This window comes from Ruegeria sp. CDSA033 (genome assembly GCF_059612305.1).
In genome coordinates, this window is sequence record NZ_JBXWQI010000001.1 from 562,444 (window position 1) to 618,273 (window position 55,830).

Consider the following 55,830-nt stretch of genomic DNA (forward strand, 5'->3'; position numbering starts at 1 on the left):
TCTTGCCGATATCGTTTGAAGAAACGAAAGAGGCGATGAAGCAGAATATTGAAACGCGCAAAACCGCGCTGGACTACCTCGGTGATGGCGGTGCCATAGGGATTTTTCCGGGTGGCACGGTCAGCACTGGCCTAAAACCGTTCTCTCATCCGATGGATCCGGGCTGGCGCGGGTTTACCGCGAGAATGGTGGCCAAATCTAACGCGACTGTCGTGCCAGTTTTCTTTGACGGTCACACCTCGCGCCTGTTCCAGGTTGCCAGCCATCTGCACAACACTTTGCGCATGGGATTGCTGATCAAAGAGTTCAAGAAACGCGTCGATACACCGGTTAAAGTGGTCATCGGAGAGCCGATTTCCCGCGACGTTTTGGACCCGTTAGCCACCGACAAACGCAAGATGATGGATTTCTTGCGCAAAGCCACGTATGAGCTGTCCCCAAAGCCGCTGAAGTCCTATGACTACGGCTATGAATTTGAGGAACGGCATCGCGCCTAAAGGGGCAAATGGCAGTAGGCATCTTTGATTCCGGGTTGGGCGGTCTGACCGTCTTGAACGCCGCGCAGAAACGTCTGCCGGACGTGGATTTTCTGTATTTCGCGGACAGCGCACACGCGCCCTATGGGGTGCGGGACGCCGAAAACATCTATGGCCTGACACGCAAGGCTGTAAACGATCTGTGGAACCGGGGCTGTGATCTGGTGATTCTGGCCTGTAATACTGCCAGTGCGGCTGCATTGCGCCGGTTGCAGGAAGAAGGTGTGCCCGAGGGCAAGCGCGTGCTTGGTGTGTTTGTGCCGCTGATCGAGGCGCTGACGGAACGTCAATGGGGCGATAACAGCCCGCCGCGGGAAGTCGCCGTCAAACACGTGGCCCTGTTCGCAACGCCTGCCACAGTGTCCAGTCGGGCCTTTCAGCGGGAACTGGCGTTTCGAGCCATCGGCGTAGATGTCGAGGCGCAGGCCTGTGGAGGCGTCGTAGACGCCATCGAAGACGGTGACATGATCCTGGCGGAAGCGCTGGTTCGGTCCCATGTGGACGCGCTAAGGCGCAAGATGCCGGAACCGCAGGCGGCGATTCTGGGTTGCACCCACTACCCGCTGATGGCCGAAACTTTCCAACGAGCCCTTGGGCCGGATGTTCAGGTGTACAGTCAGGGTGATTTGGTCGCCGAAAGCCTTGCGGATTACTTGCAACGGCATCCGAAAATGCAAGGAAACGGCGAGGGTGGCTTTCTGACCACCGGCAAGCCCGCGTTTGTCAGTGACAGGGCGACGCAATTCCTCCGACGACAAATCACCTTCGAGGCCGCCTGACTTAGGTCAAGGACGCAGCCTGTTTGATCCCGTAGTTCAACGACCGTCACACCGGCGATCGTATCCTGTGACACACTGAAACAAGAGGTCTCACATGACCCATAGAATCGCAATTTTGGGCGCATCTGGTTATACCGGCGCTGAACTGGTGCGGCTGATCGCTGAGCACCCGAATATGGACATCGTCGCGCTGGCAGCCGAGCGTAAGGCTGGTCAGTCGATGGCGCAGGTCTTTCCGCATCTGCGGCACATGGACTTGCCGGATCTCTGCAAAATCTTCGAGATCGACTTTTCGCAAGTCGACCTGTGTTTTTGCGCGCTGCCGCATAAAACCAGCCAAGAGGTCATTCGGGACTTGCCCAAGACCCTGAAGATCGTCGATCTGTCTGCGGATTTCAGGCTGCGCGACCCCGAAGAGTACGAGAAGTGGTACGGAAACCCGCATGTGGCAATGGAGCAGCAGGAAGAGGCTGTCTATGGCCTGACCGAGTTCTATAGGGATGAGATCCGCAATGCGCGCCTTGTGGCCGGAACCGGCTGCAATGCGGCGACTGGTCAGTATGTGCTGCGCCCGCTGATTTCGGCCGGCGTCATTGATCTGGACGATATTGTGTTGGATCTGAAATGCGCTGTGTCCGGGGCAGGGCGGTCGCTGAAGGAAAACCTGCTGCATGCAGAGCTTAGCGAAGGTTATAACGCCTATGCGGTTGGCGGCACGCATCGACATCTGGGTGAGTTTGATCAGGAATTCTCGGCTCTGGCCGGGCGGACCGTTCATGTGCAATTCACACCACACCTGATCCCGGCCAACCGGGGTATTCTGGCAACGACTTATGTCAAGGGTGATCCGAGCAGCGTATATGAGGCGCTGGCAAAGGCTTACGTAGACGAACCCTTTATCCAGATGCTGCCCTTTGGCGAGGCACCCTCGACCCACCATGTGCGGGGATCGAACTTCTGCCATATCGGTGTGGTGGCAGATCGGATCGAACGCCGGGCCATTGTGATTGGCGCGTTAGATAACCTGACAAAAGGTAGCAGTGGGCAAGCCTTGCAGAACGCTAACCTGATGTTAGGTGAGGATGAAACCCGGGGCCTGATGATGGCCCCTTTGTTCCCATGAGGACGGTATGAAAACGCTCAAGAAACGTCGTCGAATTCAGGTTATTGTGCTGGCAGCTGTCACTTTGGCGCTGTCGACGGCGTTGATTGGGTATGCCATGCGGGACGGCATCAATTTCTTCCGTTCACCCAGCCAGGTGATCGCCGAGCCCCCTAAACCGACCGAAGTATTTCGGATTGGCGGGCTGGTCGAAGAAGGCTCGATCGTGCGGGGGCAGGGCAAGACGGTACGCTTCGTCGTGACCGATGGTGGCGATAGTGTTCCCGTAGCCTTTACCGGCGTTCTGCCGGACCTGTTCACAGAAAATCAGGGAATGATCGGCACCGGATCTTACGTAAACGGCGTTTTCGAAGCCACTGAAATTCTTGCCAAACACGATGAAACCTACATGCCGAAAGAGGTCGTAGATGCCTTGAAGGAACAGGGTGTCTATAAGGAGGTCGACGGAGGCTGATCCAGGACCAAATTCAAATTTGAAAACAAGGGCGTTGCGTGCACATGACACTCAGCGCCCTGTTTAATTGCCACGTGTTAACGAATTTGCCCGAGCCTTTGCGCAATCACAGGCGGAGGGAGCGATGCAGACGGTTCGGCAAATTGCGACTGAGATCGTGGGGCGAGAGGGCGGGTTCGTAGATGACCCGGATGATACGGGCGGCGCAACGAACTATGGTGTGACCGTTCATACCATGCGGCGTCTGGGTCTGGATTTGTCTAGTGATGGGGTGGTGGACCAAGCGGATGTGCGAAGGCTCAGCAAAGCACAGGCCATCGACATTTTCGTCCGGCATTATTTTGAGCTTCCGCGCCTGAGGCTGTTGCCCAAGATGGTCCAACCCTCGGTGTTCGACATGTATGTAAATGCTGGTGCGCAGGCAGTCCGCATTCTGCAGCGATTGTTGTGCGAAATGGGATTCGACATAGTCGTTGACGGTGTTGTCGGGCCACAGACAGCTCGGGCATGCCGAAGTGCCGCCAAGTCTGACCCGGTTACGTTCGCAGATGCCTATGGGGTCGCGCGCCGCAACTATTACTTCCGTCTCGCGGATCGAAGGCCCGCGTCCCGTAAATACGCGCGTAGCAGGGCGGGCGGTAAAGGGGGCTGGATCCGGCGAGCGGAAGAGTTTGTTTCGCCGCCCTACCACCTAACGGATGCAGAGTTTCAAAAGAGGGTTTCACGATGGGATTGATCTCGAGCATTTTGGGTTTTCTGTTTGGAAACGAGCGCAACATCATACGCGAAACTGTCGAAGTCTTTCGGGAAAATGCCGAAAGCGGCGCCGCGAGGGGTTTGCAGGTCCGACAACAGGCCGTCAGTCAGTTCGCGGCAGAATTCCATGGCGCTGGAAAAGCTCCGTTTGATCGGTTTATCGACGGCCTTAACCGCCTGCCCAGGCCCGCGATGGCACTGGGAACGCTTGGTCTTTTCGTGGCAGCCATGGTCGATCCGATCTGGTTTTCGGCGCGTATGCAGGGGATCGCCTTGGTACCCGAGCCGTTGTGGTGGTTGCTGGGGGTGATCGTATCCTTCTATTTTGGCGCGCGCCATCAGGCTAAAGTGCAAGGATTGCAACGCGAAATTTCGGCCACAATGATGCGCACTCCGCAGGTGCTTGAGAACCTAAAGGCGCTGGCGGCGATGCGTAGCGACGGCGTGGGTGTGGCCAAGCCCGGATCAGACGCGGCACTGACAGCAGACATAATAGAACCCGACGAAAACCCAGCGTTAGAGACATGGCGGCGTAAAAGGACCGGCTGACCCGCGACACTATGTTCGCGGCAAGGGGGCGAAAGTGATTGGTGCTTGTCACGCAACAGGATTATATCCGGGGCATGATTACAGAACTTGGCCATTTCGCCCTGATCCTCGCTTTCCTCGTCGCAATCGTGCAGTCGATCGTTCCCTTGATCGGCGCAGCCAAACGCTGGGTCGGCTGGATGGGGGTCGCGGAACCCGCCGCAATCGTCCAGTTCTTGCTGGTTTCTTTCTCGTTCGGAGCCTTGGTCTGGGCGTTCGTGACTTCGGACTTTTCCCTGCGTGTGGTCGTCGAGAACAGCCATTCGGCCAAGCCGATGCTGTACAAGATCAGCGGGACATGGGGAAACCACGAGGGCTCGATGCTGTTGTGGGTTCTTATCGTGTCATTGTTCGGAGCAATGGCTGCTTTTTTTGGGGGTGGCTTGCCACCGACATTGAAAGCGCGGGTTCTGTCGGTTCAATCGATGATTGCGGTGGCGTTTTTTGCGTTCATCCTGTTCACCTCGAACCCTTTTGATCGGCTGATCGTTGCCCCGTTTGATGGTCGCGATCTGAACCCGTTGTTGCAGGATCCCGGCTTGGCCTTCCATCCGCCGTTCCTGTATCTGGGTTATGTGGGGCTTAGCATGGCATTCAGTTTTGCTGTGGCGGCCCTTATCGAAGGGCGCGTTGATGCCGCATGGGGCCGCTGGGTGCGTCCGTGGACCCTGGCCGCGTGGATATTCCTGACCATTGGCATCGCTCTGGGATCATGGTGGGCCTATTACGAGCTTGGCTGGGGCGGTTTCTGGTTCTGGGACCCGGTGGAAAACGCCTCGTTCATGCCCTGGCTTTTGGCCGCTGCCCTGTTGCATTCCGCCATCGTGGTTGAAAAACGCGAAGCGTTGAAAAGCTGGACCATCCTGCTGGCCATCATCGCATTTGGCTTTTCGCTGATCGGGACATTTATCGTGCGGTCGGGCTTGCTGACTTCTGTGCATGCCTTTGCAAATGACCCGGAACGCGGCGTCTTTATCCTGATCATTCTGGTGCTCTTCATCGGTGGCGCACTGACCCTGTTCGCGGCCCGCGCACAAGCGATGGAGGCAAAGGGTGTGTTCAGCGTGGTCGGCCGCGAAAGCGCGTTGATTCTAAATAACATCCTGCTGGCAGTCAGCTGTTTCGTGGTATTCTTCGGAACGATGTGGCCGATGGTGGCCGAGATGGCGTTTGACCGTAAGCTGTCGGTCGGCGCGCCATTCTTCAATGCGGCCTTCACGCCCTTTATGGTCGCCTTAGGTATAGCATTGCCAATAGGGTCCATGTTGCCATGGAAGCGGGGCAAATTGGGCAAGACGGCCTATTCCCTGCGCTATGTGTTCATCTTGTCGGTCGCATTGGCCCTGTTGGTCTGGGTTATGCAGACCGGACGCAGCGCCCTTGGGCCAATCGGACTGTTTCTGGGGGCCTGGATCACCTTAGGTGCGGCCGTTGACTTGTGGAGCCGTACCGGTCGCAAAGGCAGCATCCAACGTCTGTTCCGCTTGCCGGGCGCGGACTGGGGTAAAGCGGTGGCTCATACCGGACTTGGCGTGACCATCTTTGCCATTGCCGGTCTGACCGCGTGGGAAGTTGAAGATATCCGCGTTGCGCAGCCCGGTCAGCCGTTTGAAGTAGGGCAGTTCACACTGACGCTTGGAAACGTCCGCGAAGTTAAGGGACCGAACTATTTCTCAACCACTGCGGATGTTCAGGTTGAAAAGAACGGGCAGTCTATGGGCACGCTGCATCCCGAGAAACGCAATTACCCCGTTGCCCGGATGCCTACCACCGAGGCGGCGATCGACTATCGCTTTTGGGGCGACCTCTATGTCGTGATAGGGGACCAGCAGGCCGATGGTGGTTGGGTCATGCGGACTTACATCAAACCTCTGGCCAACTGGATCTGGGGCGGATGTATCCTGATGGCACTGGGCGGGCTTCTTAGCCTGACGGACCGCAGGTTCCGGGTGGCAGCGGGTGCGCGCAAAGCACCCTCGGGTGGAGTGCCGGCGGAATGAAGCGTCTGATCCTGATTTTCGCCCTGATCGCGTCGCCCTTGTTTGCGGTGCAGCCAGACGAGGTACTGGAAGACCCGGTCCTGGAGCAACGAGCGCGTGACCTGAGTACCGGTCTGCGCTGTCTCGTTTGCCGCAACGAAAGCATCGACGAAAGCAATGCCGAACTTGCCCGCGATCTGCGTTTGTTGCTGCGCGAACGGCTGGTCGCGGGCGATACAGATGAAGAAGCGGTCGATTTTATTGTGGATCGTTACGGTGAATACGTTCTGTTGAAGCCGACGGTTACGGGGGCGAACGTGATGCTATGGCTGGCCGGTCCCATCATGCTGTTGATCGCCGCCGTGATAGGCTGGAGCTTTCTGCGCAACCGGTCTCAGGCGGTGGGCACGGAAATCAAGGACAGCCTCAGCGAAGCTGAGAAAGAACGCCTGCGTCAGATTCTTGACGACTGACCCACCGTATTTCTTTCCCTTCGTCTTGAATTGAGTCAGGGTTCCCTAATGCCGTGAGCATGGGGAGAGGACTACATGGATTATGAGGCTATACTGCTGGAAATCACTGACAATCTGGCAGTGGTAACCCTGAACCGGCCCGACAAGATGAACGCGCTGACCGCACAGATGCGGGCCGAGGTCACCCATGCGATGACACATGCGGCCCGGCATGCGCGGGCAATCGTGCTGACAGGGGCTGGGCGCGCCTTCTGCTCGGGTCAGGACCTGGGCGATTCTTCCAGCACTGGCCGGATTGATCTGGAACGCACACTGCGCGACGAATACGATCCCATGCTGGAATCCATCTACAACTGTCCGGTCCCAACCATCGCAGCCGTCAACGGACCAGCAGCCGGGGCCGGGGCGAACATTGCGCTCAGCGCCGATGTGGTGATTGCGACTGAAAGCGCGTATTTCCTGCAGGCGTTTTCCCGTATCGGCTTGATGCCGGATGCGGGCGGCACATGGTTCCTGCCACGCCAGATGGGGTTCGCCAAAGCTATGGGGGCGGCGCTGTTTGCCGACAAGGTCAGTGCCAGACAGGCGGACGAGTGGGGCATGATCTGGGAAGCGGTAGCTGACGACGATTTCGACGCGCATTGGCGCAAGAGGGCCGCTTATCTGGCCAACGGTCCGACCACCGCGTTTGGCGCGATCAAAAAGGCGATCCGCGGAACTTACGACAACACTCTGCCGCAGCAACTGGAGATGGAGGCGCATTTGCAGGGTGATTGCGGCCGTTCGCGCGACTTTGCCGAAGGGGTCGTGGCCTTCATGGAAAAACGCCCCCCGAAATTCGAGGGGCGCTGAAGGATTTAAGCGCGACGCCGACGGCGATTGCGCCGTTCGGGCACTGCCGCATCGTCTCCCGTACCGTCCGAGGCTGATGAGAACGGGCCCAAAGCATCCGTGATCTGATCCAGTGTCGGGCGCGTGCCGCGACTGGTTGTATCCAGTGCCTCGCGCATTTTGCGCAGGTGATCTGGCATGGTGCCACAGCACCCGCCGATGATCGTAGCACCCGCATCCCGTGCCATCGCGGCGTACTGCCCCATCAATTCAGGTGTGCCGTCATAGTGGATGTGGCCATCGACATATTTTGGAATGCCAGCGTTGCCTTTGGAAATCACCGGACGTTCTGTTCCCTGCGCCGCAAATCCAAGCACCGTACGCAGGATGTCTGAGGCACCGGTGCCGCAGTTGGCCCCAAATGCGATCGGCGGATTGGGCAGGGTCTCGACCAGTTGGGCCAGATCAGCAGAGGTCACACCCATCATGGTACGTCCGGCAGTGTCAAAGCTCATGGTGCCACACCAGGGCATGTTGGCCAGCGCAAATGCTTCTGCCGCCGCTCTGAATTCTTCGGGTGCGCTGATGGTTTCGACCCATAGAACGTCTGCGCCGCCAGCTTTGAGTGCTTCGGCTTGCTCGTGAAACATCTCAACTGCGCCGGAATGTGACAGGCTGCCAATAGGTTCCATGATCTCACCGGTCGGACCAACAGAGCCTGCGACAACAACGGTGCGCCCGGATTTGTCCGCCACTTCACGGCCCAGTTCGGCACCGATCCGGTTCAACTCACCAACACGGTTCTGGGCGTCGTGCAGTTTCAGGCGCGCGGATGTGCCGCCGAAGGTGTTGGTCAGAAACAAGTCGCTGCCGGCGTCAACCGAACCTTGGTACAAAGCGCGGATTTTATCCGGTGCTTCGACATTCCACAGCTCGGGCGCGTCACCTGATTGCAGGCCCATATTGAACAAGTTCGTGCCCGTGGCACCATCGGCCAGCAAAGCATCATTTGTTTCCAGAAGTTTATTGAGCGCATTTGTCATGGGGGTATTCCCAAATAGCCGAATAGGGCCGTTAAAAATAGAGACGCCCCGTGTCTCATGACCGGGGCATCAAATCAAATTCATAAAACTCATGAAGATCATGAGCCGAGTGTTTTTTTATTCGGTTTCGCTCAGGACCTGCGCTTTGGCTTGGGGCAAAAGCTCGGCCATTTTTGCGCGGATTTCCTCATCGGACGACAGCGAGCCCAAATCACCGGCGACCTTGCGCACGACATCTTCGTGCCCGGCCTCTTCGAAATCGGCGATTACTACGGTTTTGGCATAGGCTTCGGCGTCCTCGCCGGACTTGCCCATCTTTTCAGCGGCCCAGAGGCCCAGCAATCTGTTGCAGCGCGCCTGTGCTTTGAACTGCATTTCTTCGTCATGAGCGAATTTGGCTTCAAAAGCGTTTTCGCGTTCGTCAAAAGTGGTCATTGGTTGCGGACCTCATAGCTTACATCTTCTTAATTGATGATATGACTATAGCTGAGCGCCTGTGCAAGGGAATTGCGCTGCGTCAAAGCCTCTCGGTCCGCTGAACTTGCGGGAAAGGGGGGCTTGGACTATGAGGGCGCCAACGCGAAGGGACTCATTCCCTCGCCCCGGACTGGAAAGGTCGCTCATGGCGCGTCGCAAAAAGATATACGAAGGTAAGGCCAAAATTCTGTATGAAGGCCCGGAACCCGGCACCATTGTGCAGTATTTCAAGGATGATGCCACCGCGTTCAATGCGGAAAAGAAAGATGTCATCGACGGTAAGGGTGTGCTGAACAACCGTCTGAGTGAGTTCTTCATGACCGGCCTCAACCAGATTGGTGTTCCGACCCATTTCATCCGTCGCCTGAACATGCGCGAGCAATTGGTGCGCAATTGCGAGATTGTTCCGCTTGAAATCATCGTTCGCAACTATGCCGCGGGAACAATGTCAAAACGTTTGGGCATTGCCGAAGGGACGCAACTGCCGCGCCCGATTGTCGAATATTGCTATAAAGACGACGCGTTGGGTGATCCGCTGGTTACTGAGGAACACATCGCCGCCTTTGGCTGGGCCAGCCAACAGGACATGGACGATATCCTGAGCCTCGCGCTGCGCGTCAATGACTTTATGAGCGGCATGATGCTGGCTGTCGGCATTCGTCTGGTCGATTTCAAGATCGAGATCGGTCGCGTTTACGACGGGGATTTTCAGCGTTTGATCGTGGCCGATGAAATCAGCCCCGACAGTTGCCGTCTGTGGGATATCGAAACCGGTCAAAAACTGGACAAAGACGTATTCCGCCGCGATCTGGGTAGTTTGACGGACGCCTATTCCGAAGTCGCACGCCGGCTGGGCGTTTTGCCGAAAAGTAACGTCGCTAAGCCTACGCTGATCAACTGATCATCCTGCGGGTCAGTAATATTGCAAAAGCGCTGCCGGGACATCCGCAGCGCTTTTTCTTTGCGCGGTGAAATTGACAGACAGATCAATTTTCTCACATTGTCGAACTAAATAACTTTACGGTGTCTCAAGCAATGGCCGAACTCTTTGATCAGGCAGTTTTTTTTAAATTTCTCGCGGCCCTGCTGGCGATATTTAATCCGCTATACGGCATACCGATCTTTCTGAGCATGACCGAAGGGTATTCCCCGGCCGAGCGCAAACGCGTGGCCTTAGTGGTGACAGGCACCGTTGTGGTGGTTGCCCTGATTTCCGTCGTGATCGGCGAAGAAATCCTGGCTGTTTTTGGGATCGATATTGCGTCCTTCCGGATCGCCGGTGGCCTGATCATTCTGGGCGTCGGCATGTCGATGCTGAATGCGTCCGACCGCTCGCAAGGGGATCAGCAGGCGATGGAAGAAGGGGCCAAGAAGAAAAGCAACATCGCCGTGGTGCCCCTGGCCATTCCGTTAACAATTGGTCCGGGTACGATTGCAACCACGATTGTCTTTGCCCATACGCTTTCCGACGGGGCCGAGATTGTGACGCTTGGGTCAGCCGTCCTGATCGCTTGTGCCATCGTTGGGCTGGGGCTTTTGTTTGCCGATCCGATCTCGCGGTTTTTTGGACCCACGATGATCAATGTAATAACGCGGGTGATGGCAATCATTCTGGTGGCTGTCGCCGTTGAGATGGTTCTGACCGGTACGTTCGACGCAATCGACAAACATTACCCTGGGCTATCGGGCGGCAGCTGAAGAAAACCAACTGCGTCAAACTGCGTGCTGACAAGGGTTGTCGAACGCCTTTCAGCACGTTATCCCCCGCGCAACGGAACGGGCCGACAACATCGGCCCTTAGCTGGAGTTGCGAGAATGAAAGCACGTGTGCATGTGATGCTCAAGAACGGGGTCCTCGACCCGCAGGGTGAGGCGGTGCGTCACGCATTGGGTGCCATGGGCTTTGATCAGGTCGAAGGCGTACGGCAGGGCAAGGTGATCGACCTTGAGCTGGCTGAAGGCGCGACCGAGGCGGACATCACCGAGATGTGCGAAAAGCTGTTGGCCAACACGGTCATCGAACGCTACGAAGTCGAACTGGTCTGAACCTTATCACCGGAGGCCCCGCCATGCGCGCAGCTGTCATCGTATTCCCAGGGTCCAACTGTGACCGGGATCTCGCCGTCGCTTTCGAACAGGCAGGTTTTGAGGTCGATATGGTCTGGCACAAGGATGCCGCGCTGCCCGAAGGCGTGGATATCGTCGGTGTTCCGGGCGGCTTTTCCTACGGCGACTACCTGCGCTGTGGCGCTATCGCCGCGCAGTCACCGATCTGCAAGGCGGTAGTTAATCATACCGAACGCGGTGGTTATGCCGTTGGTGTCTGCAACGGGTTCCAGATCCTGACAGAAACCGGCGTCCTGCCAGGCGCTTTGCTGCGCAATGCCGGTCTGAAATATATCTGCCGGACGGTCGGCCTGAAGGTGGAAACCAGCGACAGTGCGTTCACCGAAGGCTACAATGCGGGCGATGTGATCGGTATTCCGATCGCGCACCATGATGGTAACTATTTTGCGGATGACGCCACATTGGCCAAACTGCAGGATCAGGATCGGGTCGCGTTCACCTATACCGAGAATCCGAACGGCTCGGTCGGGGATATTGCTGGTATCCTGTCTGAAAACCGCCGGGTGCTGGGAATGATGCCACACCCTGAACGTGCGGCGGATGACGGCCATGGCGGAACGGACGGAACGGCATTGTTCCGCGCATTGTCCGGCGTTCTTGCCCCAGCGTGACTTGAGCTTACGATCCAGCCCGCGTAACTTTCCGGGATGAGTTCCGAAGTTCGCTCTGGCTGGTCCTTTCTGACAAAACCGTTTCGTGGTGCGCCATTGGGTTGGCGGCTGCGCTTGGCGGTTATCTTTCTTTTGATCGCAACGGTTACCACGGTTTATGTAACCAACCGTCTTCTGACGGACCGGTTTACCGAATCCACACGAAACCGGGCCGAAGTGCGGCTGGCGCTGTATTCCGGCAACTTGCTGAGCGAACTGCGCCGAAACGCAATTGTTCCGCAGCTATTAGCGCGCGACCCGACGTTGATTTCCGCGCTGCGGTCCAGTGACTATTCTCTGTCCACCCAGCGTTTGATCTCGTTTGTCGAAGAGATTGGCGCGGCCTCGCTGATGTTGCTGGACGGTGATGGGCGTACTGTTGCGGCCACCGATCGTGCCCGCTTGGGAGAACCACACCGGAGTTCGCCGTATTTCATTGATGCGGTGCGGGCGAATTCGACGATCTTCACGGTTATTGAAAAGGAATCGGGCGGCTACAGCTTTGTCTATTCAAGACGAATGGAAGCTAATGCCGAGGTTCTGGGCGTTATCGTAGTCGAGGTCGACCTGCAGAAATTCGAGCGCGCCTGGGCAGGTATTTCCGACGCTGTGATGGTGACGGACAGTACCGGAACGATCATTCTGTCGACTGAACCGCAATGGCGGGGGCTTGAGGAAAGCGCCGCGTTGCTGCGCCAGCCTGCGCAAGGTGCTATCCAGAGGGCAATTCGTGCCACGACAGACTGGACCGCGTTGCCGCCAGACGCCTATCTGCAAGGTGAGGCCGTGATGCGGATGGAAACGCGCATCCCGTTCCGGGGATGGAAAATGACCTCGTTCACCACTTACGAGTCGATTCGGGAAAAGGTGAACAGCGTTATCGCGCTCGAGATCATGGGTTTTGCGATTCTTCTGGCACTGGCCTTCTATGCGCTCAGCCGTCGTGCCACCTTCCGCATGGCGTTGTTCCAGCGCGAGTCGGCAGAGCTTCGCGCATTGAACTCAAGGCTAAAGCGGGAAATTGCTGAGCGGGAACGGGTTGAAAAAACACTGGAAGTTGCCGAACAGACGCTGGCGCAAAGCTCAAAACTGGCCGCTTTGGGCGAGATGTCGGCGGCCGTGAGTCATGAGCTAAATCAACCTCTGGCTGCAATGAAGACCTACTTGGCTGGCGCACGTCTTTTGCTGCGACGGAACCGGCCGGAAGAGGCGCTGGCAAGCTTTGGTCGGATCGATGGTCTGATCGAAAGGATGGGAGCGATTACCCGCCAGCTCAAATCCTATGCACGGAAGGGTGCGGATACGTTTTCCCCAGTAAACCTTAGTGAAGCACTGGCATCGTCCCTGTCCATGATGGAGCCGCAACTGCGCCAGCGTCACGTCAAGATCACACAGATATTGCCCGACGAACCCGTGTCAGTTATGGGCGATCGGATGCGGATCGAGCAAGTGATGGTAAACCTCTTGCGTAATGCGCTGGACGCCACCAAATCAGTATCCGAACCGGATATCGAAATCATACTGGCAGCGGGCGATACGGCGGTGCTGACAGTGCGCGATAACGGCTATGGAATCGAGAACATCGAAAATCTGTTCGAACCGTTCTATACTACGAAACAGCCCGGCGACGGGGTCGGTCTGGGGCTTGCCATCTCATCCGGGATCGTAAACGACCATGGTGGACGGCTGACAGCACGAAACAGCCCGCAAGGCGGGGCCGTGTTCGAGATGCAGTTGCCGATACTGGGAAGCGACGGCCTTGAGGCCGCGGAATAACGAGGAATGACTATGGCACAGGCCATGAAGATCGCCATTGTGGATGACGAACAGGACATGCGCCAGTCGATCAGCCAATGGCTGGCACTGTCGGGATATGACACGGAAACCTTCGCCAGCGCAGAGGACGCGCTGAAAGTGTTGGGACCGGAATATCCGGGTATCGTGATCTCGGATATCAAAATGCCCGGCATGGACGGCATCCAACTTCTGAAAAAGTTGATGGGCGCCGACAGTACGCTGCCGGTCATCATGATCACCGGCCACGGGGATGTGCCGATGGCAGTTGAGGCGATGCGCGTCGGGGCGTTCGATTTTCTAGAAAAGCCTTTTAACCCTGATCGCATGTCGGAATTGGCCAAACGCGCCAGCAACGCGCGCCGACTGACCTTGGATAATCGTGCCCTGCGGCGCGAGCTGTCAGGTGGAACCCAGATCATGAACAAACTGATCGGGGCCAGCCCGGTCATGGAGCGTCTGCGCGAAGATATCCTCGATCTGGGTCAGGCCGATGGCCATGTACTGATCGATGGTGAGACCGGCACCGGTAAGACACTTGTGGCCCATGCGCTGCACGCGGTCGGCAGCCGTGCTGGTAAGAAGTTTGTACTGGTGTCCTGTGCCGCGCTTGAGGAAGAGGCGCTGTCGAAACGCCTGTTTGGCCCGATGATGCCTGAAGATGCGCAATTGCCCGCAATCGAAGAGGCGCGGGGCGGTACACTTGTGCTGGAAGACGTAGAGGCGCTGAGCGATACGCTGCAGGCTCGGTTACTAAGCGTGATGAATGATCAGGGCACCCCGGCTGAAACGCGGATCATAGCGATTTCCAACCTTCAGGAAGCAGGAAAGACCAGCGAAGACGTTCTGCGCCCGGACCTGTTCTATCGCCTGGCGGCGCTGCGGATCACGATGCCGCCATTGCGTCAGCGTGGCGAGGACATCCTGACGCTGTTCACCCGACTGAGCGAGCAGTTTTCTGAAGAGTACGGCTGCGAAGCGCCGCAGGTGAGTGCCCAAGAAGCGGCGCAACTGTTGCAGGCACCCTGGCCGGGAAATGTGCGGCAGTTGATCAACATCGCGGAACGGGCTGTTCTGCAATCGCGACGTGGATCGGGGACGATTGCGTCGCTGTTGATGTCCGATCACGAAGAAATGCAGCCGGTCATGACGACCGAAGGCAAACCGCTCAAGGAGTATGTTGAGGCGTTTGAACGGATGCTGATCGACAATACAATGCGGCGGCACAAGGGGTCGATTGCGTCAGTGATGGACGAACTTTGCCTACCACGCCGGACCTTGAACGAGAAAATGGCGAAATACGGGCTGCAGCGCTCGGACTATTTGTGAGAAAGAGAGGGGGCCAGCCCCCTCTTGAGCCTGTGGCTCAAATTACCCCCGGGATATTTCTGGCCAGATGAAGTGATCCCGGGGCTTTGTATTGTTCTTCTCGCAGTTTGCCCATTGTGTTTTCCACAGGACTGCTTTTATTGTATCTGGACGGGCAGGGCTAATTTGCGCCCAAAAGTCCCGAATCTTTGAGTTTCGCTGCTCTGCCGTTGATGGTGATCAATCCCGCAAGGCAAAGCAGACCGATTATGCCCCATAGGGGCAGATGAACGCCTGAGCCCGCATCAGCGGGCGAAAGGAATAAATGGGCAGGCGGCGGTTAGATCTGCGCCTGTCGGAGAAGAACCGCGATGACGCGCGCGCAACGATTGAGTATACGGGCAGGGGGCCACAGCGCCAGACCCTGCCGCGCGCCGTCCGAAATCGCCCTGACAAGACACCACCCCAAAAGCGCCTGTCCCCCCGGACGGGTAAGGACAACGCGTTTGGCGCGGTGCACCAAGGACACATGGCTAAGAAAATGCTTATCGATGCCACCCACGCGGAGGAAACCCGCGTCGTGGTGGTTGACGGAAACAAGGTCGAGGAATTCGATTTTGAATCCGAAAACAAACGCCAGCTTGCTGGCAACATCTATCTTGCAAAAGTAACCCGGGTCGAACCGTCACTTCAGGCGGCCTTTGTGGATTATGGTGGGAACCGGCATGGGTTCCTGGCGTTTTCGGAAATCCATCCGGACTACTATCAGATCCCCGTGGCCGATCGCGAAGCGCTGATGGAAGAAGAGCGCGCCTATGCTGAGGCAATGAAAGCGCGTGACGAAGCCGAAGAGGCCAAGCCGAAGAAACGCCGGTCGCGGTCGCGGACGAAGGCTGCGGACGTGAAATCCGACGATGCGGTCGAGTCGATTGAAGTGTCGAACGAACCCACCGGTATGGAAACCATTGATCTGGACGAAAGCGAAGACGGCGCTGATGGCCCGGACCTTGAGGGGACATCCCCGGCAGATCGCGTTGCTGAAACACCGGTAGAAGAGCCTGGTGATGATGCGGGGGCGCCTGAAGCAGACGCTGAAGGTGCTTTGTCCGAAGACGGTAGCGAGGCAGCTAATAGCTCTGATGCGCCTGCAATCGAGGCGACAGAAGCGAAAGATGAAGAAGCTGCCGACAAGTCCGATGACGCAGTTAACGAAACAGAGGCACAAGATGCACCCGAAGCTTCGGGGGACGCGACCGAAGAAAACGAGGGCAAGTCCGAAGAAGAAACGCGGCCCGATGCCACCGCGAAGGACGATTCAATTGAATCCGTCGCCGACGAAGATGACAGCGAAGACATTCGCCCGGTTCGCAAGCCGCGGCCACGTCGCTATAAGATTCAAGAAGTTATCAAGGTCCGCCAGGTCTTGCTGGTGCAAGTCGTCAAGGAAGAACGTGGCAACAAGGGCGCTGCCCTGACCACCTACTTGTCTCTGGCAGGTCGGTATTGCGTTCTGATGCCAAATACCGCCCGTGGTGGCGGGATCAGCCGTAAGATCACCAATGCGCCGGACCGTAAAAAGCTCAAGGAAATTGCTGCGGAAATTGACGTTCCAACCGGTGCGGGTCTGATTATCCGGACAGCCGGTGCTAAGCGGACGAAATCCGAGATCAAGCGAGACTATGAATACCTGCAACGCATGTGGGAGCAGATCCGCGAGCTGACGTTGAAATCGATTGCGCCGGCGAAAATCTATGAAGAAGGCGATCTGATCAAACGGTCGATCCGTGATCTCTATAATCGCGAAATTGATGAGGTTCTGGTCGAGGGTGAAGGCGGCTATCGCATCGCCAAGGACTTCATGAAGATGATCATGCCGTCGCACGCGAAGAACGTGAAACGGTACGAGGATGCGCTGCCGCTGTTCGCACGCTATCAGGTCGAAAGCTATCTGGCGGGGATGTTCAACCCGACTGTTCAGCTGAAATCGGGTGGGTATATCGTGATTGGCGTGACCGAAGCGCTGGTGGCGATTGACGTGAACTCGGGTCGGGCGACGAAAGAAGGCTCGATCGAGGAAACCGCGCTTAAGACCAACCTTGAGGCCGCAGAAGAGGTGGCTCGTCAGCTGCGTCTGCGCGACCTGGCCGGTCTGATCGTCATCGACTTTATCGACATGGACGAGCGCAAGAACAATCTCGCCGTCGAAAAGCGTATGAAGGAACGGCTGAAAACCGACCGTGCGCGTATTCAGGTTGGCCGTATCTCGGGCTTTGGCCTTATGGAGATGAGCCGCCAGCGTCTGCGTCCCGGTATGTTGGAGGCGACCACCCAGCCATGCCCGGCTTGCCACGGAACCGGTCTGATCCGGTCGGACGACAATATGGCGCTGTCGATCCTGCGGCAGATCGAGGAGGAGGGTACGCGCCGCCGCTCAGGCGAGGTGCTTGTTCGTTGCCCTGTCAGTATCGCCAACTTCCTGATGAACCAGAAGCGCGAGCATATCGCTCAGATTGAGGCCCGTTATGGCCTGTCTGTACGTGTTGAAGGCGACGTACATCTGGTCAGCCCGGATTTCTCGATGGAGAAATTCAAGACGGCAAGCCGGATCGTTCCCGAAGCCAGCGCGCCCGTTGTTTCCGTGGATGCGTCCCTGATGGATCTTGTCGACGCCAGCGAGGAAGAGCCGGTCGAAGAGGAAGCCACCGTTCAGGCCGAAGAGGATGCCAAGCCCAAGCGCAAGCGTCGTCGTCGCCGTCGGAAAAAGAGCAATGGTTCTGACGAAACTCCTGAGGTGAACGCGGAAGAGGGTGACGCAGCGGCGTCCGAGGAATCGGATGAAGCCAAAACCGAAGCGGCGGATGACGCAAAACCTGAGGGTGAAGCATCTGAGACTGCCGAAGAAGAAAATGCGGCCAAGCCCAAGCGCCGCCGTGCACCGCGCCGCAAGAAGAAGGACGCGGAACCTGTTGAAGCTACGGAAGAAGTCGCCGCTGAAGCTGTTGTGAGCAAAGATGCCCAGGCCGCAAGCCCTGAAGCGCCGGCCGAGGAAACTGGTGTGACAGAAGCACCTGTTGAAGCTCCTGTCGAAACCGCCGAAAAGGTTGAACAGGCCGAAGCGGTGGCAGAACTGCCCACGCCCGAAGCGGAAAGCGCCGTTGAAAAACAGGTTGAACCTGCAGAGGCTGAACAACCCGAACCTGTGGCTGAGGTGATCTCAGAAGATCTGCAGGAACCAGTGGAAATCATGGTTGAAGAAGCACCTGAGCCGGTTCTGGAGGTCGTAGCCGAAGAGCCAGAGCAGCCCGCCAAACCCAAGCGGCGTGGCTGGTGGTCACTAGGTCAGTAACAAGAAAAGGCGGGCCAGGTGCCCGCCTTTTTCTTTTTGGCCGATCTTAGTGAGATTTCTGGATCAAATAGATCTGATGGCCGTCCGCGTCTTCCTGCGACAGCAATTGGTGCCCGCTCTCGACGCAGAAATGCGGGACATCAATTATGGCGGCAGGATCATCTGCCAGCACGCGCAGAACGGCCCCCGCAGGCATGGATTTCAAACGCTTGCGCGCTTTCAGGACGGGCAAAGGGCACAACAGACCCAGCGCATCGAGTGTTTCTGATGGATTTGACATAAGGTTCAGATATTTCCACTTTGGCGGGGTGTCCAGCGTGCAACCACGAGGATGTGACCGATTGGCCCCGTGACGTTGGCCGCCTCATACCATATGTGCTTGAACATGTTCGGAATAGATATCATCGACGCGGGCCTGCTGCCTGCCATGTTCATCGCGATGCTGGGCGGGCTGATCAGCTTTCTGTCGCCCTGCGTTCTGCCCATCGTTCCGCCGTACCTGGCTTATATGAGCGGTGTGACGATCAACGAAATGCAGGATGAGGCGAAAGCACGCCGCAAGGCAACCTTGGCCGCCCTGTTCTTTGTTTTGGGCCTGTCTACGGTGTTTTTGTTGCTGGGTTTCACCGCTTCTGCCTTCGGAGTGTTTGTCCTGCAGAATCAGGTGTTGTTCGCAAAGATCTCTGGCGCAGTGGTCATCGTCTTTGGCCTGCACTTTCTGAACGTCTTCCGTATCCCGTTTCTGGACCGCGAAGCGCGGATTGAGACTGGTGATTCCGGTGGATCTGTGTTTGGCGCTTATATCCTTGGTCTGGCCTTTGCTTTTGGCTGGACACCGTGCATTGGGCCGCAGCTGGGGGCGATCTTGTCGCTGGCCGCGTCCGAGGCCTCGGTCGCGCGGGGAACCCTGTTGTTGGGCGTTTATGCGGCGGGCCTGGGTATTCCATTCCTGCTGGCTGCGATGTTCCTGAACCGGTCGATGTCGGTGATGAACCGGATCAAGCCTTACATGGGCACCATTGAAAAGGTGATGGGGGGCTTGTTGCTATTCGTGGGCATCATGCTGATCACCGGTCTGTTCACTGAATTCAGCTGGTGGCTGTTAGAGACATTCCCGGCACTGGCGAATTTCGGATGATTTGCTGATCTGACTTACCTTGACGCTTAGCCTGCGTTAACCTGCGCTGCAGAAGGTAAGGCCATGAGCAGTCAGAAAAATCAACCTCGAGTGTGTAAACGCCGGGTATTCTATATACCCGGCTATGACCCGATTCCGCCGCGGCGGTATCGTGAGCTGTATAGAACCGAAAGCAAGTTGCAGGCCGAGATTTCCGGCTATGAAATTTCGACGTCCGCCAAGTCAGGCGATGGCCCCTATGGATGGCATGTCACATCACGTCAGGACGGGGTCGAAGTTCAAGTTGATGTGGAGGTTCTCGTCTGGTCGGATCTGGTGCGTGACAGCATGTCCAACTCGATCCCGGCGACCTATCTGCAACTGGTGCGGACCGCATGGATCTATATGTCGTCCGGAACGCTGTGGCGCCTGATGCGGTTGCGCAAGGGGCCGGTTATTGCCGCACTGTACCCGGTTGGAATGTTGGTGGCTCAACTGCTGTTGGCGATCTTGCTAGCCGGGGCCATAACATGGGTTTTGACGCCGTTTATCGATTGGTTCGGCGTAATACTTGCAGTTGGTGCCGCCTACGGTTTGATGCGCTGGTTTCGCCAGCAAGACGGCCAGCTTTTTGCTTATTACCTGATGCATGATTATGCCTATTCCGCAAAACTCAAAGGGGCGACGCCAGTTGAATTACGCAATCGCCTGCGTGCATTCGGTGCTTTGATCCAAGAGGCGCTGAATTCAGACGCAGACGAGGTGCTGGTCGTCGGGCATAGCTCAGGGGCCCATCTGGGTGTCAGTGTTCTGGCCGATGTTATCCGAGACAGCAGGCAGCGCGACGACAGCCCCGCGTTTTCGTTCCTGACATTGGGGCAGGTCGTGCCCATGGTATCATTTCTACCCGAGGCGCAGGGTTTGAGGGCGGACTTGAAATTCTTGTCCACGCAGGAAGGCCTGACCTGGGTCGACGTCTCGGCCCCCGGTGATGGCTGTTCTTTTGCGCTGTGCGATCCGGTTTCCGTCAGCGGTGTCGCCACCGCCGAAAAGAAATGGCCGCTGGTTCTGTCTGCGGCCTTTACCCAGACCCTGTCCCCCGAACGCTGGAAGAACTTGCGATGGAAATTCTTCCGCCTGCATTTCCAGTATCTTTGCGCCTTCGACAAGCCCGATCGGTATGACTATTTTCGCATCACTGCCGGGCCTCAAACCTTAGGTCAGAGGTTTGAGGGACGGGCACCGTCGAAATCGCGGATGGATAAGCCGGTCTCAAAATACATCTCGGTGAAGGTATGACGCCGCCCAAGCCAACTTCGCGCCCCGATAAAGTATCGCTTTGGCGGTATCTGAGGTTGTTTCGCAAGGATATTCTGTCAGCCCAACCCCATAAGCTGTACCGCGCCTGGATGGCCGAATTTCGCACGCCGTTCTTTCGATCATATTTGGTAAATCAGCCAGAATTGATCGACACAGTTCTGAAAAAACGCCCTGATGATTTTCCCAAATCAAACCGCATAAGTGAAGGGCTGCGTCCGTTGCTGGGGGACTCTGTCTTCCTGACCAATGGGGACACCTGGAAGAGGCAGCGCAGGATCATTGATCCCGCGTTCGAAGGCGGCCGTTTGAAAGATACCTTTCCGGCGATGCACGCGGCTGGTCAAGCAGCGGTGGATCGGTTGCGCTTGCAGTCTGGTGGCGTCGTTGAGTTTGAAGAGGTCACCAGCCATATCGCGGCGGATGTCATCTTTCGCACCTTGTTTTCGGTGCCCATCGAACACGAAATTGCCGCTCAGGTTTTTGACAAGTTTCGCAGCTATCAGCGCGAACAACCCATTCTGAACATTGCGGCCTTTGTCCCTCTACCAAAATGGTTGCCGCGATTGCATTCAAGACGCACCAAGAAGAATGCCAAGGATATCAGGGCGCTAATCCGGCGTCTTACGGCGGGTCGGGCTGAACTGATCGCTCGTGGCGGCGCGCCGGATGATCTGGCAACCAAGATCATGACCACGCGTGATCCCGAAACCGGGCGTGGGTTTGACACGCAGGAAATGGTTGATCAGGTGGCGATTTTCTTTCTTGCCGGACACGAAACCAGCGCGTCCGCGCTGGCCTGGACGCTGTACCTGATGGCCTTGTATCCCGAATGGCAGGACAGGCTAGCCGAGGAAGCTGTGGCGCTCGACACGCCCGATTTTGCTGTAATGTCTCGCCTAAAACTCAGCCGGGACGTGTTCCGCGAAGCGCTGCGGCTTTACCCGCCCGTGCCGATGATGGTGCGTGAGGCGACATGCCCCGAACGCTTTCGCAACAGGGATATCCCCGAAGGGTCGCAAATCGTGATCAGTCCGTGGCATCTGCATCGGCAGGTAAGGCTCTGGAAACGTCCCGACGAATTTGATCCGACCCGGTGGGGAACTGAGAATGGAAAGACCTGCCAGCGCAACGCCTACATTCCGTTCTCGACGGGGTCCCGCGTGTGTCCCGGTGCCGGATTCGCCATGATCGAGGGGCCGCTTCTGTTATCCATGCTTTTGCGACACTTCCGGTTCGAGTTGGTCGCTGGACAAACGCCGATTCCGATCGCGCATTTGACCGTTCGATCGAAAGACGGAATTTGGTTGCGCTTGGTTGAGCGCTAACAAACTACCATCCTTTCACGCCTTGCTGTATGCGGTTTTAAATCGCGGAATCATATTGAACGGGAAAGTCTTATGTCATCAGCAGAACAGCGCACACAAATGTCCGACGGCGCAGGATTCATCGCAGCATTGGATCAAAGCGGTGGCTCGACCCCCAAGGCGCTGGCGCTTTATGGCGTGGACGCATCTGAATACAGCTCGGACGAAGAGATGTTCGGTGAAATCCAGAAAATGCGCGCGCGGATCATTCTGGCGGATGATTTCACCAAGGACAAAGTGATCGGCGCGATCCTGTTCGAACGCACTCTGGGCGAGCAAATTGATGGTCAGAAGGTCGCCGACTATTTGTGGTCAGTGAAAGGCATAGTACCTTTCCTCAAGATTGACAAAGGCTTGGAAGACGAAGCGAATGGCGTTCAGATGATGAAACCCATCCCGGGTCTGGCCGCAACACTGGCCAAAGCCGACGGTGTTTTCGGCACTAAGGAGCGCTCGGTCATTCATGAGGCAAACGCCGAAGGCATCGCGGCCCTTGTTGCACAGCAGTTCGACGTTGCGCGCGAAGTCGTGGCTGCCGGAATGGTTCCGATTGTTGAGCCTGAGGTGAACATCAACTCCGCCACCAAAGCCGAAGCCGAAGACATCCTTAAGGCTGAAATCCTGAAAAACCTTGATCAATTGGCTGACGGACAGGACATCATGCTCAAACTGACGATTCCTAACCAAGCTAACCTCTATGACGAATTGGCCGATCATCCGCGTGTTCTGCGCGTGGTTGCGCTGTCGGGCGGTTATTCGACGGAACAGGCCTGCGATCTGCTGGGCCAGAACGGTAAGATGATCGCGTCTTTCTCGCGCGCGTTGACCGAAGGCCTGTCAAAACAGCAATCCGATGCCGAGTTCAACGCGGCCCTGGGCGGAAACATCGACAAGATTTTCCGCGCGTCAGTCTAAACACTATTGGGGTTTGGTGAATTCGCGGCGCAACTGCGCCGCTTTTTCACGCATGACGCAATCTTCGGCGTGATCATTCACCAGCCCCATTGCCTGCATGAAGGCAAACACGGTCGTCGGCCCGACAAACTTCCAGCCCCGTTTTTTCAGGTCTTTCGACATCGCCACAGACTCCGGCGACGTTGAAGCGGTTTGCGGGGCAGGCGGTGTATCCGCCTCGTATCGCCACACATATGCGGCCAGAGACCCTTCGGCAGCGATTAACTCTTGCGCGCGGCGTGCGTTGTTAATCACGGCCTCGATCTTTCCGCGATGTCGCACAATTCCTGCATCTTGTAACAAACGCTGTGTATCTGCATCATCAAACGCGGCTACTGCGTTGATATCAAAAGATTTGAAGGCTTTCCTAAAATTCTCGCGCTTAGACAGGATGGTGCGCCAGCTTAGACCGGACTGAAAGCTTTCGAGGCATAGCTTTTCGAACAGGCGTTGGTCGTCACCAACCGGATACCCCCATTCCTGATCGTGATAGTAAAAGAACTCGGGCGCGGCCTGACACCACGCGCAGCGTGGTTTTCCGTCTGGCCCTAGAACTGTATCAACCACCGGCATGTACTCCTTTTGTTCCCCCTTACTGTAAGCGGTTTCAGGATGTCAGAGCAAGACTGATTTACTTGGATTGATACCAGTTTAGAATGAAAACCCTTATGGCCGATGCAAGTCCGATGTCCGGGTCACGCTCGATATCAATTTCGGCCGCCAGAGCGTTGATCGGTAGGTTTTTTTCCTTGGCAATGGTCCGGAACGCCTGCCAGAATTCATCTTCCAGCGATACGGATGTCCGATGGCCTTTCAGCGTCAGGGATCGTTTGACTGGGCGTCCGCTCATTTGTCCAACTTACGGCCTTCATGGTCTTGGTTCAGCTTGTGCTGCTGTTTTTTCGCCAGATCCTTTTCGGCCTTGTTGCGCCCAAAAGTAATGGCGTTTTGATCAGCGCGGGCCTTGTTTTCGGTCCGCGCTTTTTCTTTTCGATATTTGTTCAGATTGACCGGTTCCGTCATTGCGCAAGTCTCACTTTGGTCAGACTATCGAACAATTCCGCGCTGCTGTCATCTGAAAGGCATTCGACACTCACGGTGTCCAGAAAATCGGCCTGCGACGAGGGTGAGACCGGTGGTTGATCGGACAATGTCTCAAGGATCTTCCCGCCCAGATCCAACAGTGCAGGGCGTACCTCGGTTGTCAGGTCCGCATAGTTTTCGGGAACAGAGGTATGGTCTTCGGTCCACCGTTCAATCCAACAGGATTGAATCTCTTTCGCGGCTTCGATCTGCACTTCGAAAAAAAGCTGCGCGCTGTCCGGGTCAACGCCCGCAAGCGCTGCTTGTTCCAAGGTTTTGTCAATTACGACTTTCTCACGCTCAAGGTCTTCGACCGGGCGGTCATTGGCGTGTTTGAACGCAGCAACGTCCTGCATCCATTCCAGCCGAGAGTCGATCAGGTCGAACAGGTCAGCCTGAGCTGAGGTCGCTGTGCCCGCAATAAGCAGGCACAGGCAGGTTGGTTTGCGCCACGCGATCATTTGGGGCCGATCATGTGCTCGGGCCGGACAACCGCATCGAATGTCTCCTCATCAACAAAGCCCAGCGCAATGGCCTCTTCCTTGAGGGTCGTGCCGTTCTTATGCGCCGTTTTGGCGACAGTAGTGGCGTTGTCGTAACCGATGGTCGGGGCCAGCGCCGTGACCAGCATCAGCGATTCCTTCATCAGCTTGTCGATGCGCGGTTCATTGGCCTTGATGCCCAGCAGCATACGCTCGGTAAAGCTGTCGGTGGCATCACCCAGCAGCTGAATGGATTGCAGCAGATTGTACGACATCATCGGATTGTAGACGTTCAACTGGAAATGACCCTGTGAGCCAGCGAATTTCATCGCCGCATCGTTCCCGATTACATGCGCGGCCACCTGAGTCAGCGCTTCGGCCTGCGTCGGGTTCACCTTGCCGGGCATGATTGACGAACCCGGCTCATTCTCAGGCAGGATCAGCTCACCCAAACCAGACCGCGGGCCAGAGCCCAGGAACCGGATGTCATTCGCGATTTTGTAGCAAGAGCCAGCAATGGTCGCCAGCGCGCCTGACAGGAACACCATGGCGTCATGTGCAGCGAGGGCTTCGAACTTGTTCGGTGCCGTTACGAAGGGCAGGTTAGTGATGTCAGCCATGTTCTTGGCGACGGCCTCATCCCAGCCATCATGCGTGTTCAGGCCGGTGCCGACAGCGGTACCGCCTTGCGCCAGTTCATAGATGCCGGGCATTGCAGCCTCGACGCGAGCGATCCCTTGGCGGATCTGGTGCGCATAGCCGCCGAATTCCTGTTCCAGGGTCAAAGGGGTCGCATCCTGAGTGTGTGTGCGGCCGATCTTGATGATACCGGCAAACTCTTTGGCTTTCGCTTCCAGCGCGGATGCAAATTTCTCAAGCCCGGGCAGCAATACGTCGCGCACGCTCATGGCGGTGGCAATATGCATTGCTGTCGGGAAAGTGTCGTTCGACGACTGCCCCATGTTGCAGTGGTCGTTGGGGTGCACCGGTTCTTTTGAACCGATCACACCACCCATGATCTCAATCGCGCGGTTTGCGATGACCTCATTCGAGTTCATGTTCGACTGAGTGCCCGAACCGGTTTGCCAAACGACCAGCGGGAAGTTGTCGTCAAACTTACCCTCAATCACTTCACCCGCGGCCTGGATAACAGCGTCGGCGATCTTGGCATCCAGCTTGCCGATGGCTTTGTTCTCCATCGCGCAGGCCTTTTTTATAACGCCCAGCGCCCGTACGATAGCGACGGGTTGCTTTTCCCAGCCGATCGGAAAATTCATGATCGAGCGTTGAGTCTGTGCACCCCAATATTTGTCGGCGGGAACTTCCAACGGGCCAAAGCTGTCGGATTCGGTGCGGGTCTGGGACATCGGTCACTCCGTCTAGTATGCAGTCGTATGCCGTTTACCCGTGACGGCGTCATCGCGCAATCGGCCAGTTGCGCGCACCATAAGCGTAAGCCGACCAAAGGTATAGGCGTTGGGGTGGGGCATTTTTCTTTGATACACAGGTGCTAGGACCATTGTGTGCGCCTGTGACTGGGGTAGAATAGCAAGATCAAAACGCTGGAGGGTCAGGTGCTGCAATTTAACGGGGTTAATCCGCTGCGGCTTATCGCATTCGCGGTGGGTGCCGTATTCTGGCTTGTCTTTGCCAATCTTCAGGCCCAGGCCGGGGACATCACGCCCTTTATCGGGGATTACGTAGGTTCAGCCAATTTGGTTGACGATGACGGTACCGAAACCCCACGCGATATGAGCGTTTCGATCCATCAAACCAAAGAGGGATTTAACGTCAGCTGGAAGACCACGACCTATAAGCCGGATGGCCGGGTCAAAGATCAATCCTTCTCGATCGATTTCAAGCAATCTGACAGGTCCGACGTGTATTCAGCGGCGATGAAACGCAATGTGTTTGGTCACGAGGTGCCCCTGGACCCAATGCAAGGCGAACCGTTCGTGTGGGGCCGGATCGAGGGCGAGACTCTGACGGTGTTCTCGTTGTTCATTGATGAAAACGGTGGCTATGAATTGCAGCAGTTCGATCGCACGCTGGCCGAGGGTGGGCTGAACCTGTCCTTTTCGCGGTTCCGTAACGGGATTAAATCCCGCTCGGTCGATACGTTCCTCGAAAAACAGTAAACCCCGCGAGAGGCGGGGTTTGTAAGTCTGAGCCTACTTTCTGAAGCTGTCCAGTGAAACGACATCCGCGTCTTGCTGGATCGGAGTTTCCTCAACCTCAATCGTTTCATCAACGATATGGGTTGCGACCTCTTCTTCGTCCTCCGGGCTTTCAAAACGCAGCCCGAATTCAACCGACGGGTCCACGAAAGTTTTGATCGCATCATACGGAATATAAAGCGGTTCGGGCGCGTCACCGAAATTCAGGGTGATCGCGAAACCATTGTCGCCGACCTCAAGGTTTTCGAACCAGTGCTGCATGACGACCGTCATTTCTTCGGGGTAACGTTCGCGCAGCCAGTCAGCTATTTCAACTCCGTCCTGCCGTGTATCGAACGTGATAAAGAAATGATGCGCCCCAGGCAGACCGTTTTCAGAAACGTTGGTCAGAACCTTCTGAATGAGGCCGCGCATCGCGGTGTGCATCAGGGTTCCATAATCGATGTCCTGCGACATGTGTGATCCTCAAAAGTGGTTATCCCAAGCATAGGGGATTCGTTCGGAAACGAAAGACCGGGAGTTGGTGGATTGTTCAAAGAAAATGAAAACCGATTCCGGCCACGGCCATCAGAGCCAGGGTCATTCCCATGCCGAATTTTAGCTTGAATATCAACACCCCGGCCATGAACGTCAAAAGCAGCGCTTTTATGTTCAGTGTTGCAAGTTCGGGCCATGGGATGGTTAGGGGTCCCCATGCCAATTCCGGGATTGTTCCGAAAAGAACGTTAAGAGCAAACCACACGGAAAGGTTGAGAATCACGCCAACAACCGCCGCCGTTATCCCGTGCAAGGCTGCGGACAGCCGTGGACGGGCGGCCAATTGGTCAAGATAGGGCGCGGCAAGGAAGATCCACAGGAAACACGGAACAAACGTGGCCCAAAGTGCCACCGCGCCAGCGGCAAGTGCCAAAGGGAAGCCGCCTGAAATCTGCCCCGTCAGCATGGCCACAAATTGCGTCACCAGTATCAAAGGACCCGGCGTTGTTTCCGCCAGCCCCAGCGCATCAATCATCTGATCTGTGCTGATCCACTGATACTTGTCGACGACGGTTTGGGTCATATACGCCAGAACCGCATAGGCGCCGCCGAACGTAACAACCGCCAGACGGGCGAAGAACCACCCGAGATCGCTCAGCAATTTCTGACCAGTCACGCTCAGCAACACCAATGGGCCAAGCCATAGGGTCAGCCAGATGGCACAGGCGCGCAGCGGGCGCGTCGTACTTGGGGCAGGGGGTGTTTGGGCGGTGTTGGCCTCACCCTTGAAGCTCAGATACCCCCAAAGCGCTGCAGCCAGAATGATCAAGGGAAAAGGCAGGTTAAAGGCAAAGATTGCAACAAAGCCCAATCCGGCGATTGCTCGGTGTTCCACATCGGTCAGGGCTTTGCGTGACAGATTTCTAAGCGCCTGAAGGACAATGATGATTACCGTGGCCTTCACACCAAGGAAAGCGGCCTGAACCAGAGGCAGGTCCCCAAAAGCTGCGTAAAGCCCTACTAAAACGGCGATGATCAGCGCGCCGGGAATAACGAACAGGCCGCCGGCGATCAACCCTCCGGTCACACCGCGCAGCCGCCAGCCGGCATATGTGGCAAGTTGCATCGCCTCGGGCCCGGGCAACAGCATGCAAAAGGACAGCGCCCGCAGATACGATTGTTCGTCCAGCCACGGGCGTTTTTCCACCAATTCCTGATGCATCAGTGAGATTTGAGCCGCAGGCCCCCCAAAGGACAAAAGCCCGATGCGTCCAAAGATACGAACCAGCTCCGATAGGGTCGGAGTCATGATTTGCGATCCATTGGCCAGTCGTGTTGTTCTTCAAACCCGTCGCGCGCCCAGCGATACAGCGCATCGTACAGATGCATTCCTGCAGCAAGGTTTTCGTGATCGTCACGGTATTGCCGGGACAACCCGACAGAGACCGCAAGCAACCCGGCAGCTTCTGGTGCAAGGTCATGGCGATTGGTGTCTGCGGCCCTAACGATCGTTGCAAGCCGATCCAGCGCGGGCATGTGTAGTGCGAATTCGTCCAGCATAGTGTCAAAGGTACATTTGTCTTGCCGGTGGCTCCAATGAGCGCCTTCGATGTCAAAAGGGGTCGCGTCAAATATTGCAGCGGTGGCGTCGACTTCCGACGGGGCAACAAACAGGAACCGGGCATTTGGGTCCACAAACCGCCGGATCAGCCAGGGGCAGGCGATGCGATCGATCTTTGGTCGGTGTCGAGTTACCCAAAGGGATCCTTCGGGCTGCAGCATCGAAAACGCCTTCGCAGGCACACGCGGCGCGTCTGGCATGTCTCGCCACGCAAACATACCGCCCTCCAGATACTCGGCCTGAACACCTTCGCCCCGCAACAAAGAAACGACGGCCTGGCTGAGTTTCTTGCCTTTCTGGCAAATTACGACTGCAGGTCGGTCACCGATCAGGTTGACCAGCCCTTCGATATCTTTCGCAGGATGGCGTATTGAGCCGGGGATAAGATACGGGTCAGCCTCAAAATCCACATCCATACAGATGTCGATCAGAATGGGGGATTGCGGCGTACCTATCAGTCTTAACAATTGCTTTGGGGTGATCGAGTTTGGCGCGGGCACAGCATGTCTCCTGGTTTTGTCGGATACATGCGAAACTTGGGCTGACGCCTCACGGGGTGTTCGCAATCTTACCCCATGGCACTTGCTACCGCGTAAGCGCCGAGGGGGTCAAGATTGCTTATTTGGTCAGGCCCAATCCAGCCTTTGACCGGTCATACACACAGGCAAAGTGTCCTGCGGGAACTGGCCGAGCTGTTCGAAGAGTGAGATGAAATCGAACTGGTTATACGCCTCAACCATTCGGCCGTTTTTGATCCGCCCCATGACGCTGCCGGTGGCCTGAAGCGGGGCACCATTATCGGCGCGCGTTGTGCGCAGGTGAATGATGGCGGATACCCAATCGCCGTTTTCGATGATTTTGGGCATATCGACCTGAATGTCCCCAAGGATATGGCGAAAGGCCATGACCAGATCCCGGAAATCATCCGCACCGACCTGCATTTCCGGAATAAGCCCTTCAGCCATGGCTTCGGGGGCGAAATATTGGTCAATCGCGTCGGTATTGCCGTTTTCCCAAACCTCGGAATACCACTCTCTGAGTAGATCTGCGTGCGACATCCCAGCTCTCCTTATTCTGCTGGGGTCAGCATGAGACCAAAAAGTGAAAAAACTCTGAACATGTACATGCCCAGCGAAAAACTCAGACTTTAAGTGGAAAGTGCAGGTTTCTGTTGCCAGGTACCTGCGAACCCCGCCTTACGCGGCTAGGCGCAAGGACTTAAGTTTCGGTCTTGCTACTGCTTACGCAGCAACTGCAACCGGAGCACGATTGTCATTTGCAATTGTACTTTTCGGGCCGATACGGTGGCACCCCGCCGAGACAAAGCTAACCCCTTTAGACGTTCGTCGATCCTATTTCGGCCCCATGATCCCCAAATGAAGGATGTTGGTGGAGCCGCCGGGTACCGCCCCCGGGTCCGATCCGCTTATTACGAGCGCGTTTATGTCCATAGTCCCGAAGGACATACCCTATATAGGTGAGCCTGCGGGTAGATGCAAACCGGGAATCTTGCCGGGCGTTGGAAATAATTACAGTGGGTTAGGCGGCCCTGTTGATGTTGGCCAGTATCAACCAAAGTGCAAGGACCAGTTCGATTCCACCAAAAGTAGCCGCCTTGACCAACGGTGGGTTGTCCAGAAAGACTGAAACAAACCGGCCCAATGCCGCGCCCGCGTAGACAACCCCCAGCATGGCGTAGGCCATCGGGTTGTTGAGGAACAATACAGCCACGCCAGTGACGACGAAAAGCCCGCCGACCGAAGCACGCATCTCGCTCAGTCCCATGTTGCTGTTGGTGGTGCTCAGATCCAGCGCGCCCAAAGTAAAGCTGGGCGCGAGAAACCCGAACAAGCCGAACCCAATGGTCATGAGGGCTGCAATCACGTTCAAAGCGGTGGTCATTTCATCTTCCTTACGCCGGACTACGTCGCTGCTGCGCCACGTCTTGCGCCAATTGTCTTGTGTAGCTCTCAAGCTCAACTAGCGTCGCGTCCACTTTGGTCGAGTCGCGATTTTCCAGCGCATTGGCGATCTGATTGTGGAAGGCAATAATTGCTTCCCGGGACCGCGCCGTGAAGGTGATCATGTTCATCAATGGCTGCATGGCTTCGACCGCGCCGGCCAGTTGATAAGACAGCACGGGATTGCCTGCGCCATCCACCAGGGCTCGGTGAAACGCCACGTCCGAGGCGCAGAATGCCTCATCCGTCAGGCCGGGTTGGGATTGGCGGTGAACTTCGGCCCGCATGGTGGCCAACTGATCCGCTGTACGGCGTTGCGCGGACAAGGCGGCGCAGGCGCGTTCGAGCGCAAAGCGCGCTTCGCAGGCGGTGTCGAAACTGACTGCATTCATCGACAGTAGCAGGGTCGAGGTCGTGATCTGTTGGGAATACGCACCCTCGAAACTTAACCGGTTCACAAATGCACCACCGCTTGCACCGCGTTGCGTGCGGATCAGGGATTGCGCCGCAAGACGCTTCAAAGCCTCGCGCACGGTTGGGCGAGATACCTGGAATTGCTCGGACAATTCTGCCTCGGAGGGCAAACGTTCATCCACGATCAATTCGCCCGAGATGATTGCGTCACGAATAGCCTGAGCGATCTGAGCCGACAGATCAGCAGGTTTTTTGGGGTCGATTTTCATATTCCGGGGACCGTTGGTGAATTTTTATTTGTCTGACATTTAAAAGTCTGACATTTGAAAAGCAAGGACTGAGTCGGGAGGAGCGCGTGAGTCGCACAGTTCTACGCACCGCATTTTGGCTGGGGTTTTATGCCCTGATCCTGTCCGCGTGGTCGGTTATGTTCACAATGAGCCGCGACATGGATCTGGATTGGATCGGTCGCCCCGGCCCAATGGGTCAGGCCATGGCGGCCATGGACCCGCGTATGGACATGTATATGCCCATGGCCGAGTTTGGCCCGCTGTTCTGGATGTGGGCTATCATGATGGCGGCGATGATGCTGCCGACGCTCGTGCCGACGTTACGCAGCTATGACGATCTGATCCGCAGCGCCAATGGCTCGCGCGCAGGTTGGTTGGGTGTTCTGTCCGGATATCTGGTCGTCTGGGTTGGCTTTGCAGCTTTGATCACCGGTGTTCAGTTGGCGCTTTTGTTTGGTGGGGTCGTTGACATGCTGGGCATCGGTAAATCCAGGTATTTCGCAGGCGGCTTGATGATCGCCGTCGGCGCATTTCAGTTCACCCGCGCGAAAGAGGTCTGCCACGGCGTCTGCCATGCCCCCATGTCCTATTTTCTGGGGCACTGGAAAACCGGGTTCACTGGCGGATTGCGCATGGGGCTGGGTTTGGGCGCATTCTGTGTGGGCTGCTGCTGGGGCTTCATGGCGCTTGGTTTTGTTGGCGGTGTCATGAGCCTGTTGTGGATGGGTCTCGCGACCCTGTTCATGGTTTTGGAGAAACTACCCCAGATCGGGCACGCAGTGACCCGACCGATGGGATTTGCATTGATTGCGGGCGGTCTTGTTCTGCTCGTCTATCCAATAAGCTACGGAGGATAAGCCTATGGCTAAGAACAGAAAACCCGAGGCCGACAAGCTGCCGATCAGTCAGCGCATTGACAGCCGTATGCCTAATCCCAAGCGGCGCGAGATGAGCCCGACAGATTGGGCAATCAAAGGCGAATTGATCCTGAACTGCTCGTGCGATGTGTTCTGCCCCTGCGTGGTTTCATTGGGCGCGCATCCTCCGACTGAGGGGCATTGCCACGCGTGGATGGGTATTATCGTTGATGAGGGCCACTATGAAGGCGAAGACCTGTCCGGTCTGAATGTCGGGCTGCTGGTCGATATTCCGGGCCGAATGGGCGAAGGGCAGTGGAAAGTGGCCGCTTATGTCGATGAGCGTGCCAGCGGCAAGGCCTACAACGGGCTGTTGCAGATCTTCAGCGGTCAGGCGGGCGGGACCACCGGTTTGTTTACCATGCTGGTCAGCGAGATTATCGGGGCCGAGCGCGCTCCGGTTCAGATTGAGCGCGACGGCAACAAACGCCGCATCGCGATTGGCCGCAAGATTCAGGGTGAGATTGAGATGCTGGGCGGCAAGGACCCCGAGCATCCGGTCATGGTGTCAAACTCGAAATATTGGATGGGTCCGGACATCATCGTGGCCCGCGGCACCAAGTCCAAGGTGCGCGACTACGGCCGTGTCTGGGATTTTGGCGGAAAATCTGCCGAAATCTGCCCAATTGACTGGCATGGGCCAAAGTGATGATCACCGCCGCCTATGCGCAAGAGATGGCCCGATATAATCACTGGCAAAACAGTCAGTTGAAGGGGTTTCTTGCCGCACTTTCGAATGAGGACCTGACCCGCGAGTGCGGAGCGTTTTTTGGTTCGATCCTGGGCACGGCAAATCATCTGCTTTGGGGGGACTGGATATGGATGTCGCGGTTTGACAAAGGGCACGGTCCCGGCGGCGGCATCCCGGAAAGCCCGTCACTTTGCGCCGATCTGGCAGAATGGTTGCCGCTGCGCGATCAGATTGACCAGCGGATCACCCAATGGGCTGTGTCCTTGAATGACGAGGACCTGCGCGGCCCGTTCACATGGTTCTCGGCCGCCAAAGAAGCCGATGTCACGAAACCGTATGCGCAATGCGTCAATCATTTCTTCAACCACCAAACACATCACCGGGGCCAGCTGCATCAAATGCTGACCGAAACAGGTTCTGCTGCACCGGTGAGCGATCTGGTTTTTCTGCCTGAGGAGGCTTAAGTGGCTCAGATCTCACTCTCGCGTCGCCTGCGCCGAACACCTTTTTCGGATGGTGTCGAAGCTGCTGGGGTTAAGGGATATACGGTATATAACCGTATGTTATTGCCCACTGTTTTTGAATCCGTCGAAGCGGACTACCGGCATCTGAAAACCCATGTGCAGGTTTGGGATGTTTCCTGCGAACGGCAGGTCGAACTGCGTGGGCCGGATGCCGCGCGGCTGATGCAAATGCTGACGCCACGGGACCTGCGGCGGATGTTGCCCGGTCAGTGCTTTTACGTTCCCATTGTCGATGAAACAGGCGGAATGCTGAATGATCCTGTGGCGGTGAAGCTTTCGGAAGATCGGTGGTGGATTTCGATCGCCGACAGCGACCTGTTGCTTTGGGTCAAGGGCATTGCCAACGGATACCGTCTGGATGTGCTGGTCGACGAACCCGATGTGTCTCCGCTGGCGATACAGGGGCCGAAGGCGGATGACCTGCTGGCCCGTGTTTTTGGCGACCGGGTGCGTGACATTCGTTTCTTTAAATTCGACAAGTTCGAGTTCGAGGGACGTGAACTTGCAATCGCGCGTTCCGGGTATTCCAAACAAGGTGGTTTCGAAATCTATGTCGAGGGTTCGGACATCGGTATGCCCTTGTGGAACGCGCTGTTTGCGGCGGGCGAAGACCTGCAAGTCCGTGCGGGCTGTCCCAATCTGATCGAACGGATTGAGGGTGGGTTACTGTCATACGGCAACGACATGACCGACGACAACACGCCGCATGAATGCGGTTTAGGCAAGTTCTGTAACACCCATACGGCGATCGGTTGTATTGGCCGAGACGCTCTGCTGCGCGTGGCCAAGGAGGGGCCGGTGCAACAAATCCGTCCGATCGCAATCGACGGCGACGCTGTACCACCATGCGACCGCCCTTGGCCGGTAGTGGCTGCAGGCAAGCGGATTGGCCAGATTACGTCGGCCGCATGGTCCCCGGATTTCAACACCAATGTTTCAATTGGAATGGTCAAACTGAGCCATTGGGAACCCGGCACACGGATTGAAATTGAAACACCGGACGGAATGCGTGGCGCAACCGTGCGAGACAAGTTCTGGATATGAACGGGAATTATCAGTTCAGCAAAGGCTGGTGACTGGTTGAAAAGAAAGGAAAGTTGAAATGTTCAATGCGTTGGTAATGGATAAGGACGAAAACAGCGGACTGGCAAGCGCTTCGGTCAAACAGCTTTCCGTTGGGGATCTGCCCCATGGCGAAGTGACAATCGCTGTTGAGTACTCGACCGTAAACTACAAGGACGGCCTTTGCATGTCGCCGAAGGGCGGCGGGCTGGTGCGCAGCTATCCGCACGTACCCGGCGTTGATTACAGCGGCACGGTCGAGGCGTCCTCGGACGATCGCTATAATCCCGGCGACAAGGTCGTTCTGACTGGCTGGCGTGTGGGTGAAGCGCATTGGGGCGGGTATTCCCAGAAAGCCAACGCTCTGGCCGACTGGTTGGTTCCATTGCCCGAAGGTCTGGACACACGTCAGGCCATGGCTGTGGGCACGGCCGGATTCACAGCGATGTTGGCGGTTATGGCGCTTGAGGATCAAGGCATGCAGCCGGGACATGGTCCTGTACTGGTGACCGGGGCCGCTGGCGGTGTTGGTTCGGTTGCGACCGCCATTCTGGCCAATTTGGGCTATGAGGTAGCTGCCGTGACAGGTCGACCAGAGGCGGGTGAATATCTGAAATCACTCGGCGCCACCACGATAGTCCCACGCGAGGTTTTAAATGAAACCGTGAAACGCCCGTTGGAAAGCGAGTCCTGGGCCGGGTGCATTGACGCGGTGGGGGGCGAGATGTTGGCCCGAGTGCTGGGTCAGATGAAATACGGTGCCTCAGTCGCAGCCGTTGGTCTGGCCGGAGGGGCAGGGCTGCCCGCAAGCGTCATTCCGTTCCTGTTGCGCGGTGTCAACCTGCTTGGCATCGATAGTGTGATGCAGCCCTATGACAACCGGGTGCGCGCATGGCAACGCGTCGCAACCGACCTGCCGATGGACAAGCTCGAGGCAATGGTTCATCCCGCGACCCTGGGCGATCTGCCTCAATTAGGTGCGGATATCCTAAAAGGGCAGGTCAAAGGCCGTGTTGTTGTCGATGTAAACGCCTGATTCCTATGCACATGGTCGAACCGGCTGACATCAATGTTGGCCGGTTCAGTTGCCATTGAAAGAACCCGAAAATGCCAGAAACACCTCTGGTCATTGGCTCAATTCCAGATCATCATTGCTATACATCCCATTTGCGATGGACTATGAGCCATGCAAACATCACCTGAAGACGGGGAGTGAGCAGCATGTCTGACGATTTTGAACTGGACACCGACGATCTGAAGCGCCGTATGGATGGCGCCATGGGCAACCTTAGAACTGAATTCGCTTCGCTGCGAACGGGCCGTGCGTCGGCGTCAATGCTGGAACCAGTTATGGTTGATGCCTATGGGTCGATGACCCCGATCAACCAGGTCGGCACCGTGAACGTCCCCGAACCGCGTATGGTGACGGTGAATGTTTGGGACAAAGGCCTGGTGGGCAAGGTTGAAAAAGCGATCCGCGAAAGTGGTCTGGGCATCAACCCCCAGCTGAACGGCACCATCATCATGCTGCCGATCCCCGAATTGAACGAAGAACGCCGCCGCGAGCTGGGCAAGGTTGCCGGGCAATATGCCGAGCACGCCCGTGTTTCGATCCGTAACGTCCGTCGCGATGGCATGGACCAGATCAAAAAAGCCAAGGCTGACGGCATGTCAGAAGACGATCAGAAGTTCTGGGAAAGCGAAGTCCAGGACCTGACCGACCAGATGATCAAGAACGTAGACGCCGCGCTTGAAACCAAGCAGGCCGAGATCATGCAGGTCTGAGCCCGCATCATGCCTGACACCACGCAACCCTCACCCGCTATCGGGCCACGCCACGTAGCCATCATCATGGATGGGAACGGGCGTTGGGCACAGGCGCGCAACCGGCCCAGGCTGTTTGGGCATCAGGCCGGTGCCCGGCGGGTAAGGGAAGTGGTCGAGGCCTGTCCGGAATTGGGCATCAAGTATCTGACTGTCTTTGCCTTTTCGACCGAGAACTGGAAACGGACCCAGGTCGAAGTCGCCGGGTTGATGAGCCTGTTTCGACGGTACATCATCAAAGAAGCGCGCAACCTGACCAAAGCCGGTGTGCGCGTGCGCTTTATCGGCGATCGGGTCCGTCTGGATTCCAAGCTGACGGAACTGATGGACACTTTGGAGGTTGCAACCCAGCACAACGATCTGGTGCACTTGACCATTGCTTTGAATTACGGCGGTCGGGATGAGGTTGCCCGGGCGACCAAACGGCTGGCGCGTGACGTCGCCGAAGGCCATTTGCGCCCTGAGGACGTGGATGAGGAAACTCTGCCCAAGTATTTGGATACGCACGTTCTTCCCGATCCGGATCTGGTGATCCGAACCAGTGGCGAAGCCCGTATATCCAACTTTCTTTTGTGGCAATCCGCCTATTCGGAATACGAATTCATTGACACGCTCTGGCCCGACTTCACCTCGGCCGAACTTGAACGGTTATGCCGAAATTTTGGAAGCCGTGACCGGCGGTTCGGAGCGGTTCCGGCATGAGCGAGGGCCGATGGTCTGACCTAACCGCCCGTGTTCTGTCTGCCGCGGTGCTTGTGTGCATCGGTTCGGTCGAAGTGTGGCTGGGGGGGCTGTGGTTCGAAGCCTTTATCGCAATCGCCTGCGGATTAATGACCTGGGAACTGGTGCGGATGATCGATCCCGACCGCAATGGTGTCGCGATCCAGTTGGGCATTCTCACCGGTGTTGCGGTCGTGCTCAGCTATCATCTTCCGCCGCTTTATACGCTGCCATTCCTGCTTGCACCGGCCTTGGTCGGGGCAGGGCAAATCAGTCGCTCCAAGGGGATCTATGCGCTTTTCGCTCTCTGGATCGCTGCGTCGGGTCTGGGCTTCATCTCAATCCGCGAAAACATGGGGTTCGGCTGGATGGTCTGGCTGATCTCGGTGGTCGTGGCAACGGATGTTGCGGGATACTTTGTTGGCAAAACCTTTGGCGGCCCTAAGTTCTGGCCAAAGGTCAGCCCAAAGAAAACATGGTCGGGCACCGCAGGCGGGTGGGCAGCTGCAGCTATAGTTGGCACGATCTTTGCCGTGCATGCCGGTTTTGGCGTCATGTTTGTGGTGATTTCGGTGCTTGCGTCGATGGCCAGTCAGGCCGGGGACATTGTCGAAAGCGCAACCAAACGCAAATTTGCGGTTAAGGACAGCTCGAACCTGATTCCAGGTCATGGCGGGTTTCTGGATCGCTTTGACGGCATGATGGGTGCGGCCCTTTTTGTTCTGATAGCCGGGATTCTCTATTCCCCCGGAGCGATGTGATGCGCAAAATCTCAATCTTCGGCGCGACCGGATCAATTGGGCAGAACACGATTGATCTGATTGATCGCGACCCCACCGCGTATGACGTCGTCGCTCTGACCGGCGGGGCGAATATCGAAAAACTGGCGGAAGATGCCCGGCGTTTGAACGCCGATGTGGCAATTACGGCCTATGAAGACCGTCTGGATGATCTGCGCGCGGCCCTTGCAGGTTCGGGTGTCGTAGTGGCCGCTGGTCAAAATGCGCTGACCGAAGCTGCGGCACGGCCCGCCGATTGGGTTATGTCGGCCATTGTGGGCGCAGCCGGTCTGGAGCCGGGCCTTGAAGTCCTAAGGCAGGGCAGCACGCTGGCGTTGGCCAATAAGGAAACGCTGGTCTGTGCCGGCGCGTTGGTTCTTGAGACGGCCAAAGCGAACAATGCGCGGCTTTTGCCGGTCGACAGCGAACATTCAGCCGTATTTCAGGCGCTTGTCGGCGAGGATATGTCTGCGGTCGAGCGTATCATCATCACAGCAAGTGGCGGCGCGTTCCGCGATTGGCCACTGAGCAAGCTAGCGCATGCAACAGTCGAGCAAGCCTCGAGCCATCCGAACTGGGATATGGGGCAGCGGATCACAATCGACAGCGCGTCAATGTTCAACAAAGCGTTGGAGCTGATTGAAACCAAAGAATTCTTCGGCGTGCCCCCGGATCAGATCGAAGTGCTGGTGCACCCGGAATCCATCGTTCATGCCTTAGTCGGGTTCCAGGACGGCGCTGTCATGGCCCATATGGGCGCCCCGGATATGCGCCATGCCATCGGGTACGCTCTCCACTGGCCCGACCGGAAGGGTTTGCCGGTCGAACGGTTGGATCTTGGAAAACTTGGGCAGCTGAGGTTCAGTGAACCTGATGAGGCGCGGTATCCCGCGCTGCGCTTGGCACGCGCCGTGATGGAACGCGGCGGCCTGTCAGGTGCTGTTTTCAACGCCGCTAAAGAACGGGCGTTGGATCGGTTCATTGCGCGTGAAGTCGGTTTCCTTCAGATGGCCGACATAGTCGAGACCGTTCTGGACAGGTTCGAGGCCGCAGGCGACCTTATTGATGCCCCTTTAACCCTTGATAACGTGCTGCAAACGGACCATTTGGCACGTATGTGGGTCGATGACATCGTCATCCAACGAGCAGGATAAAATTTTGGACGTACTTTCTCTGATCCCTCAGTTCGGCAATTTGCTGTATACGATCATTGCCTTTGTCATCGCACTTTCGGTGATCGTCGCAGTGCACGAGTACGGCCATTACATCGTTGGACGCTGGTCCGGTATTCATGCCGAGGTGTTCTCGGTCGGGTTTGGCCCGGTTCTTTGGAGCCGCATCGACAAGCGCGGCACACGGTGGCAGGTCGCCGCGCTGCCTTTTGGTGGGTATGTCAAATTCCTGGGCGACGCGAACGCGGCGTCAGGCAAAGACGAAACCGCGATGGAGGAAATTACCGAGCAAAGTCCGGAGGATCTGCGTCGCACAATGCATGGGGCACCTCTTTGGGCCCGGTCGGCTACGGTTGCCGCAGGTCCGGTTTTTAATTTCATCATGTCGATCCTGGTGTTTGGCTTGATTTTCTTGACCCAGGGCGTGACCAAAGACCCACTGACGGTCGGGACCTTGCACCCTTTGCCCGGCACTGTTCAGCAATTGCAGGACGGTGACGAAATCGTCGCCATTGGCGGTGTCGCAGTGCCCGATTTTGACGAGGCGGGCGCGTGGGCTGACTTTGTTGACGCTTTGCCGGTGGAACCGGTTCTGGATTATACTGTCATCCGCGATGATCAGACCATGGATGTGACCGGTCCCTGGCTGTTTCCGCCCCTGATTCAGCAAGTTAGCCCCCGCAGTGCGGCCATGGATATCGACCTTCAGCGTGGTGATGTCATCACGTCGGTCAACGGGGACCCGATCTTTGCATTTGATCAGTTGAAAGAGCATGTCGAAGGGTCCGACGGGAAAGTTCTGTTGCTGAATGTCTGGCGCGACGGGGCAGATCTTGAGTTCGCACTTGCCCCGCGCCGCACGGACGAACCGCAGTCAGAAGGCGGCTTTGTTACACATTGGCGCATCGGTATCGTTGGCGGGATGATGCTGGAACCCGCGACCGAGGCGGCCGGAGTTCTTGAATCCATTTCGGGCGGTGCACGTCAAACACTGCGCATTATAGACGGGTCGCTGTCCGGTATTTGGCACATGGTTACGGGGGCCATAAGCACCTGCAACATGTCCGGCCCGATTGGTATTGCCGAAACCTCGGGTGCCATGGCCAGCCAAGGTGCGCAAAGCTTCATCTTCTTTATCGCCGTGCTGTCTACCGCTGTTGGCCTGCTGAACCTGTTTCCAATACCGGCCCTGGACGGCGGACATCTGGTGTTTTATGCCTATGAAGCTGTTACAGGCAAACCGCCAAGCGATGGCGCGCTGAAGATATTGATGGGGGTAGGGGTATCCTTGATCCTCGGCTTGATGATCTTCGCCCTGTCCAACGATCTGTTCTGCTAATTGCGGCAATGCGCGCCAACAATAGCCGCAATTTCGCCCCAATCCGCAGATAGTTTTATCGCGTCTCAAATTTATGCGGCAGATGCTCAAATGACCAAGACACTTCGAAAATCGTATCAAAGCTTTAGCTTCCTGTTCATGTTGAACTGGGACTTTTTGCTGTTTTTCGGTGCGACTGCACTCGCCATCGGCGGCTGGGCCTTCTTGGCCAACATGTGATTCTTAACAAAAATTGAACACGATTAGCAGCGGCCCACTGGGCCGCTTTGTGTTTTCGTCTTTTGACAAGGAAACCTAATCTCGCTACTCAACAATAAAGTCCTAAAATTCGGGTAGAAAAAAATGACTGATAGGCGAGGCGCAGGCACATCCTGCGGGGGGCAGAAGCCAGCAAACAATATTTTGTGGCAGACGCTACGTATTTTTTCTTTTGTTTTTGTAGCAAGCTTTACCTTCCTGCCGGAGGTTGCGAGCGCGCAAAGCTACACTATCAATTCGTTCGATGTTGAGGGTAACAGGCGGATCGAAAGTTCGACAATCATTGCCCGAACTGGAATCCAACCCGGCCAGACAGTGACCGCCGGACAATTGAACGATGCGTTTCAGCGTTTGCTTGACAGTGGTGTTTTTGAGACAGTTGAACTGACGCCGCGTGGAAGCACACTGGTGATCGAGGTCGAAGAATATCCGACGATCAACCAAATCAGCATCGAAGGGAATCGTCGCGTAAAAGACGACCTTCTGCTTGAGGCGATCAATTCTCAACCCCGCCGGGTTTTCACACCACAACTTGCTGAAGCCGACGCGGATCAGATCGCCGAAATCTATTCCGCGCAGGGCCGCGTTTCCGCGACCGTCATCCCACGCATCATTCGCCGCAGCGACAACCGCGTCGATCTTGTCTTTGAAATTGCCGAGGGCACCACGATCGAGGTCGAGCGTGTCAGCTTTGTCGGCAACCGGGCATACTCGGATCGCCGCTTGCGCCGAATTCTTGAGACAAAACAGGCCAACATTCTGCGCACGTTCCTGCGCGGCGACACGTTTATCGCTGACCGGATCGAGTTCGATAAGCAAGTCATCCGCGACTTTTATCTGTCGCGCGGATACGTGGATTTCCGCGTGAACAGCGCAAACGTCGAATTCACCCGCGAACGTGACGCGTTCTTCCTGGTGATGAACATCACCGAGGGGCAGAAGTTCTCGTTCGGTAAGATTTCGACCGTCAGTGAAATCCCCGGGGTGGATCCCGCCGCATATCAAGCGGCGTTGAAAATCCGTCCGGGTGTGACCTATTCCCCGTCTCTGATTGAAAGCTCGATCGCGCGTCAGGAACGGTTGGGTTTGAAACAGGGTGTTGATTTCCTGCGGGTCGAACCGCGGGTCACACGTAACCCCCGCGATCTTACGCTGGACGTTCAGTTTGTTCTGACCAGAGGTCCGCGGATTTTTGTTGAACGTATCGACATCGAAGGCAACACAACGACATTGGACCGCGTGATCCGTCGCCAGTTCGATACGGTCGAAGGTGATCCGTTCAACCCGCGCGAAATCCGCCAAAGCGCCGAACGTATCCGTGCTCTTGGGTTCTTTGCCGTGGCCGACGTGGAGCCGCGCGAAGGGTCCACGCCCAGCCAGGTGATTGTGGATGTGGACGTCGAAGAACAGCCCACCGGCTCGCTGAGCCTTGGTGGTAGCTACTCGATTTCCGACGGTTTCGGGATTGCAATTGGTCTGAACGAATCCAACTTCCTGGGTCGCGGTCAAAACCTTGGGTTGACCCTGTCGACAGCACAAGATTCCGAGCAATACATCATCAACTTCACCGAACCATACTTGCTGGGTCGCCGGTTGCAGTTCGATCTTGGTCTCGGCCTGGCATCGACGAATTCGAGCTTTGCGAGTTACGATACCAAGCGCGTCTTCTTCGAGCCGCAGCTGAGCTACGCAATCAGCGAATTGTCTTCGCTCCGTCTCCGCTATGGTTGGAACCGCAGCGAGATGACGCAGCAGGATGATGAAGTGAACGGTGCTGTTATCGCTTCGGAAATCGAGCAGGGTAAGCGGACATCCAGCACGCTGGGTGTATCCTACCTCTATGATAGCCGACGCGGTGGTCTAAACCCGAATGCGGGCGTTTTGTTTGAGGTGGGCGTTGATGCAGCCGGTCTTGGCGGCGACAACGAGTTCTACAAGACCACAGCGCGCGGCATCGCGCAGACACGTGTCCTGAACGAGGAAGTTGTTCTGCGGGCATCGATGGAAGTAGGTGCACTGCATTGGCAGGGCGACGACTTCAGCCGTGTGCTCGACCGCTTCTTGATTGGTCCGAACACGTTCCGTGGCTTTGAACCTGCGGGTCTGGGTCCGCGAGACCTGTCGAACGGCCAGGACGATGCGATCGGTGGTAACTACTACTGGGTTGCCCGCTTTGAATCAGACTTCCCGCTTGGCCTGCCCGAAGAACTGGGGCTGCGCGGCGGTGTGTTCTACGATGTTGGTAACGTCTACAACATCAACAACGTGAACACCGCTGGTGCCGACATCGTGGGCGCGGACGGGTCTGTCCGCCATGTGATCGGTGTGTCGGTTCTGTGGGAAACGCCTTTTGGGCCGCTGCGGTTCAACTTCTCGAAAGCCTTGAAGAAAGAAGATTTCGACAAGGAACAGAACTTTGACCTGACCGTTCAGGCACGGTTCTGATCGCCAGATGTTGAACCGGATATTTAATGAAGTGCAGGGCCCAATTCGGGCCCTGTGCGTTTTTCTGGTGCTGGCCTGCGTGTCGACCGCTCAGGCGCAGCAACTAGGCGTTCCTCAGGCGAATGTTCTGACACTGTCCAGCGACCGGTTGTTTTCCGAGTCGCAATTCGGTCGCCGCGTCATGCGCGAGATCGAAATCGAAGGCACATTGCTGGCCGACGAGAATGAACGGATCGTCGCTGAGCTGAGCAAGGAAGAAAAAGACCTGACCGAAAAGCGCGCAGAACTGCCAACCGAGGAGTTTCGCCCTCTGGCCGAGGCCTTCGACAATAAGGTTCAGTCGCACCGCGAAAGTCAGCGCGCCAAACTGGACGCGCTTGCGCGCCAAAGCGAGGAAGCGCGCCAGACTTTTCTGGTTCTTGTGCAACCGATCCTGATCGAGTTGTTGCGCGAATCCGGGGCATCGGTGGTTATCGAGCGGTCCAATGTCTTTCTCAGCTCGGACCGAACCGATGTGACGGACACGGCGATTGCGCGGATCAATAAACAGATTGGCGATGGCAGCCAACTTGAAGACGAAAGCAAAGAATAGGTTTGCTTGCCCTTAAGGCGCGGTGTTGCTAACCACGCGTCAAAGAGAAATCCAGAACGGGACGACTGCACTATGACCACGGAAACCAAAAGCGCAGACATTCAGCTGATCCAGCGGATATTGCCTCACCGCTATCCGTTTCTGCTGGTCGACAAAGTCGTCGATATCTCGGGCTTTCAATCGGCTGTTGGCATCAAGAATGTCACCATGAACGAGCCGCATTTCCAAGGCCATTTTCCGGGAACCCCGATCATGCCGGGCGTGACCATTGTCGAGGCGATGGCACAGACCGCAGGGGTCATGCTGGGCGTGGGCATGGATGTGATCGACAGTGAGCTGCTGATCTATTTCATGAACATCGACAAATGCAAATTCCGTCGCAAGGTAATCCCGGGCGACGTGCTTGAGATGCATGTCGAAACGGTTCGCGGTAAAAAGGGTGGCAAGATCTTCAAATTTGCCGGTCGCGCCACGGTCGAAGGAGAGGTCGCGGCCGAGGCCGAGTTTTCGGCCTATGTCGACTGGGATATGGAAAAGACCACATGAGCGGCATCCATCCAAGCGCAATCATCGAAGACGGCGCGCAGATTGGTGAAGGCTGCGTCGTAGGTCCGTTTTGCTATGTGGGTCCTCAGGTCAAGCTTGCGGATCGGGTCGAGCTGAAATCGCATGTTGTGGTGACCGGTGATACTTCGGTTGGTGAAGAAACCGTGATCTTCAACTTTTCGGTCATCGGAGAGATCCCGCAGGATCTGAAGTTCGGTGGTGAGAATACGCGCCTTGAGATCGGCAATCGCAACCGGATTCGCGAACATGTCACGGTGAATACCGGGACCGATGGCGGCGGTGGCGTTACGCGGATTGGGGATGATTGTCTGCTGATGGCGGGCGTGCATGTGGCCCATGATGTTCAGATCGGCAACCGTGTGATCATGGTGAACCATGCCGGTGCAGCGGGTCATTGCATCATTGAGGATGACGTGATTGTCGGTGGTATCTCTGGATTGCACCAGTGGGTCCGCGTCGGGCGTGGCGCGATCATCGGCGCATTGACCATGGTTCCGAACGACGTGATCCCATATGGCCTGGTTCAGGCGCCACGTGGCGAACTTGATGGTCTAAACCTCGTCGGCCTCAAACGGCGAGGTGTCTCACGTGAGGATATTGCCGCATTGCGGGCAGCCTTCCGCGAATTGTCCACGGGCGATGGTACGTTCATGGAACGGGCACATCGGGTCGGCGCGGATAACGAAAGCGAATACGTTCAGCGGATCGTCGATTTTGTCACCGGACATTCGGATCGGTCTTTCCTTACACCGGGGAAATAAACAATGCTGGCGCTGATTGCTGGAACAGGCGTTTTGCCGGGTGAAGTTGTCGCGCAATTGTCCGACCGCCCGGTGGTCTGCGCCATGGAGGGGTTCCGTCCGGACACTCTGACCCCGGATGTCGAATTTCCCCTGGAACAGGTTGGAACCTTTCTTGCCGACATCAAGGCGCGGGGTGTGACCCAGATCTGTATGGCAGGTGCCGTAGGCCGACCGCCCATTAACCCTGCAAGGATCGACGCGGCAACGATGCCTTTGGTCCCAATCCTGCAACAAGCCATCATGTCCGGTGATGATGCGGCGCTGCGCGCGGTCATCGGCATTTTTGAGGATGCAGGTCTGGAGGTTAAGGCCGCCCATGAAATCGCGCCGAACCTTCTTCCGCAACTCGGGTGTTTGACGCAGTCACAACCGTCCGAGGCTGATTTGGCTGATGCCGATCGCGCCTCGGGGGTCGTGCGGGCGATGGGGGCTGCGGATGTGGGGCAGGCCTGCGTGTTTTCAAAACGGCAGGCGCTGGCGATTGAGGGTATCTTCGGCACGGCATGGATGTTGCAGTCTCTGACTCAGCGCCCCGATGCGGGCGGCGGCATTCTGTTCAAAGCACCAAAACCGGATCAGGACACGCGCGCTGATTTGCCTGCGATTGGGCCGGATACTGTGTCTGGTGCAGTTGCGGCGGGGCTGTCGGGAATTGTGATCGAAAAGGGCGGTGTTCTTGTACTTGAGAAAGACCGTGTGATTGCGGAATGTGATCGGCTTGGCCTGTTCCTGTACGTTCGCGAGCGGACGAACTGATGCGGGTTTTCGTTGTCGCCGGTGAACCTTCGGGGGACCGGCTTGGCGGCGCGCTGATGGAAGGCCTGCAGTCTCTGGTTCCCGAGGTTGAATTCCAGGGCGTCGGCGGTCCATTGATGCAGGCGCAGGGGTTGGACAGCCTTTTTCCCATGTCCGAATTGTCGGTTATGGGACTGGTCGAGGTTCTACCCAAGTTCTTTCACCTCAAACGTCGAATTTCTGAGACAGCGCAGGCTGTTCTGGATAGCAATCCAGACGTTCTGATCACCATCGACAGTCCCGATTTCTCATTGCGGGTTGCCAAGCTGGTCAAAGCGCAAAGTACTATTCGCACAGTTCATTATGTTGCCCCCAGTGTCTGGGCCTGGCGTCCCGGGCGTGCGGACAAGATGGCCAAGGTCATCGACCATGTACTAGCCCTGTTGCCATTCGAGCCACCCTATATGCAGCGCGCGGGGATGGAATGTGACTTTGTCGGGCACCCTGTTGTCAGCGAACCAGTGGCGATCGAACTAGACATTCAGGCCTTTCGCGAGGCGTACGGTTTGGGCCAAGCGCCCATCGTTCTGGCCTTGCCTGGTTCGCGACGGGGTGAGGTTGATCGTCTGGCTCCGATCTTTGGTCAGGCGTTAAGCCTGTTTCTGAAACAGCGCCCTGACACGCGCGTTGTCGTGCCGGCTGTGGCCCATATGGTTGATGCGGTCACCGAGCAAGTTAAGGACTGGCCAGGGTCGCCAGTCGTGGTTGATCCGCGGGACTTGCCCTCGGACCAGGCTCAGGCGCAGAAAAGGGCGGCTTTTGCTGCGGCTGACCTTGCGCTTGCAGCGTCTGGTACAGTTTCGTTGGAACTGGCCGCACAGGCAACGCCAATGGTGATTGCCTACAATCTGAACTGGCTAACGACACTGATCGCAAAGCGCATGGTGAATTTGGACACAGCGACGCTTGTAAATCTGGTGTCTGAAACGCGCGCGGTTCCTGAATGCCTGCTGGATGATTGCGAGCCCGATAGGATAGCCTCGGCACTCTCAGACGTGGCCACCAGTCCGGATGCGCAGCGCAGCGCGATGGACGTGACCATGGACCGTCTGGGGCGGGGTGGTGAAGCGCCGGGTCTGCGCGCCGCCCGAGCGGTTTTGAACAGGCTGCCCAATCGCCATGATTGAACACATCCTGTTCGCATTTTCCGCGGCGATCGTGACCATTTCAACTAACCTGGACAATCTGGTCATCCTTTTCGGCCTGATCATGGTGATGGAGACGCGCCGGGCCGTGTTTGGCTTTGCCGCGGCGCAAATGATCATTCTGAGCCTGTCGCTTGTGATTGCCAGCGGGTTGGATCACAGCCGGTTTCTGAATTGGGTCGGTTATCTTGGGATTATCCCGCTGTCTCTGGGCATTTATGGCATCTGGCAACAACGGAAAGGCTCGGGCGGACGTCAACTGCCCGATACCGGGGCCATCACTTCGGTCGTAGCGTTGTTTCTGACCCTGTCGATTGACACGCTTGCGGCTATGACACCGCTGTTCGCGGATTCGACGCCAGCGTTTCGGTTGACGGCCATGATCGGGGCCGGGTGCGCACTGGCAATGTTGATCGGGATTGCAAGTTGGGGCGCACCACGCGCTCAGGTTTTAGGTCCGCGTTTTGCCAGGCTAGACAGGATCGCACCTTACATCATGGTAGCAGTCGGACTGTATATTCTGGTGAACAGCCCGACCGACGTCTTGTGATCCGGACGCCTCAGTAACCGCGCCAGATCCAGCCGCCGCCGTATATGCGGCTGCTTTCATTGGAATAGAACACGCAGGCCTGACCGGGCGAAATGCCTTCCTCGGGTGTCAGCAATTCGACTTCGGCAGTCGTTTCAGACAGAGGTCGGACAATCGCCTCACGCGGCGGGCGGGTCGACCGCACCTTAACCGACAGATGCCATTCGTCACGCGAAGTAAAAGGTTCATCCCCCAGCCAGTTGATCTCGCGCACCGGAACGGTCCGGGTCGCCAACAGCTCTTTCGGGCCAACCACTACCTGCTTTTTGTCCACGTCCAACTTTACCACATACAAAGGCTCGCTCAGCCCACCGATACCCAGACCGCGGCGCTGACCGATGGTGTAGTGGATGACGCCATTGTGCTGCGCAAGCACCCGACCGTCGCAATGAACGATCTCACCTGGTTCCGCCGCACCGGGGCGCAACTTTTCGATCACGCTGGCATAGTTGCCATCGGGCACAAAGCAGATGTCCTGACTGTCGGGCTTGTCTGCCACCGACAGCCCGTATTGCGCGGCCATCTCTCGGGTTGCGTCTTTCGAGGGCAGGTGGCCCAGAGGAAATCGCAGAAAGTCCAACTGCTCAGGCGTAGTGGAAAACAGGAAATAGGATTGATCCCGGTTCGCGTCCTCGGCGCTGTGCAGTTCTGGCCCGTTCGCGCCCATCTTGCGCTGGATATAGTGACCAGTCGCCATGCAGTCGGCTTCAAGGTCCTTGGCGGTTTCCAGGAGGTCCTTGAACTTCACGCGCTCGTTGCACCGGATACATGGGACCGGAGTCGCTCCGGCCAGATAGCTGTCGGCGAATTCGTCGATCACAGCATCTTTGAAGATGTTCTCGTAATCCAGAACGTAATGCGGAAAGCCGCGCTCCTCGGCCACACGCCGCGCGTCATGGATATCAATCCCCGCGCAACAGGCGCCTTTCTTGGCCAAGGCCGCGCCGTGGTCATACAACTGCAGCGTCACGCCAACCACGTCATAGCCCTGATCGGCCAGATAAGCGGCAACAACTGAACTGTCGACGCCGCCAGACATGGCAACAACCACCCGCGTCTCTGACGGGGGTTTGGCAAAGCCAAGCGAGTTCAGTGGTGTCTCGGTATCGAGGGCCATGACGATTCCAGTGCGGGTTAAGAAAGACCGGCAGAATATAGGAAAATTCTACACACTCTCAAGGGGCGGTTTCACGCGACATTAAGTAGGCTGTTGTCAGCTTTGTCGCAGCTGAAAAAGGGTCAAGAGATGTATTTGCACAAAGTCGAAGGGCCAAGGTCCGTAACCCTGCCGGATGGAACGGTTTTATCGCGTAGCGATCTACCACCTGCAGAGACGACCAGATGGGTCGCTTCGCGCAAGGTCATTGTGGTGCGCGGCGTTCTATACGGGCTGATTTCGTTGTCGGACGCCAAAAAACGCTATGGGCTAAGCGATGAAGAGTTCAATTCCTGGGTTTCAGCGGTCGCTGAACACGGCGCGGATGCTCTGAAAGTCACTGCATTAAAAAAATATCGACAACCTAAGGGTGAGTGTGAAAAAATGATTCAACGGTAACGTCAGGTTAACCATATTTGATCAGTCTCAATTTCAATTGGTAATTTGACCTTAATTGGAGCAGTAAATGCGTATACTTCTTGTCGAGGATGATCCGACCACATCGAAAAGCATTGAGCTGATGCTGACGCACGCCAATCTTAACGTCTATGCGACGGATCTGGGCGAGGAAGGCATCGATCTGGCCAAACTGTACGATTATGACTTGATCCTTCTGGACCTGAACCTGCCGGATATGAATGGACACGAAGTATTGCGTCAGCTGCGCATTGCGCGTGTTGAAACCCCCATTCTGATCCTGTCGGGCGCGGACGATACCGAAAGCAAAATCAAGGGCTTTGGTTTTGGCGCAGACGACTACATGACCAAACCCTTCCATCGTGAAGAACTGGTTGCCCGAATTCACGCAATCATTCGCCGGTCAAAAGGGCATTCCCAGTCCATCATTCATACGGGCCGGGTCGCGGTGAACCTGGATGCCAAAACCGTTGAGGTTGAAGGCAAGGCCGTTCATTTGACCGGCAAGGAATACCAAATGCTTGAACTGCTAAGCCTCCGCAAAGGCACCACGCTGACCAAAGAGATGTTCCTGAACCATCTTTATGGCGGTATGGACGAGCCCGAGTTGAAAATTATTGACGTTTTCATCTGCAAACTGCGCAAAAAACTCAGCAATGCGACCGGCGGCGAAAACTATATCGAAACCGTCTGGGGCAGGGGTTACGTGCTGCGCGATCCCCAAAGCAACAGTCTGGACGAACGTCGGATCGCCGTTGGTGCCTGATTTCAAATGAAATCTGGTCGCCGCAGGTTCAGGGCGACCCCCTCACTCATGGAACAGCACATCTGGACCTAGCCATGGCCTCGCCCTATCACTGGGTTCAAAGACTATGTGACAGGGCGAGGCCATGAGCGATTCAATTGCGGTAACAGAGCTGACGGAAGATCAAGCACGTGCCGAGCTGGCGCGGCTTGCGGAATTGATTGCGCGGGCCAACACGCTGTATCACGCTGAGGACGCCCCCGAGATCTCGGACGCGGACTACGATGCGCTAAAGAGGCGAAACGCGGACATCGAGGCGCGTTTCCCTAAGTTGAAACGGACCGACAGCCCCACAGATCAAGTGGGCGCAAGACCGGCGGAGGGATTTTCAAAACTCGTACATGCCGTCAGAATGATGTCCCTGGGCAATGCGTTCAACGATGAGGACGTTGCTGATTTTGATCGGTCGATCCGCAAGTACCTTGGAATGGGCGACACGGCCGAGCTGTCTTTTACAGCGGAACCCAAGATTGACGGTCTGTCCTTGTCGCTAAGGTATGAACAGGGGAAGCTCGTGCAGGCGGCGACCCGCGGCGATGGCGAGATTGGTGAAAACGTGACTGCGAACGCGCTGACTATCTCGGACATTCCGCACAGCGTCGAAAACGCTCCGGATGTTCTGGAAGTACGCGGTGAAGTTTACATGTCGCATGAAGACTTCGACAAGCTGAACGCGCGACAGACAGAGCTGGGCGAAAAGGTATTTTCAAATCCACGAAACGCTGCCGCAGGGTCGTTGAGGCAGCTTGACGCGAAAATCACACGCTCCCGTCCGCTGCGGTTTTTCGCCTATGCTTGGGGTGAGTTGTCAGCCCCCTTGGCCGATACACAATTGGGTGCCATTGAACGGTTGGCGGAATTCGGTTTCTCAACCAACCCACTGACAGCGTTGTGCGAAACGACAGATCAGATGATCAAGCACTACCGTAGCATCGAAGCGCAACGCGCAACGCTTGGCTATGACATCGACGGCGTTGTCTACAAGGTGAACGACTTGGCGCTGCAGGCCCGGTTGGGGTTCAGATCCACGACCCCCAGATGGGCCATCGCGCATAAGTTTCCCGCTGAACTGGCATGGACAAGGCTGGAGGCAATCGACATTCAGGTGGGTCGCACGGGTGCGCTCAGCCCGGTTGCCCGGCTGCACCCGGTAACTGTTGGTGGCGTCGTCGTGTCCAATGCCACGCTGCATAACGAGGATTATGTCGCTGGTCGCGACGCAAAGGGCGGTACGATCCGGGATGGGAAAGATATTAGGGTCGGCGACTGGGTGCAGGTTTATCGCGCGGGCGACGTGATCCCAAAAGTGGCGGATGTCGATATTTCGAAACGTCCAGATGGCGCGCAACCTTATGATTTTCCCACGACCTGTCCGGAATGCGGCAGTGATGCGGTTCGGGAAGAAGGCGATGCCGTTAGACGCTGCACCGGTGGGATTATTTGCCCGGCGCAGGCCGTTGAAAAATTGAAACATTTCGTATCTCGGAAAGCGTTCGATATCGAAGGGCTGGGCGCCAAGCAGATTGAAATGTTCTACGATGACCCGGACTTGCCAATCAAAACCCCGGTGGACATCTTTACACTGCGGAACAGAGATGCGGCCAATCTAAACAAGCTCGCCAACCGCAAGGGCTGGGGCGCGCAAAGGGCCGGGAACCTTTGGGCTGCAATTGATGAAAAACGCCAAATCCCATTCGGACGCCTCCTTTTTGCATTGGGCATTCGACACGTCGGAGAGGCGGCATCGAATCTGATCGCGAACCACTATGGCGCCTGGACAGAATTTGAGCACGCCGTCACCGCAGCTGCTGATTTCGAAGGCCCTGAGTGGGACGAGCTTTTGGGTATTGATGGCGTAGGTGACGTCATGGCGCGCGCGTTGGTGTCCGCATTTGCGCAAGACGCAGAGCGCAAGAGCATCGACGCTTTGGTCGCACAATTGGACGTGCAGGACGCCAAACGACCCGACACATCGGGCAGTCCGGTGGCTGGCAAGACGGTTGTCTTTACAGGGTCACTTGAAAAGATGACCCGCGCCGAGGCCAAAGCCCGCGCCGAAGCGCTGGGGGCCAAGGTCTCTGGGTCGGTCAGCAAGAAGACTGATTTGCTGGTCGCAGGCCCTGGTGCTGGGTCAAAAGCCAAGAAGGCAGCAGAGCTTGGGATAGAGACGCTGGACGAAGATGAATGGCTGCACCTGATCGGCACCACATGAGCGGCCGTCCTGAAATCCTGTTTCCCCTGTTCGCGGGGCTGGAGACGCTGGAAGGCGTTGGCCCCAAAACTGCGCAGACAATGGTGCAGGCAGGGATCGAGTCGCCGCGTGATGTGCTGTTCGGCTTGCCCTACGCTGTCGTGGACCGCAGGCGGCGCGATACAATCCAGGGGGCTGATCTGCCAACGACATTGACGGTTGAGGTCACAGTCGGCACCCACCGACCGTCGCGAAGCAAGGGTGGGGCTTACCGCGTTCACGTTGAAGACACGCAGACCGAGTTTCAGTTGGTCTTTTTCCACGCGCGCGGCGACTATTTGAAAAAAGTTCTACCGCAAGGCAGCCGTCGTGTGATCTCTGGCAAGCTCGAACTGTTCGACGGCATGGCGCAGATGGTTCATCCAGATCACATGCTGCCCGTGGAAAGCGCGGATGACATTCCTGAGTTCGAGCCGGTTTATCACCTGACACAGGGCATCACCCAAAAAACGGCGTACAAGGCGGCACGTAGCGCATTGACCCGCGCGCCTCAGCTGGCTGAGTGGATTGACCCTGCGCAAGTGTCAAAACAGGGCTGGGCGGATTGGGCCACGGCTGTATCCGCGGCGCACAATCCACAGGGGGCGGATGATGTGGCCGCGCATGCGCCAGCCCGGGAACGCCTTGCCTATGATGAGCTTTTTGCCCATCAGGTGACGCTGGCTCTGGCGCGACAACGCGAGCGAAAGGCCCGGGGCATCGTGAGCGTCGGCACTGGTGCTCTGCAAGCTAAAGTTCTTGCTAATCTGCCTTACAAACCCACCGGGGCCCAGGCGCGGGCGATCAAGGAAATAACCGCCGACATGGGCTCGGACGCACGGATGAACCGATTGCTGCAAGGCGATGTGGGCGCAGGGAAAACTCTGGTCGCCTTCATGGCCCTTCTGGTTGCGGTCGAGGCTGGTGGACAGGGTGTCATGATGGCGCCGACCGAGATTCTGGCCAGGCAGCATTTGGAAGGCCTGCGCCCGCTTGCCGAAGAGGCCGGAGTCGTTCTGGAAATCCTGACTGGGCGGGACAAGGGCGCCGAACGGCGTGCAAAGCTGGCCGCCCTAAAACAGGGCGATATTCACATCCTTGTCGGCACCCACGCGGTGTTTCAAAGCGATGTGGAGTTCCACGCCCTGCGACTTGCCATCGTGGACGAACAGCACCGGTTTGGGGTCCGCCAAAGGATGGAGCTGTCCGAAAAAGGGCAGGGCGCGGATGTTCTGGTGATGACCGCGACACCGATCCCGCGCAGCCTGGCCTTGGCGCAATATGGGGACATGGACGTCTCAGTTCTGGATGAAAAACCACCGGGGCGGAAACCAATCAAAACAGCGATTATCAGCACCGAGCGTATGGATGACGTCGTGGCGCATTTGCGTCGGGCTATCGATGAAGGGCGTCAGTGCTATTGGGTCTGTCCGCTGGTCGATGAATCCGAAGTCTCGGACCTGACGGCTGCGGAAGAGCGGTTCAAACGGCTGCGTGCCATACTGGGCGAAGGTATTGTCGGCCTGGTCCATGGCCAGATGCCCGCGTCCGACAAGGATGCCGCAATGGCCGCGTTTCAGGAAGGCCGGACAAAAGTGCTTGTGGCCACGACTGTAATCGAAGTTGGCGTGAATGTTCCGAACGCCTCGATCATGGTGATCGAACGGGCTGAGATTTTCGGGTTGGCTCAATTACACCAGCTGCGCGGCCGCGTTGGACGGGGTGAGGCGGACTCGACCTGCTTGCTGATGTATCAACCACCGCTCAGTGAAGGTGGGCGCAAACGGCTGGAAGTTCTGCGTGAGACCGAAGACGGGTTCCAGATATCAGAGACAGACCTGCAGATGCGGGGCGCCGGCGACCTGATCGGGACGGCCCAGTCCGGGTTGCCGAAATTCCGGATTGCGGACCTTGAACGGCAGGCCGGGTTGATGGCTGTCGCACAGACGGACGCACGCAATTTGCTTAGCAAAGACCCGACCCTGGCCACGGAACGTGGGCAAGCGGTGCGTGTTCTGCTTTGGCTTATGAAACAGGATCAGGCAATCCGTTTGATTTCAGTGGGTTAGCAATTTAGTTCCGTAAAGTTCACAAATGTTCTCAAAAAGTTCTTTACCGACTCGGCAAAATATGAGAACAAAAGGTCAACAAAGGATTAAAACCCGACCGGAGGTGAGACCATGCTGACCCAGATCAAGACCGCCATAAGCCGTTCGCATTCCACGCTATTGCAGGATGCGGCAGGTGCGGTGTCATTGGTGGTGATGCTGGTGGTTGCCCTTCACCTTCCCGGAACGTTCTGACCCTTTCTGCCTGCGATCTCGTGCCGAAAACTCCGCGCCGTCGTCCCCATTTCAGTCAAGGGTGACCTGCCTGTCCCAATTCCCTTGAAAGGGCCATGCCTCGGCCCTGCGCGAAAATACGGATCCCACACGAGACACGCATTGCTTGCCGCCGCCCTTTCCGCCCGGAAGGAGCGGCGGTTTTTTTTACAACTGTCCGGTTTTGAAGATTTCGAGCATCGCTGATAGCACGGAATTCACTGCAACCGATGCCAGGATCATCCCCATGATGCGGCTGATAATGGCGGCACCGGAATGGCCAATCAGTCGAATGATCGGCTCGGCCAGCAGCATCAAAACAAAGGCGATGGCCACGACAGATAGCATAACCAGTGCCGTGATACCCTGATCTGCCACGCTGAACCGGTTGTTGTCAGTCAGGATAACCACTGCCAGCATCGCACCCGGCGACGCCAGTGAGGGTACCGCCAACGGAAAGATCGCGGGGTTGGCCTTGTGGAACTTGTCTTCCTGATCGTCTTCTGCTGCGCGTTGTTCAACCTCTTGTTTGCTTTCGCCAAAGATCATCGTCAGGGCGAACAGGAACAGGATGATCCCTCCGGCCACTTGGAACGAGTTCAACCCGATATCCAACGCCTCGATCAGCAGTTGTCCAAAGACAAGGAAGAACAGCAAAACCCCGGCACTTATGAACGCCGCCAACAAGGCTGTTTTACGACGCGCCGCCGCCCCAAGCCCGGCTGTAACGGCGATAAATACGGGAATTGTTCCAATCGGATCAATAACGACCCACAGGGTAACAAAATGTTCCAGCAAACTATTCAAACCAAATTCTCCCCAAAACTATGGCGGAGGTTAGATGGGTTTGAATTGAATTACCATCTTCAGGCGCAGTTGGCCTGTTCGGCTTGTTCCATAGCTTCAGCAGTCGCATCCAACGCCAGCAGAATCGAAGCGTGCCGGTTCTTGTAATCACGCGCAGGCATGAGAACTTCCAGCCCGTCAAATGGTGCGTCCGGAGCAGGGCCGTCTTTCTTCAGCATAGTCGACAGCTGATCCCGCGCGGTTTCGATTTGCGCGCGCGTGGTTCCGATTACAGCGGATCCAACGACCGAGGCCGAGGCCTGACCCAGGGCGCAGGCCTTAACGTCCTGACCAAAGTCGGACACGTGA

Annotated in this window: 61 protein-coding genes and 1 other RNA gene (2 of these 62 cut by a window edge); 44 read left to right on the top strand and 18 right to left on the bottom strand. The window is 56.8% G+C overall.

Going from position 1 to position 55,830, the window contains the following annotated elements; translation table 11 throughout:
• From AC2FLA_RS02800 to AC2FLA_RS02840, 9 genes are all read left to right on the top strand, one after another.
• On the top strand, positions 1–497 hold the 3' portion of the coding sequence (locus tag AC2FLA_RS02800) for a lysophospholipid acyltransferase family protein (RefSeq protein ID WP_496720306.1). It extends 382 nt beyond the left edge of the window; 497 of the gene's 879 nt are visible here — the last part of the coding sequence; the start codon falls outside the window, past its left edge; its stop codon occupies positions 495–497.
• Between the two features lie 8 nt (positions 498–505).
• Complete coding sequence (locus AC2FLA_RS02805) at positions 506–1,315, top strand: glutamate racemase (RefSeq protein WP_496720308.1); 810 nt, start codon at positions 506–508, stop codon at positions 1,313–1,315.
• Positions 1,316–1,409: 94 nt separating this feature from the next.
• Positions 1,410–2,438 (top strand): N-acetyl-gamma-glutamyl-phosphate reductase, encoded by a 1,029-nt coding sequence (argC, locus tag AC2FLA_RS02810; protein WP_496720310.1) that lies wholly within the window; start codon positions 1,410–1,412, stop codon positions 2,436–2,438.
• Between the two features lie 7 nt (positions 2,439–2,445).
• On the top strand, positions 2,446–2,892 hold the full coding sequence (ccmE, locus tag AC2FLA_RS02815; protein WP_496720312.1) for a cytochrome c maturation protein CcmE: 447 nt from the start codon (positions 2,446–2,448) through the stop codon (positions 2,890–2,892).
• A 124-nt stretch (positions 2,893–3,016) separates the two neighbouring features.
• Complete coding sequence (locus AC2FLA_RS02820) at positions 3,017–3,628, top strand: holin-associated N-acetylmuramidase (protein WP_496720314.1); 612 nt, start codon at positions 3,017–3,019, stop codon at positions 3,626–3,628.
• On the top strand, positions 3,619–4,197 hold the full coding sequence (locus AC2FLA_RS02825; RefSeq protein ID WP_496720316.1) for a holin family protein: 579 nt from the start codon (positions 3,619–3,621) through the stop codon (positions 4,195–4,197). The genes AC2FLA_RS02820 and AC2FLA_RS02825 overlap by 10 nt, the downstream gene beginning before the upstream one ends.
• 74 nt (positions 4,198–4,271) lie before the next feature.
• Positions 4,272–6,236 carry a heme lyase CcmF/NrfE family subunit gene (locus AC2FLA_RS02830; RefSeq protein WP_496720317.1) on the top strand — a complete coding sequence of 655 codons (1,965 nt, stop codon included), beginning with the start codon at positions 4,272–4,274 and terminating at the stop codon, positions 6,234–6,236.
• On the top strand, positions 6,233–6,688 hold the full coding sequence (locus tag AC2FLA_RS02835) for a cytochrome c-type biogenesis protein (RefSeq protein ID WP_496720319.1): 456 nt from the start codon (positions 6,233–6,235) through the stop codon (positions 6,686–6,688). Before AC2FLA_RS02830 ends, AC2FLA_RS02835 begins: the two co-directional genes overlap by 4 nt.
• Positions 6,689–6,763: 75 nt before the next feature.
• Positions 6,764–7,540, top strand: coding sequence for an enoyl-CoA hydratase-related protein (locus AC2FLA_RS02840; protein WP_496720321.1), 777 nt, complete (start codon positions 6,764–6,766; stop codon positions 7,538–7,540).
• Between the two features lie 5 nt (positions 7,541–7,545).
• Here the strand turns inward: AC2FLA_RS02840 and bmt are convergent, their stop codons facing one another.
• Together bmt and AC2FLA_RS02850 are read right to left on the bottom strand one after the other, a co-directional pair.
• Positions 7,546–8,562, bottom strand: a complete 1,017-nt coding sequence (bmt, locus tag AC2FLA_RS02845; protein ID WP_496720323.1) for a betaine--homocysteine S-methyltransferase — start codon at positions 8,560–8,562, stop codon at positions 7,546–7,548.
• A gap of 117 nt (positions 8,563–8,679) precedes the next feature.
• Complete coding sequence (locus tag AC2FLA_RS02850; protein ID WP_496720324.1) at positions 8,680–8,997, bottom strand: DUF1476 domain-containing protein; 318 nt, start codon at positions 8,995–8,997, stop codon at positions 8,680–8,682.
• A gap of 187 nt (positions 8,998–9,184) precedes the next feature.
• Between AC2FLA_RS02850 and purC the strand changes: the two genes are divergently transcribed.
• The 7 genes from purC (at position 9,185) to AC2FLA_RS02885 (ending at position 18,264) form a co-directional block, all read left to right on the top strand.
• A complete protein-coding gene (purC, locus tag AC2FLA_RS02855; protein ID WP_058271542.1) occupies positions 9,185–9,940 on the top strand; it encodes a phosphoribosylaminoimidazolesuccinocarboxamide synthase in 756 nt (251 codons plus the stop codon).
• Positions 9,941–10,074: 134 nt separating this feature from the next.
• The gene (locus tag AC2FLA_RS02860) at positions 10,075–10,737 is read left to right on the top strand and encodes a MarC family protein (RefSeq protein ID WP_496720326.1); all 663 of its coding nucleotides are present in this window, start codon (positions 10,075–10,077) and stop codon (positions 10,735–10,737) included.
• A gap of 117 nt (positions 10,738–10,854) precedes the next feature.
• On the top strand, positions 10,855–11,085 hold the full coding sequence (gene purS, locus AC2FLA_RS02865; protein WP_058271544.1) for a phosphoribosylformylglycinamidine synthase subunit PurS: 231 nt from the start codon (positions 10,855–10,857) through the stop codon (positions 11,083–11,085).
• 23 nt (positions 11,086–11,108) lie between these two features.
• Complete coding sequence (purQ, locus tag AC2FLA_RS02870) at positions 11,109–11,777, top strand: phosphoribosylformylglycinamidine synthase subunit PurQ (protein ID WP_496720328.1); 669 nt, start codon at positions 11,109–11,111, stop codon at positions 11,775–11,777.
• Positions 11,778–11,813: 36 nt separating this feature from the next.
• Positions 11,814–13,592 (top strand): sensor histidine kinase, encoded by a 1,779-nt coding sequence (locus tag AC2FLA_RS02875; RefSeq protein WP_496720329.1) that lies wholly within the window; start codon positions 11,814–11,816, stop codon positions 13,590–13,592.
• A 12-nt stretch (positions 13,593–13,604) separates the two neighbouring features.
• On the top strand, positions 13,605–14,939 hold the full coding sequence (locus tag AC2FLA_RS02880) for a sigma-54-dependent transcriptional regulator (protein WP_108858689.1): 1,335 nt from the start codon (positions 13,605–13,607) through the stop codon (positions 14,937–14,939).
• Between the two features lie 508 nt (positions 14,940–15,447).
• Positions 15,448–18,264 carry an Rne/Rng family ribonuclease gene (locus tag AC2FLA_RS02885; protein WP_496720466.1) on the top strand — a complete coding sequence of 939 codons (2,817 nt, stop codon included), beginning with the start codon at positions 15,448–15,450 and terminating at the stop codon, positions 18,262–18,264.
• Between the two features lie 46 nt (positions 18,265–18,310).
• Here AC2FLA_RS02885 and AC2FLA_RS02890 read toward each other — a convergent pair whose 3' ends face one another.
• Positions 18,311–18,544: a sulfurtransferase TusA family protein gene (locus AC2FLA_RS02890; RefSeq protein ID WP_113790691.1), complete on the bottom strand. Its 234-nt coding sequence runs from the start codon at positions 18,542–18,544 to the stop codon at positions 18,311–18,313.
• A gap of 105 nt (positions 18,545–18,649) precedes the next feature.
• Between AC2FLA_RS02890 and AC2FLA_RS02895 the strand changes: the two genes are divergently transcribed.
• The 4 genes from AC2FLA_RS02895 to AC2FLA_RS02910 all read left to right on the top strand — a co-directional run bounded on the left by AC2FLA_RS02895 (position 18,650) and on the right by AC2FLA_RS02910 (position 22,980).
• Positions 18,650–19,402, top strand: coding sequence for a cytochrome c biogenesis CcdA family protein (locus AC2FLA_RS02895; RefSeq protein WP_058271899.1), 753 nt, complete (start codon positions 18,650–18,652; stop codon positions 19,400–19,402).
• Positions 19,403–19,465: 63 nt separating this feature from the next.
• On the top strand, positions 19,466–20,680 hold the full coding sequence (locus AC2FLA_RS02900) for a hypothetical protein (protein ID WP_496720332.1): 1,215 nt from the start codon (positions 19,466–19,468) through the stop codon (positions 20,678–20,680).
• Positions 20,677–22,026: a cytochrome P450 gene (locus tag AC2FLA_RS02905; RefSeq protein ID WP_496720334.1), complete on the top strand. Its 1,350-nt coding sequence runs from the start codon at positions 20,677–20,679 to the stop codon at positions 22,024–22,026. The genes AC2FLA_RS02900 and AC2FLA_RS02905 overlap by 4 nt, the downstream gene beginning before the upstream one ends.
• A 72-nt stretch (positions 22,027–22,098) precedes the next feature.
• Positions 22,099–22,980, top strand: coding sequence for a fructose bisphosphate aldolase (locus AC2FLA_RS02910; protein WP_496720336.1), 882 nt, complete (start codon positions 22,099–22,101; stop codon positions 22,978–22,980).
• A 3-nt stretch (positions 22,981–22,983) separates the two neighbouring features.
• On the opposite strand, the gene AC2FLA_RS02915 is transcribed toward AC2FLA_RS02910, so the two are convergent.
• The 5 genes from AC2FLA_RS02915 to fumC form a co-directional block, all read right to left on the bottom strand.
• Positions 22,984–23,586, bottom strand: coding sequence for a DNA-3-methyladenine glycosylase I (locus tag AC2FLA_RS02915; protein ID WP_496720338.1), 603 nt, complete (start codon positions 23,584–23,586; stop codon positions 22,984–22,986).
• Between the two features lie 64 nt (positions 23,587–23,650).
• On the bottom strand, positions 23,651–23,869 hold the full coding sequence (locus AC2FLA_RS02920; protein WP_496720340.1) for a ribbon-helix-helix domain-containing protein: 219 nt from the start codon (positions 23,867–23,869) through the stop codon (positions 23,651–23,653).
• Positions 23,866–24,042 (bottom strand): DUF4169 family protein, encoded by a 177-nt coding sequence (locus AC2FLA_RS02925; protein ID WP_496720342.1) that lies wholly within the window; start codon positions 24,040–24,042, stop codon positions 23,866–23,868. The genes AC2FLA_RS02920 and AC2FLA_RS02925 overlap by 4 nt, the downstream gene beginning before the upstream one ends.
• A complete protein-coding gene (aroQ, locus tag AC2FLA_RS02930) occupies positions 24,039–24,563 on the bottom strand; it encodes a gamma subclass chorismate mutase AroQ (RefSeq protein ID WP_496720343.1) in 525 nt (174 codons plus the stop codon). The genes AC2FLA_RS02925 and aroQ overlap by 4 nt, the downstream gene beginning before the upstream one ends.
• Positions 24,560–25,951, bottom strand: a complete 1,392-nt coding sequence (fumC, locus tag AC2FLA_RS02935) for a class II fumarate hydratase (protein ID WP_496720345.1) — start codon at positions 25,949–25,951, stop codon at positions 24,560–24,562. Before fumC ends, aroQ begins: the two co-directional genes overlap by 4 nt.
• A 207-nt stretch (positions 25,952–26,158) precedes the next feature.
• Between fumC and AC2FLA_RS02940 the strand changes: the two genes are divergently transcribed.
• Complete coding sequence (locus AC2FLA_RS02940; protein ID WP_496720347.1) at positions 26,159–26,722, top strand: hypothetical protein; 564 nt, start codon at positions 26,159–26,161, stop codon at positions 26,720–26,722.
• 33 nt (positions 26,723–26,755) lie between these two features.
• Here AC2FLA_RS02940 and AC2FLA_RS02945 read toward each other — a convergent pair whose 3' ends face one another.
• From AC2FLA_RS02945 to AC2FLA_RS02975, 7 genes are all read right to left on the bottom strand, one after another.
• Positions 26,756–27,217 (bottom strand): SspB family protein, encoded by a 462-nt coding sequence (locus AC2FLA_RS02945; protein WP_496720348.1) that lies wholly within the window; start codon positions 27,215–27,217, stop codon positions 26,756–26,758.
• Positions 27,218–27,293: 76 nt separating this feature from the next.
• A complete protein-coding gene (gene chrA, locus AC2FLA_RS02950; RefSeq protein ID WP_496720350.1) occupies positions 27,294–28,547 on the bottom strand; it encodes a chromate efflux transporter in 1,254 nt (417 codons plus the stop codon).
• On the bottom strand, positions 28,544–29,359 hold the full coding sequence (locus AC2FLA_RS02955; RefSeq protein WP_496720351.1) for a chromate resistance protein ChrB domain-containing protein: 816 nt from the start codon (positions 29,357–29,359) through the stop codon (positions 28,544–28,546). Before AC2FLA_RS02955 ends, chrA begins: the two co-directional genes overlap by 4 nt.
• Positions 29,360–29,485: 126 nt before the next feature.
• Positions 29,486–29,917, bottom strand: a complete 432-nt coding sequence (locus tag AC2FLA_RS02960) for an ester cyclase (protein WP_282168355.1) — start codon at positions 29,915–29,917, stop codon at positions 29,486–29,488.
• Between the two features lie 99 nt (positions 29,918–30,016).
• Positions 30,017–30,362: a transfer-messenger RNA gene (ssrA, locus tag AC2FLA_RS02965) on the bottom strand.
• Between the two features lie 36 nt (positions 30,363–30,398).
• On the bottom strand, positions 30,399–30,761 hold the full coding sequence (locus AC2FLA_RS02970) for a DUF4345 family protein (RefSeq protein ID WP_058277883.1): 363 nt from the start codon (positions 30,759–30,761) through the stop codon (positions 30,399–30,401).
• Positions 30,762–30,771: 10 nt separating this feature from the next.
• Positions 30,772–31,503 (bottom strand): FadR/GntR family transcriptional regulator, encoded by a 732-nt coding sequence (locus AC2FLA_RS02975; protein ID WP_496720353.1) that lies wholly within the window; start codon positions 31,501–31,503, stop codon positions 30,772–30,774.
• Between the two features lie 86 nt (positions 31,504–31,589).
• On the opposite strand from AC2FLA_RS02975, the gene AC2FLA_RS02980 reads away from it, so the two are divergent.
• The 18 genes from AC2FLA_RS02980 to AC2FLA_RS03065 all read left to right on the top strand — a co-directional run bounded on the left by AC2FLA_RS02980 (position 31,590) and on the right by AC2FLA_RS03065 (position 47,707).
• Complete coding sequence (locus AC2FLA_RS02980) at positions 31,590–32,381, top strand: DUF2182 domain-containing protein (protein WP_496720355.1); 792 nt, start codon at positions 31,590–31,592, stop codon at positions 32,379–32,381.
• Between the two features lie 4 nt (positions 32,382–32,385).
• Entirely contained in the window at positions 32,386–33,090 is a 705-nt protein-coding gene (locus tag AC2FLA_RS02985; protein WP_282118485.1) for a DUF1326 domain-containing protein, read from the top strand.
• On the top strand, positions 33,090–33,596 hold the full coding sequence (locus AC2FLA_RS02990; RefSeq protein ID WP_496720357.1) for a DinB family protein: 507 nt from the start codon (positions 33,090–33,092) through the stop codon (positions 33,594–33,596). Before AC2FLA_RS02985 ends, AC2FLA_RS02990 begins: the two co-directional genes overlap by 1 nt.
• Complete coding sequence (locus tag AC2FLA_RS02995; protein ID WP_496720359.1) at positions 33,597–34,700, top strand: dimethylsulfoniopropionate demethylase; 1,104 nt, start codon at positions 33,597–33,599, stop codon at positions 34,698–34,700.
• Between the two features lie 58 nt (positions 34,701–34,758).
• Positions 34,759–35,754 carry an acryloyl-CoA reductase gene (acuI, locus tag AC2FLA_RS03000; protein WP_496720361.1) on the top strand — a complete coding sequence of 332 codons (996 nt, stop codon included), beginning with the start codon at positions 34,759–34,761 and terminating at the stop codon, positions 35,752–35,754.
• A gap of 185 nt (positions 35,755–35,939) precedes the next feature.
• Positions 35,940–36,503 (top strand): ribosome recycling factor, encoded by a 564-nt coding sequence (gene frr, locus AC2FLA_RS03005; protein WP_058271567.1) that lies wholly within the window; start codon positions 35,940–35,942, stop codon positions 36,501–36,503.
• Between the two features lie 9 nt (positions 36,504–36,512).
• On the top strand, positions 36,513–37,244 hold the full coding sequence (uppS, locus tag AC2FLA_RS03010; RefSeq protein ID WP_109311554.1) for an undecaprenyl pyrophosphate synthase: 732 nt from the start codon (positions 36,513–36,515) through the stop codon (positions 37,242–37,244).
• Complete coding sequence (locus AC2FLA_RS03015; protein ID WP_496720364.1) at positions 37,241–38,023, top strand: phosphatidate cytidylyltransferase; 783 nt, start codon at positions 37,241–37,243, stop codon at positions 38,021–38,023. The genes uppS and AC2FLA_RS03015 overlap by 4 nt, the downstream gene beginning before the upstream one ends.
• A complete protein-coding gene (gene dxr / locus AC2FLA_RS03020) occupies positions 38,023–39,195 on the top strand; it encodes a 1-deoxy-D-xylulose-5-phosphate reductoisomerase (RefSeq protein WP_496720366.1) in 1,173 nt (390 codons plus the stop codon). Before AC2FLA_RS03015 ends, dxr begins: the two co-directional genes overlap by 1 nt.
• Positions 39,196–39,199: 4 nt before the next feature.
• Entirely contained in the window at positions 39,200–40,552 is a 1,353-nt protein-coding gene (gene rseP, locus AC2FLA_RS03025; RefSeq protein ID WP_496720367.1) for an RIP metalloprotease RseP, read from the top strand.
• 90 nt (positions 40,553–40,642) lie between these two features.
• Complete coding sequence (locus AC2FLA_RS03030; protein ID WP_496720369.1) at positions 40,643–40,771, top strand: hypothetical protein; 129 nt, start codon at positions 40,643–40,645, stop codon at positions 40,769–40,771.
• A gap of 123 nt (positions 40,772–40,894) precedes the next feature.
• Complete coding sequence (bamA, locus tag AC2FLA_RS03035) at positions 40,895–43,255, top strand: outer membrane protein assembly factor BamA (protein ID WP_496720371.1); 2,361 nt, start codon at positions 40,895–40,897, stop codon at positions 43,253–43,255.
• A 31-nt stretch (positions 43,256–43,286) separates the two neighbouring features.
• Positions 43,287–43,847: an OmpH/Skp family outer membrane protein gene (locus AC2FLA_RS03040; RefSeq protein WP_496720373.1), complete on the top strand. Its 561-nt coding sequence runs from the start codon at positions 43,287–43,289 to the stop codon at positions 43,845–43,847.
• A 72-nt stretch (positions 43,848–43,919) separates the two neighbouring features.
• Complete coding sequence (gene fabZ, locus AC2FLA_RS03045) at positions 43,920–44,393, top strand: 3-hydroxyacyl-ACP dehydratase FabZ (protein WP_472723733.1); 474 nt, start codon at positions 43,920–43,922, stop codon at positions 44,391–44,393.
• Positions 44,390–45,175, top strand: a complete 786-nt coding sequence (lpxA, locus tag AC2FLA_RS03050) for an acyl-ACP--UDP-N-acetylglucosamine O-acyltransferase (protein WP_496720375.1) — start codon at positions 44,390–44,392, stop codon at positions 45,173–45,175. Before fabZ ends, lpxA begins: the two co-directional genes overlap by 4 nt.
• A 3-nt stretch (positions 45,176–45,178) precedes the next feature.
• The gene (locus AC2FLA_RS03055; RefSeq protein ID WP_496720377.1) at positions 45,179–45,973 is read left to right on the top strand and encodes an LpxI family protein; all 795 of its coding nucleotides are present in this window, start codon (positions 45,179–45,181) and stop codon (positions 45,971–45,973) included.
• Complete coding sequence (lpxB, locus tag AC2FLA_RS03060; protein ID WP_496720379.1) at positions 45,973–47,139, top strand: lipid-A-disaccharide synthase; 1,167 nt, start codon at positions 45,973–45,975, stop codon at positions 47,137–47,139. The genes AC2FLA_RS03055 and lpxB overlap by 1 nt, the downstream gene beginning before the upstream one ends.
• A complete protein-coding gene (locus AC2FLA_RS03065) occupies positions 47,132–47,707 on the top strand; it encodes a hypothetical protein (protein WP_496720381.1) in 576 nt (191 codons plus the stop codon). Before lpxB ends, AC2FLA_RS03065 begins: the two co-directional genes overlap by 8 nt.
• 10 nt (positions 47,708–47,717) lie before the next feature.
• On the opposite strand, the gene mnmA is transcribed toward AC2FLA_RS03065, so the two are convergent.
• Positions 47,718–48,863, bottom strand: a complete 1,146-nt coding sequence (mnmA, locus tag AC2FLA_RS03070) for a tRNA 2-thiouridine(34) synthase MnmA (RefSeq protein WP_496720383.1) — start codon at positions 48,861–48,863, stop codon at positions 47,718–47,720.
• Between the two features lie 129 nt (positions 48,864–48,992).
• Here mnmA and sciP point away from each other — a divergent pair, with 129 nt between their 5' ends.
• From sciP to AC2FLA_RS03095, 5 genes are all read left to right on the top strand, one after another.
• A complete protein-coding gene (sciP, locus tag AC2FLA_RS03075; RefSeq protein ID WP_496720385.1) occupies positions 48,993–49,301 on the top strand; it encodes a CtrA inhibitor SciP in 309 nt (102 codons plus the stop codon).
• A gap of 67 nt (positions 49,302–49,368) precedes the next feature.
• Positions 49,369–50,085, top strand: a complete 717-nt coding sequence (gene ctrA, locus AC2FLA_RS03080; RefSeq protein WP_113790658.1) for a response regulator transcription factor CtrA — start codon at positions 49,369–49,371, stop codon at positions 50,083–50,085.
• Positions 50,086–50,209: 124 nt separating this feature from the next.
• Positions 50,210–52,336, top strand: a complete 2,127-nt coding sequence (gene ligA, locus AC2FLA_RS03085; protein ID WP_496720387.1) for an NAD-dependent DNA ligase LigA — start codon at positions 50,210–50,212, stop codon at positions 52,334–52,336.
• Entirely contained in the window at positions 52,333–54,423 is a 2,091-nt protein-coding gene (gene recG / locus AC2FLA_RS03090) for an ATP-dependent DNA helicase RecG (RefSeq protein ID WP_496720468.1), read from the top strand. The genes ligA and recG overlap by 4 nt, the downstream gene beginning before the upstream one ends.
• Positions 54,424–54,534: 111 nt before the next feature.
• Positions 54,535–54,657, top strand: a complete 123-nt coding sequence (locus AC2FLA_RS03095; RefSeq protein ID WP_496720389.1) for a hypothetical protein — start codon at positions 54,535–54,537, stop codon at positions 54,655–54,657.
• Positions 54,658–54,843: 186 nt separating this feature from the next.
• Here the strand turns inward: AC2FLA_RS03095 and AC2FLA_RS03100 are convergent, their stop codons facing one another.
• Both AC2FLA_RS03100 and AC2FLA_RS03105 read right to left on the bottom strand, forming a co-directional pair.
• Positions 54,844–55,482 carry a MarC family protein gene (locus AC2FLA_RS03100; protein WP_113790655.1) on the bottom strand — a complete coding sequence of 213 codons (639 nt, stop codon included), beginning with the start codon at positions 55,480–55,482 and terminating at the stop codon, positions 54,844–54,846.
• A 59-nt stretch (positions 55,483–55,541) separates the two neighbouring features.
• Positions 55,542–55,830 carry the 3' portion of an iron-sulfur cluster assembly scaffold protein gene (locus AC2FLA_RS03105; RefSeq protein ID WP_496720391.1) on the bottom strand. The gene runs 164 nt beyond the window's last position, so the window shows 289 of its 453 coding nt (coding positions 165–453); its start codon lies beyond the right edge, outside the window; its stop codon occupies positions 55,542–55,544.

Excerpts from the sequence above, each read along its gene's own strand:
- AC2FLA_RS02805 (WP_496720308.1), top strand. The coding sequence starts at position 506 with ATGGCAGTAGGCATCTTTGATTCCGGGTTGGGCGGTCTGACCGTCTTG.
- argC (WP_496720310.1), top strand. The coding sequence starts at position 1,410 with ATGACCCATAGAATCGCAATTTTGGGCGCATCTGGTTATACCGGCGCT.
- ccmE (WP_496720312.1), top strand. The coding sequence starts at position 2,446 with ATGAAAACGCTCAAGAAACGTCGTCGAATTCAGGTTATTGTGCTGGCA.
- AC2FLA_RS02820 (WP_496720314.1), top strand. The coding sequence starts at position 3,017 with ATGCAGACGGTTCGGCAAATTGCGACTGAGATCGTGGGGCGAGAGGGC.
- AC2FLA_RS02825 (WP_496720316.1), top strand. The coding sequence starts at position 3,619 with ATGGGATTGATCTCGAGCATTTTGGGTTTTCTGTTTGGAAACGAGCGC.
- AC2FLA_RS02830 (WP_496720317.1), top strand. The coding sequence starts at position 4,272 with ATGATTACAGAACTTGGCCATTTCGCCCTGATCCTCGCTTTCCTCGTC.
- AC2FLA_RS02835 (WP_496720319.1), top strand. The coding sequence starts at position 6,233 with ATGAAGCGTCTGATCCTGATTTTCGCCCTGATCGCGTCGCCCTTGTTT.
- AC2FLA_RS02840 (WP_496720321.1), top strand. The coding sequence starts at position 6,764 with ATGGATTATGAGGCTATACTGCTGGAAATCACTGACAATCTGGCAGTG.
- bmt (WP_496720323.1), bottom strand. The coding sequence starts at position 8,562 with ATGACAAATGCGCTCAATAAACTTCTGGAAACAAATGATGCTTTGCTG.
- AC2FLA_RS02850 (WP_496720324.1), bottom strand. The coding sequence starts at position 8,997 with ATGACCACTTTTGACGAACGCGAAAACGCTTTTGAAGCCAAATTCGCT.
- purC (WP_058271542.1), top strand. The coding sequence starts at position 9,185 with ATGGCGCGTCGCAAAAAGATATACGAAGGTAAGGCCAAAATTCTGTAT.
- AC2FLA_RS02860 (WP_496720326.1), top strand. The coding sequence starts at position 10,075 with ATGGCCGAACTCTTTGATCAGGCAGTTTTTTTTAAATTTCTCGCGGCC.
- purS (WP_058271544.1), top strand. The coding sequence starts at position 10,855 with ATGAAAGCACGTGTGCATGTGATGCTCAAGAACGGGGTCCTCGACCCG.
- purQ (WP_496720328.1), top strand. The coding sequence starts at position 11,109 with ATGCGCGCAGCTGTCATCGTATTCCCAGGGTCCAACTGTGACCGGGAT.
- AC2FLA_RS02875 (WP_496720329.1), top strand. The coding sequence starts at position 11,814 with ATGAGTTCCGAAGTTCGCTCTGGCTGGTCCTTTCTGACAAAACCGTTT.
- AC2FLA_RS02880 (WP_108858689.1), top strand. The coding sequence starts at position 13,605 with ATGGCACAGGCCATGAAGATCGCCATTGTGGATGACGAACAGGACATG.
- AC2FLA_RS02885 (WP_496720466.1), top strand. The coding sequence starts at position 15,448 with ATGGCTAAGAAAATGCTTATCGATGCCACCCACGCGGAGGAAACCCGC.
- AC2FLA_RS02890 (WP_113790691.1), bottom strand. The coding sequence starts at position 18,544 with ATGTCAAATCCATCAGAAACACTCGATGCGCTGGGTCTGTTGTGCCCT.
- AC2FLA_RS02895 (WP_058271899.1), top strand. The coding sequence starts at position 18,650 with ATGTTCGGAATAGATATCATCGACGCGGGCCTGCTGCCTGCCATGTTC.
- AC2FLA_RS02900 (WP_496720332.1), top strand. The coding sequence starts at position 19,466 with ATGAGCAGTCAGAAAAATCAACCTCGAGTGTGTAAACGCCGGGTATTC.
- AC2FLA_RS02905 (WP_496720334.1), top strand. The coding sequence starts at position 20,677 with ATGACGCCGCCCAAGCCAACTTCGCGCCCCGATAAAGTATCGCTTTGG.
- AC2FLA_RS02910 (WP_496720336.1), top strand. The coding sequence starts at position 22,099 with ATGTCATCAGCAGAACAGCGCACACAAATGTCCGACGGCGCAGGATTC.
- AC2FLA_RS02920 (WP_496720340.1), bottom strand. The coding sequence starts at position 23,869 with ATGAGCGGACGCCCAGTCAAACGATCCCTGACGCTGAAAGGCCATCGG.
- AC2FLA_RS02925 (WP_496720342.1), bottom strand. The coding sequence starts at position 24,042 with ATGACGGAACCGGTCAATCTGAACAAATATCGAAAAGAAAAAGCGCGG.
- aroQ (WP_496720343.1), bottom strand. The coding sequence starts at position 24,563 with ATGATCGCGTGGCGCAAACCAACCTGCCTGTGCCTGCTTATTGCGGGC.
- fumC (WP_496720345.1), bottom strand. The coding sequence starts at position 25,951 with ATGTCCCAGACCCGCACCGAATCCGACAGCTTTGGCCCGTTGGAAGTT.
- AC2FLA_RS02945 (WP_496720348.1), bottom strand. The coding sequence starts at position 27,217 with ATGTCGCAGGACATCGATTATGGAACCCTGATGCACACCGCGATGCGC.
- chrA (WP_496720350.1), bottom strand. The coding sequence starts at position 28,547 with ATGACTCCGACCCTATCGGAGCTGGTTCGTATCTTTGGACGCATCGGG.
- AC2FLA_RS02960 (WP_282168355.1), bottom strand. The coding sequence starts at position 29,917 with ATGTCGCACGCAGATCTACTCAGAGAGTGGTATTCCGAGGTTTGGGAA.
- AC2FLA_RS02970 (WP_058277883.1), bottom strand. The coding sequence starts at position 30,761 with ATGACCACCGCTTTGAACGTGATTGCAGCCCTCATGACCATTGGGTTC.
- AC2FLA_RS02975 (WP_496720353.1), bottom strand. The coding sequence starts at position 31,503 with ATGAAAATCGACCCCAAAAAACCTGCTGATCTGTCGGCTCAGATCGCT.
- AC2FLA_RS02985 (WP_282118485.1), top strand. The coding sequence starts at position 32,386 with ATGGCTAAGAACAGAAAACCCGAGGCCGACAAGCTGCCGATCAGTCAG.
- AC2FLA_RS02990 (WP_496720357.1), top strand. The coding sequence starts at position 33,090 with ATGATCACCGCCGCCTATGCGCAAGAGATGGCCCGATATAATCACTGG.
- acuI (WP_496720361.1), top strand. The coding sequence starts at position 34,759 with ATGTTCAATGCGTTGGTAATGGATAAGGACGAAAACAGCGGACTGGCA.
- frr (WP_058271567.1), top strand. The coding sequence starts at position 35,940 with ATGTCTGACGATTTTGAACTGGACACCGACGATCTGAAGCGCCGTATG.
- uppS (WP_109311554.1), top strand. The coding sequence starts at position 36,513 with ATGCCTGACACCACGCAACCCTCACCCGCTATCGGGCCACGCCACGTA.
- AC2FLA_RS03015 (WP_496720364.1), top strand. The coding sequence starts at position 37,241 with ATGAGCGAGGGCCGATGGTCTGACCTAACCGCCCGTGTTCTGTCTGCC.
- dxr (WP_496720366.1), top strand. The coding sequence starts at position 38,023 with ATGCGCAAAATCTCAATCTTCGGCGCGACCGGATCAATTGGGCAGAAC.
- AC2FLA_RS03030 (WP_496720369.1), top strand. The coding sequence starts at position 40,643 with ATGACCAAGACACTTCGAAAATCGTATCAAAGCTTTAGCTTCCTGTTC.
- bamA (WP_496720371.1), top strand. The coding sequence starts at position 40,895 with ATGACTGATAGGCGAGGCGCAGGCACATCCTGCGGGGGGCAGAAGCCA.
- fabZ (WP_472723733.1), top strand. The coding sequence starts at position 43,920 with ATGACCACGGAAACCAAAAGCGCAGACATTCAGCTGATCCAGCGGATA.
- lpxA (WP_496720375.1), top strand. The coding sequence starts at position 44,390 with ATGAGCGGCATCCATCCAAGCGCAATCATCGAAGACGGCGCGCAGATT.
- AC2FLA_RS03055 (WP_496720377.1), top strand. The coding sequence starts at position 45,179 with ATGCTGGCGCTGATTGCTGGAACAGGCGTTTTGCCGGGTGAAGTTGTC.
- lpxB (WP_496720379.1), top strand. The coding sequence starts at position 45,973 with ATGCGGGTTTTCGTTGTCGCCGGTGAACCTTCGGGGGACCGGCTTGGC.
- AC2FLA_RS03065 (WP_496720381.1), top strand. The coding sequence starts at position 47,132 with ATGATTGAACACATCCTGTTCGCATTTTCCGCGGCGATCGTGACCATT.
- mnmA (WP_496720383.1), bottom strand. The coding sequence starts at position 48,863 with ATGGCCCTCGATACCGAGACACCACTGAACTCGCTTGGCTTTGCCAAA.
- sciP (WP_496720385.1), top strand. The coding sequence starts at position 48,993 with ATGTATTTGCACAAAGTCGAAGGGCCAAGGTCCGTAACCCTGCCGGAT.
- ctrA (WP_113790658.1), top strand. The coding sequence starts at position 49,369 with ATGCGTATACTTCTTGTCGAGGATGATCCGACCACATCGAAAAGCATT.
- ligA (WP_496720387.1), top strand. The coding sequence starts at position 50,210 with ATGAGCGATTCAATTGCGGTAACAGAGCTGACGGAAGATCAAGCACGT.
- recG (WP_496720468.1), top strand. The coding sequence starts at position 52,333 with ATGAGCGGCCGTCCTGAAATCCTGTTTCCCCTGTTCGCGGGGCTGGAG.
- AC2FLA_RS03095 (WP_496720389.1), top strand. The coding sequence starts at position 54,535 with ATGCTGACCCAGATCAAGACCGCCATAAGCCGTTCGCATTCCACGCTA.